The sequence below is a fragment of the Thalassotalea litorea genome (assembly GCF_005843925.1).
Classification (GTDB): Bacteria; Pseudomonadota; Gammaproteobacteria; order Enterobacterales; family Alteromonadaceae; genus Thalassotalea_A; species Thalassotalea_A litorea_A.
On record NZ_VCBC01000008.1, the window covers coordinates 173014 to 224832 of the forward strand.

Annotated in this window: 42 protein-coding genes and 1 pseudogene (1 of these 43 only partly in view); 28 read left to right on the forward strand and 15 right to left on the reverse strand. The window is 45.1% G+C overall.

Annotated elements, in window-relative coordinates:
• The 6 genes and pseudogenes from FE810_RS09660 to FE810_RS09685 form a co-directional block, all read left to right on the forward strand.
• Positions 1-2039, forward strand: partial view of an Ig-like domain-containing protein gene (locus FE810_RS09660; protein ID WP_138319846.1) — the 3' portion only. Its footprint begins 22 nt before the window's first position; only the last 2039 of its 2061 coding nucleotides appear in the window; the start codon falls outside the window, past its left edge; its stop codon occupies positions 2037-2039.
• A gap of 139 nt (positions 2040-2178) precedes the next feature.
• Positions 2179-3723, forward strand: coding sequence for a tryptophan halogenase family protein (locus tag FE810_RS09665; protein WP_138319847.1), 1545 nt, complete (start codon positions 2179-2181; stop codon positions 3721-3723).
• A gap of 45 nt (positions 3724-3768) precedes the next feature.
• Positions 3769-4473 (forward strand): putative glycoside hydrolase, encoded by a 705-nt coding sequence (locus FE810_RS09670; RefSeq protein WP_138319848.1) that lies wholly within the window; start codon positions 3769-3771, stop codon positions 4471-4473.
• A gap of 131 nt (positions 4474-4604) precedes the next feature.
• Positions 4605-6170 (forward strand): MFS transporter, encoded by a 1566-nt coding sequence (locus FE810_RS09675; protein WP_138319849.1) that lies wholly within the window; start codon positions 4605-4607, stop codon positions 6168-6170.
• A 33-nt stretch (positions 6171-6203) separates the two neighbouring features.
• Positions 6204-7277, forward strand: a complete 1074-nt coding sequence (locus tag FE810_RS09680; RefSeq protein WP_138319850.1) for a glycoside hydrolase family 117 protein — start codon at positions 6204-6206, stop codon at positions 7275-7277.
• 358 nt (positions 7278-7635) lie between these two features.
• Positions 7636-7752 (forward strand): annotated as a pseudogene (locus FE810_RS09685) (transposase); the annotation flags it as partial.
• Positions 7753-8563: 811 nt separating this feature from the next.
• On the opposite strand, the gene FE810_RS09690 reads toward FE810_RS09685, so the two are convergent.
• On the reverse strand, positions 8564-9343 hold the full coding sequence (locus FE810_RS09690; RefSeq protein WP_138319851.1) for an IclR family transcriptional regulator: 780 nt from the start codon (positions 9341-9343) through the stop codon (positions 8564-8566).
• Between the two features lie 227 nt (positions 9344-9570).
• On the opposite strand from FE810_RS09690, the gene FE810_RS09695 reads away from it, so the two are divergent.
• From FE810_RS09695 to FE810_RS09710, 4 genes are all read left to right on the forward strand, one after another.
• On the forward strand, positions 9571-10347 hold the full coding sequence (locus FE810_RS09695) for a phytanoyl-CoA dioxygenase family protein (RefSeq protein ID WP_138319852.1): 777 nt from the start codon (positions 9571-9573) through the stop codon (positions 10345-10347).
• A gap of 255 nt (positions 10348-10602) precedes the next feature.
• Positions 10603-11757, forward strand: a complete 1155-nt coding sequence (locus FE810_RS09700) for a cytochrome P450 (RefSeq protein ID WP_138319853.1) — start codon at positions 10603-10605, stop codon at positions 11755-11757.
• A 19-nt stretch (positions 11758-11776) separates the two neighbouring features.
• Positions 11777-12085: a 2Fe-2S iron-sulfur cluster-binding protein gene (locus FE810_RS09705; protein ID WP_138319854.1), complete on the forward strand. Its 309-nt coding sequence runs from the start codon at positions 11777-11779 to the stop codon at positions 12083-12085.
• 17 nt (positions 12086-12102) lie between these two features.
• Complete coding sequence (locus tag FE810_RS09710; protein WP_138319855.1) at positions 12103-13374, forward strand: NAD(P)/FAD-dependent oxidoreductase; 1272 nt, start codon at positions 12103-12105, stop codon at positions 13372-13374.
• 40 nt (positions 13375-13414) lie between these two features.
• Here FE810_RS09710 and FE810_RS09715 read toward each other — a convergent pair whose 3' ends face one another.
• The 3 genes from FE810_RS09715 to FE810_RS09725 all read right to left on the reverse strand — a co-directional run bounded on the left by FE810_RS09715 (position 13415) and on the right by FE810_RS09725 (position 16295).
• A complete protein-coding gene (locus FE810_RS09715; protein ID WP_138319856.1) occupies positions 13415-13609 on the reverse strand; it encodes a DUF2986 domain-containing protein in 195 nt (64 codons plus the stop codon).
• Positions 13610-13751: 142 nt separating this feature from the next.
• Positions 13752-15209: a decarboxylating NADP(+)-dependent phosphogluconate dehydrogenase gene (gnd, locus tag FE810_RS09720; protein ID WP_138319857.1), complete on the reverse strand. Its 1458-nt coding sequence runs from the start codon at positions 15207-15209 to the stop codon at positions 13752-13754.
• A 6-nt stretch (positions 15210-15215) separates the two neighbouring features.
• The gene (locus tag FE810_RS09725; protein WP_138319858.1) at positions 15216-16295 is read right to left on the reverse strand and encodes an NHL repeat-containing protein; all 1080 of its coding nucleotides are present in this window, start codon (positions 16293-16295) and stop codon (positions 15216-15218) included.
• A 448-nt stretch (positions 16296-16743) separates the two neighbouring features.
• On the opposite strand from FE810_RS09725, the gene ppc reads away from it, so the two are divergent.
• The 11 genes from ppc (at position 16744) to FE810_RS09780 (ending at position 31533) form a co-directional block, all read left to right on the forward strand.
• Entirely contained in the window at positions 16744-19299 is a 2556-nt protein-coding gene (ppc, locus tag FE810_RS09730) for a phosphoenolpyruvate carboxylase (protein WP_138319859.1), read from the forward strand.
• A gap of 393 nt (positions 19300-19692) precedes the next feature.
• Entirely contained in the window at positions 19693-21933 is a 2241-nt protein-coding gene (locus FE810_RS09735) for an ABC transporter permease subunit (RefSeq protein WP_246037014.1), read from the forward strand.
• A 23-nt stretch (positions 21934-21956) separates the two neighbouring features.
• Positions 21957-23591, forward strand: coding sequence for a phosphate ABC transporter permease PstA (gene pstA, locus FE810_RS09740; protein ID WP_138319860.1), 1635 nt, complete (start codon positions 21957-21959; stop codon positions 23589-23591).
• A 40-nt stretch (positions 23592-23631) separates the two neighbouring features.
• Positions 23632-24456 (forward strand): phosphate ABC transporter ATP-binding protein PstB, encoded by an 825-nt coding sequence (gene pstB / locus FE810_RS09745; RefSeq protein WP_138319861.1) that lies wholly within the window; start codon positions 23632-23634, stop codon positions 24454-24456.
• Positions 24457-24474: 18 nt separating this feature from the next.
• The gene (gene phoU, locus FE810_RS09750) at positions 24475-25182 is read left to right on the forward strand and encodes a phosphate signaling complex protein PhoU (RefSeq protein WP_138319862.1); all 708 of its coding nucleotides are present in this window, start codon (positions 24475-24477) and stop codon (positions 25180-25182) included.
• Between the two features lie 316 nt (positions 25183-25498).
• Complete coding sequence (locus FE810_RS09755; RefSeq protein ID WP_138319863.1) at positions 25499-26176, forward strand: TIGR00153 family protein; 678 nt, start codon at positions 25499-25501, stop codon at positions 26174-26176.
• 18 nt (positions 26177-26194) lie between these two features.
• Positions 26195-27460, forward strand: coding sequence for an inorganic phosphate transporter (locus FE810_RS09760; protein ID WP_138319864.1), 1266 nt, complete (start codon positions 26195-26197; stop codon positions 27458-27460).
• 239 nt (positions 27461-27699) lie between these two features.
• Positions 27700-29091, forward strand: a complete 1392-nt coding sequence (locus tag FE810_RS09765; protein WP_246037015.1) for a DUF3943 domain-containing protein — start codon at positions 27700-27702, stop codon at positions 29089-29091.
• Between the two features lie 289 nt (positions 29092-29380).
• Positions 29381-29929, forward strand: a complete 549-nt coding sequence (locus FE810_RS09770) for an RNA polymerase sigma factor (RefSeq protein ID WP_138319865.1) — start codon at positions 29381-29383, stop codon at positions 29927-29929.
• The gene (locus tag FE810_RS09775) at positions 29922-30608 is read left to right on the forward strand and encodes an anti-sigma factor family protein (RefSeq protein ID WP_138319866.1); all 687 of its coding nucleotides are present in this window, start codon (positions 29922-29924) and stop codon (positions 30606-30608) included. The genes FE810_RS09770 and FE810_RS09775 overlap by 8 nt, the downstream gene beginning before the upstream one ends.
• Before the next feature lies 1 nt (position 30609).
• Positions 30610-31533, forward strand: coding sequence for a hypothetical protein (locus tag FE810_RS09780; protein WP_138319867.1), 924 nt, complete (start codon positions 30610-30612; stop codon positions 31531-31533).
• Between the two features lie 430 nt (positions 31534-31963).
• On the opposite strand, the gene FE810_RS09785 is transcribed toward FE810_RS09780, so the two are convergent.
• From FE810_RS09785 to katG, 5 genes are all read right to left on the reverse strand, one after another.
• Entirely contained in the window at positions 31964-32278 is a 315-nt protein-coding gene (locus FE810_RS09785; protein WP_138319868.1) for a hypothetical protein, read from the reverse strand.
• A 1-nt stretch (position 32279) separates the two neighbouring features.
• Positions 32280-32651, reverse strand: coding sequence for a hypothetical protein (locus FE810_RS09790; RefSeq protein WP_138319869.1), 372 nt, complete (start codon positions 32649-32651; stop codon positions 32280-32282).
• A gap of 115 nt (positions 32652-32766) precedes the next feature.
• Positions 32767-33117, reverse strand: a complete 351-nt coding sequence (locus FE810_RS09795) for an outer membrane protein assembly factor BamE (protein ID WP_138319870.1) — start codon at positions 33115-33117, stop codon at positions 32767-32769.
• A 215-nt stretch (positions 33118-33332) separates the two neighbouring features.
• Positions 33333-34997, reverse strand: a complete 1665-nt coding sequence (gene recN / locus FE810_RS09800) for a DNA repair protein RecN (RefSeq protein ID WP_138319871.1) — start codon at positions 34995-34997, stop codon at positions 33333-33335.
• A gap of 256 nt (positions 34998-35253) precedes the next feature.
• Positions 35254-37458, reverse strand: a complete 2205-nt coding sequence (gene katG, locus FE810_RS09805) for a catalase/peroxidase HPI (RefSeq protein ID WP_138319872.1) — start codon at positions 37456-37458, stop codon at positions 35254-35256.
• A gap of 162 nt (positions 37459-37620) precedes the next feature.
• Between katG and FE810_RS09810 the strand changes: the two genes are divergently transcribed.
• Positions 37621-38025, forward strand: coding sequence for a VanZ family protein (locus tag FE810_RS09810; RefSeq protein WP_138319873.1), 405 nt, complete (start codon positions 37621-37623; stop codon positions 38023-38025).
• Positions 38026-38189: 164 nt separating this feature from the next.
• Here the strand turns inward: FE810_RS09810 and FE810_RS09815 are convergent, their stop codons facing one another.
• The 6 genes from FE810_RS09815 to FE810_RS09840 all read right to left on the reverse strand — a co-directional run bounded on the left by FE810_RS09815 (position 38190) and on the right by FE810_RS09840 (position 45386).
• Complete coding sequence (locus tag FE810_RS09815; protein WP_138319874.1) at positions 38190-39104, reverse strand: hydroxymethylglutaryl-CoA lyase; 915 nt, start codon at positions 39102-39104, stop codon at positions 38190-38192.
• An 11-nt stretch (positions 39105-39115) separates the two neighbouring features.
• Positions 39116-41131 carry an acetyl/propionyl/methylcrotonyl-CoA carboxylase subunit alpha gene (locus FE810_RS09820; protein ID WP_138319875.1) on the reverse strand — a complete coding sequence of 672 codons (2016 nt, stop codon included), beginning with the start codon at positions 41129-41131 and terminating at the stop codon, positions 39116-39118.
• Between the two features lie 9 nt (positions 41132-41140).
• Positions 41141-41950, reverse strand: a complete 810-nt coding sequence (locus FE810_RS09825; protein WP_138319876.1) for an enoyl-CoA hydratase/isomerase family protein — start codon at positions 41948-41950, stop codon at positions 41141-41143.
• Positions 41951-42130: 180 nt separating this feature from the next.
• Positions 42131-43738 carry a carboxyl transferase domain-containing protein gene (locus FE810_RS09830; RefSeq protein WP_138319877.1) on the reverse strand — a complete coding sequence of 536 codons (1608 nt, stop codon included), beginning with the start codon at positions 43736-43738 and terminating at the stop codon, positions 42131-42133.
• Positions 43739-43773: 35 nt separating this feature from the next.
• Positions 43774-44943 carry an isovaleryl-CoA dehydrogenase gene (locus tag FE810_RS09835; protein ID WP_138319878.1) on the reverse strand — a complete coding sequence of 390 codons (1170 nt, stop codon included), beginning with the start codon at positions 44941-44943 and terminating at the stop codon, positions 43774-43776.
• On the reverse strand, positions 44940-45386 hold the full coding sequence (locus tag FE810_RS09840) for a MerR family transcriptional regulator (RefSeq protein WP_138319879.1): 447 nt from the start codon (positions 45384-45386) through the stop codon (positions 44940-44942). Before FE810_RS09840 ends, FE810_RS09835 begins: the two co-directional genes overlap by 4 nt.
• 300 nt (positions 45387-45686) lie before the next feature.
• Here FE810_RS09840 and FE810_RS09845 point away from each other — a divergent pair, with 300 nt between their 5' ends.
• From FE810_RS09845 to FE810_RS09870, 6 genes are all read left to right on the forward strand, one after another.
• Positions 45687-46871 carry a thiolase family protein gene (locus FE810_RS09845; RefSeq protein ID WP_138319880.1) on the forward strand — a complete coding sequence of 395 codons (1185 nt, stop codon included), beginning with the start codon at positions 45687-45689 and terminating at the stop codon, positions 46869-46871.
• 104 nt (positions 46872-46975) lie between these two features.
• Positions 46976-48133, forward strand: a complete 1158-nt coding sequence (locus FE810_RS09850; RefSeq protein WP_138319881.1) for an acyl-CoA dehydrogenase family protein — start codon at positions 46976-46978, stop codon at positions 48131-48133.
• Positions 48130-49269, forward strand: a complete 1140-nt coding sequence (locus tag FE810_RS09855; RefSeq protein WP_138319882.1) for an enoyl-CoA hydratase/isomerase family protein — start codon at positions 48130-48132, stop codon at positions 49267-49269. The genes FE810_RS09850 and FE810_RS09855 overlap by 4 nt, the downstream gene beginning before the upstream one ends.
• Positions 49259-50254 (forward strand): 3-hydroxyisobutyrate dehydrogenase, encoded by a 996-nt coding sequence (mmsB, locus tag FE810_RS09860; RefSeq protein ID WP_281278329.1) that lies wholly within the window; start codon positions 49259-49261, stop codon positions 50252-50254. Before FE810_RS09855 ends, mmsB begins: the two co-directional genes overlap by 11 nt.
• Positions 50251-51012, forward strand: coding sequence for an SDR family oxidoreductase (locus tag FE810_RS09865; RefSeq protein WP_138319884.1), 762 nt, complete (start codon positions 50251-50253; stop codon positions 51010-51012). Before mmsB ends, FE810_RS09865 begins: the two co-directional genes overlap by 4 nt.
• Before the next feature lie 162 nt (positions 51013-51174).
• Entirely contained in the window at positions 51175-51714 is a 540-nt protein-coding gene (locus FE810_RS09870) for a D-glycero-alpha-D-manno-heptose-1,7-bisphosphate 7-phosphatase (protein WP_138319885.1), read from the forward strand.
• Positions 51715-51819: the final 105 nt, after the last annotated feature.

Consider the following 51819-nt stretch of genomic DNA (forward strand, 5'->3'; position numbering starts at 1 on the left):
AAATGATGTTGGCTCTGGCGTTCACGACCTTGCTTGGAGCCTGTGATGATGACTATGTTAAACCGGACGATGGCGTAAATGCTGCACCGGAACATGGTGGCGATATTGTTCGCACATATAATGAAGCCGATGCGTTTGAATTTCTGTACCTGCTTGGTACACCCGATGGCGCGAAAAATGGTGAAGGTATCGCCTTCGATCCGGATGGCGATATTCTTTACATTGACGGTTTTAGCTCTGATGCTGAAGATATGACCGGATTTGAATTTGAAGGCAATAAATTGGGCATTCGCCCATCGGCAATCGCGCCAAACCTAGATACCGGTGATACCTTAACGGTAAACTTTAGCTACAACATCAGTGATGGTGAAGCGGCCGTGCCTCGTACGATTACGGTCACGGTCATTGGTGAAGATTTCGCCCCGGTATTTGAAGATTTAACGGTAAGTTTTACCAAATTTGATGAACAGGGGATTGTCGATTTACTCGAAGGTGTCGTTGATGCTGATGGTGAAGCGCTGTCGATTTCTGGTTTTACGGCCGATGCAGCGAACAAGTTCGATATTCACAGCCTTGATGGCTCAGTATTGACCTTAGATATTGCTAGCATCAGTGAGCAAATTGCATTAGGTGAAACGGTTTCTTTGGTGTTCAATTATGATGTTGAAGATCATAACCACAGCTTACCTCGCAAGGCGACGATTAACATTCGTGGTGTCCGCCCTGAACCATTACCGCCAGAAGTGGTAATGACCTATGAAGGGAACCTGACAAACAATGACGACATGGTTTATGTCGATTTTGCCGACGAAAAATACACAGTTGAGTGGAACGGTGATCCGATCCTTGTCGATGTGGATAGCATCATGCCTGTTGATGGCGGTCCAGCACTTATGTTCAATAAGTCTTCTGGTTCCGTACTCGTCATTGACCCGGTTGATTTTTCCAAGTATGTCGCAGCAAACGGTGATATGGCGAGTTGGGAATACAGCTTTAACCTGACGGATGGTGAAGAAGGCGAAACTGCCGGGCATGTAGTTGAAAGCAGTTTTGTAATCAACTTTACCCGTCAAGAGCCAACAAGTCTGTTAACCAACGGTGGTTTTGAGTCCGGTGATTTAACTGGCTGGACAGTAGCGGATTCAAGTTTGGTTTCGGTTGTGGCAACCGGTGATGCATCCGAGGGAGCATATCAATTAGAAGCGTCCGGTGAAACAACCATCAAGCAAAGCTTTGATGTGCAACCAGGTGGCGCTTATTACGTACGTCAGACCGATCGCATCGGTAACTGGGGCCGTTATAGTGCTTGGATCAATGGTGGCGAAGTACCGGTTTATCAATCCTGGGGATTCCATCCTCCATTTGTTGGTGGCGCTGAAGTCCCTTGGAAAGAGCATAACACCAATGTTACGTCATTTGTGCTGGCAAGCGATGATGCCACCACGTCACGTGAACTGACTTTGGGTACGTCTTTGATTAGCCTGGACGATGTTTTTGCCGGTCGATTCTCATCGGATCCGGTCAACAATGCCGTGTATCAATCAGGTAGCAACAACGTTAACTTTGAAGACGGTACATTAGGCGCTTGGACCGGCGGCAATATTGCGATTGAATCGGTAACGCCAATTAATGGCTTACACAGTTTACGTGCAACCGGTTGGGCTGCTGCGAACCTTGCGTTGCCTAAAGGCACCATTGAAAATGGTAAAAAGTACCTGTTGCGCCTAATCGTGGTTGCCAAAAAACATGACGGGAATGGATTTAGTCCTATCACGCTGAACCTGTTTGACACCAATGAAGGTGAAGTGACGTCTGTCTTTGGTGATGATCTGCAATCACAAATCCAACCACGTACGCGCAATATGGTGAATCATCCATTAGATGAAGTGTTTGTAATTGAACAATTCATTAATGTCGACGCCTATAACAGCATCACCGACTGGAATGAACGCGGTGTAACCATTCAGTTCAAACCAAGTCTTTGGAGTGGTAACGGTGACTTTATTGTTGATGATGTTCAGCTAGTCGAAGTTGAATAACCGAGCGTTAAGCCTACTTGCACTCTCCCCCTTGTTTTGGCAAGGTTGTGCAAGCTGGCATTAAATTGAAAAGCCCTTTGCCGCACGCCTAGGGCTTTTTTTATCAATATAGATAACAAAAAAAACATTAGTGATGTAAATGAATAACACACCCATCCAATCCATTCTCATCGTTGGCGGTGGTAGCGCCGGTTGGTTGACCGCTGGTATTTTAGCCGCGACACATCAACAACGTATTCGTCAAAAGCAATTAACCATCACCTTGGTGGAATCTGCTGACATAGCGACGATTGGCGTCGGTGAAGGTACCTGGCCAACTATGCCAGATACGATGCAAAAGCTTGGCATTGACGAACGGGATCTTTTTCGCCATGTCCCTATGTCCTTTAAACAAGGTTCGCAATTTATTAACTGGCATAGCGAACATGCCGAGTCGTCGTACTTACATCCTTTTGATGTGCCGCCGGGCGCTGTCGAAGGCGATTTGTCGAGGCTTTGGTTACAGCAAAATACAGCTCAGCCATTTAGCCAATATATAAGCATTCAACATGCAACCTGTGCGCTCGGTTTAGCACCAAAAACAACCCAGCAGGGTAGCTACGATGCGTATTTAAATTATGGCTATCATCTCGATGCCAGAGCATTTGCCAAATACCTCAAACACCATTGTATGGACAAGCTTGGGGTGGAGCATCGGATCGCCAACATTAAAAAGGTCAATGTTGGCGCAGATAAAACCATTACGTCGTTAGATACCGACACTGATGAACGACTTCATGCGGATTTGTTTATTGATTGCTCTGGGATCAAAGCGTTGTTATTAGGACAGGCACTGTCAGTCAAGAATATTGATGTCAGTGATACCTTGTTTTGTGACCGGGCACTAACGGCACAAATCCCAGAGCAGCACTCGCCAATCGCCTCGGTTACCCGTGCCAGCGCGCAAACAAGTGGATGGATTTGGGACATACCGGTACCGCAACGGCGTGGAATCGGTCATGTTTATTCATCAAGGCACATGGACTCTGCAGACGCATCAGGTGTGCTGGAACAATATATACGCTCGTCTTTCAGCTCGACTGCCAGCTCGACATATGAAATACGCGAGATAGCCTTTAATCCCGGTTACAAAGAGCAGTTTTGGGTAGGCAACTGTCTGGCAATCGGATTGGCTGCCGGCTTTATTGAACCGTTGGAAGCATCGGCTTTGGTGATGATCGAACTCTCGGCAAATATGCTGGCCGAACAATTGCCCGTTGATCAGTCGGAAATGCCAATTATTGCCAAACGCTTCAATCAGACCTTTCATTATCGCTGGCAACGCGTAATTGAATTTTTAAAACTGCATTATGTGTTAAGTGAACGACAATCGCGTTTTTGGCTGGATCATCGCGACCCACAAACAATACCAGAACGTCTTAAAGAGCTATTACAGTTGTGGCGTCATCGGGTGCCATCGTTATTGGATTTTGACCGCAATGGTGAGATTTTTCAGGCAGCCAGCTATCAATATGTTTTGTACGGTAGTGGTTATCCAACACAGTTACAGCAATCTCTCCCTCAGGACAAAGTTCAGCAATTGCTTGCGCAAATCGAGACGACTAAACACAACCAATTACAATTACAATCGGGTTTGCCACGCAATCGTCAATGGCATGACGTTTTCATGGCTCACCTGGCGTAAGACCACCACCTATTGTTAAAACATCAATAATAGAAGAGCAAACGTATGATTATTAAAAAAATGACAATGCGCAACGTTGACCGCTTGGTTCGTATTCTTATTGCTACGACTATTTTTTTGCTAAGTACCTCGGTTACTAAGGCGCAGCAGCAGCAACAGCAACCGCAAAACCTGAACCAGACCACAGATTACTTTATTGCCGGACAATCTAACACGCCATGGCAGTTTAGCCTGCAATTTGGTCAGGTTATTTTGGAAAATCAGACCGGTAAAACGGCCAAAGGAAGTTTAAAAGCGCAAAAGGCAACTCGCAATGTTGAAGGGGATGCCCTGCGGTTAACCTGGAAACCCAAAGGGGTTAAAAATGAATGGGGCACTGAAGATAAAAACGTGATGACTGCCAACATCACTAATACGCAAAGATTTGCAAATTTACTGCCTTATCAAGACAAAGGGGTTCTTTTGATCGACATAAAAGTCAATAAAGCCCCGAATAAAAATGTCGAAATTACCATGGAATGTAACTGGGACTGGCAATGTCGTAGTACGTTTCCTTTGAAAAATGCCCTTAAACGCTTGCCTAAAGGGGAGTGGACTATGTTGCCAATTCCGTTAAGTTGCTTTAAACGCGCTGATTTTGATTTTAGTAAAGTGACGTCGCCATTTATGCTTTATACCGGTGGTAAAATGGATCTTGAAATCAACAACGTCAGGGTAGTGCAGACCGAAAATTCATTGAGTTGTGGCTAGCTACTCAAAAAACACGGCAATTGAATATATTTAATTGTTAACAATATGGCGTGGTTAAGGTAACATCAGAGCTAATTAGAAGAAGTACCGTAATTTAAAAACAATAAACACGGTTTTATTTGGGGAAGAATATGAAATCAGTAAGCCATAGTGTCTACTTTTGTGCCATGGTGGTGGCGTTTGGGGCATTTATTCTGGGGTTAGATGCCGCATTAATTTCTGGAACGATTAAATATGTTTCAAAGGAATTTTCACTATCGGATATGGAAGTTGGCGCCATGGTGAGTGCGCCTGGTCTGGCGGTATTGTTTGCGCTGATGATCACCGGTTATATTTGTGATCAAATTGGCCGTAAAAAAACCTTAATTGGCATTTCTTTTATTTATATTTTCTCGGCAATCACGTCTACATTTGCGCCAAACTATGAAACATTAGTTGTCGCGCGTTTTGTTGGAGGATTTGCCTTTACCTCATTATCGGTCGCTGCCATGTACATTGGCGAAATCGCCCCGTCGAAAATCCGCGGAAAATTGGTTTCCATCGTTCAAGTCAGCATCGTTGTTGGTTTCTCGGCAGCTTATTTTATTAATTACGGGATTTTAATGTTATCCCAGTCGGATTTAACCTGGGTGTCTAGCTTAGCCATCGATACACAAACCTGGCGCTGGATGTTAGGCGTCGAAATTATTCCGGCAATTATCTGGTTCGCATTATTATTCAAGATCCCAAAAAGCCCTCGCTGGTTAATCATGAAGGGTCAGGAAGCGGAAGCGAAAGAAATTATTGCCAATTTTGACCATGATCTATCACCGGAAGAGGAAGTGGCACAGGTTAAACACAGCCTGGAAATCGATCCTGCCAGTAAATCCTTTATTGCATCCTTTAAGGCACTATTTTCAACCAAGCTCAGAAAAGCCGTTATCGTTGCTCTGACCATTGCGATTGTCCAACAAGCCACAGGCATCAATGCCATTTTATTCTACGCGCCAACAGTATTCGAACAAATTGGTGTGGGTACCGATGCCGCATTTTTAAATGCCGTCGTGGTCGGTGTGGTAGGCGTTGCCTTTACCATCGTCGCGATACTTTTAATCGATAAAGTGGGCCGCAGGCCGTTGCTGATGTCAGGGTTAATCTTGGCCAGCATCAGTTTATTTGTCTGCCATATCGGCTTTAAACAGGCGACCTATCAGCTGACATCGGAACAAATCATAGAAGTAAAAAATGAGCATGGTATTGAAGGAATATCCCATATGGCGGATATCACCTTTGAGACAGATATAGAATTTAAAGCGGCGCTTCGCAAAAATATGTCAGAATCAGAGCTTCGAGCAGCAGAAAGCATTCTGTTGCAAAATGCAACCAACATTAATGTTGCCGTCGTGATGACGGGCATTATGTTATTTATTATTGCTTTCCACTACTCACTGGGGCCAATTTTATGGGTGTTGTTCTCAGAGATATTCCCGACCGGCGTGCGCGGTGTTGCGATACCGGTATTTGCCTTTATCAGTTCTATGGTCAGCTATTTCGTACAACAGTTTTTCCCATGGCTATTGAATAATGTTGGTGCCGCCGATGTATTTATGTTTTATGCCGTCAGTGGTGTTGTTGGCTTTATCTGCTTATACAAACTGTTGCCAGAGACAAAACACAAAACCATTGAAGAAATTGAAGCACAATTGGTGGCAAATTAATGGGAAAAGTCATTATTGCTAGAGAGATGATTTATGTCTGAAAACAAATTAAGCCTCGCCAGTCAACGTGCCATTGAGCGCGGTTACGATCAAAAAGGACCTGAGTGGCTTACCGAATTTGATATTAGTCCGTTAAAAGGCGATTTCGCCTTTGAAGAAGGGGTCATTCGTCGCGATCCTACCTCGGTGCTACTGGTCGATGGTCTGTACCATTGCTGGTATACCAAAGGCAGCGGTGAAACCGTAGGTTTTGGTAGTGCAAACCCTGAAGATAAAGTATTTCCCTGGGATTTAACCGAAGTCTGGCATGCAACATCAAAAGATGCCGAAACCTGGGAAGAGCAGGGCGTAGCCATTAGTCGCGGACCTGCAGGAAGTTATGACGACCGTGCAGTGTTTACGCCTGAAATTTTGGCGCATGGCGGTAAATATTATCTGGTTTATCAAACGGTTCAATATCCTTATACCAATCGTCAGTATGAAGAAATTGCGCTAGCTGAAGCCGACTCGCCGTTTGGTCCCTGGAAAAAATCACCGGGCCCTATTTTATCACCATCAAAAGACGGTTCCTGGAAAGGTGATGAAGATAATCGTTTTCACGTCTATGAGAAGGGGAGCTTTGATAGTCATAAGGTTCATGATCCGTGCATTTTGTTCTTTAACGATAAGTTTTATCTGTATTACAAAGGCGAAACCATGGGCGAAACCATGAATTTTGGCGGACGGGAAATTAAACACGGTGTCGCCATCGCTGATGATATTCATGGCCCTTATGTAAAATCAGAATACAACCCGATTTCCAATAGTGGCCATGAAGTCGTGGTTTGGAATTATCAAGGCGGTATCGCCACCATGTTAACCACCGACGGCCCTGAGAAAAACACCATTCAGTTTGCCAAAGACGGCATTAATTTTGAGATCAAAGCGCATATTAAAGGTGGCCCCGAGGCTGTAGGGTTATTTCGCCCAGCGCAAGAGTTGCCAGAGCCAGGCCTGGATTGGGGCTTATGCCATAAATACGACCCAAGCTGGAACTGGAATTACATCTGCAAATTCAAACCGCGTAAACAGATACTCGATGCTGGTACGTTTCAAAATACGGCATAGTGCACATCAAGGGGTCAGAGTTGTTGAAAATCAACAACTCTGACCCCTTGATTGTTATCGGTTTAATCTCAAGTCAAAACGGGACCAGCAAGGTCCCGTTTTTGTGTTCGATGTTTCTTATTTAATTAAATACAATGAATTAATTGCAGGTTGACTCACTCCTTTGAACCTTTAGTATGGAAGTTGGCAGGGTGAGGATAGCTTCTGCTTAATTCGGTATTGCTTTGGTCATAACAAATGATACGTGCTTGTTCAGTGATGCCTCATGTGATTAAGGATTAAATGGGTCTGTAATGTCGACTTACCCCATTTTCGTGGACACACTACAATTGTTGTAGGAATACAACAGGAGGTGTTTATGACAAAGGGTAAAAGTTACAAACGATATCCTGCCGAATTTAAGAAGATGGCCTTACTTAGAACATCCGAAGATGGAAAGACTGACAAGTCCGTGTGTGATGAACTAGGTATCAGCGTTTTCATTTTCAATTGCGCAGGTAAAGGTAATGGCTGACCGACTGTTTATAGCACAAATTTGACGCTAATAGATTGAAAAGGTTAATGTCTTCTTAGAGCTGTGAGTTCAGAAATTTTTCAAAAGAAAATTGAAGAGTCTTAAACAAAATAAACTGTTAAACACTACTATGGAAAGAGAAACAAAATTAGAGAAACGAGCAGTCCAAGTCTTATGCATATTATTTGGACCGTCTTTAATACTGACTCCTGAGCTAGGTATGTTTCTCTTGGCGACTTTTGTAACACCTACCTCTATATTTGAATGGAATCCTTGGTATTACCCATTAGGTTTTGTTTCTGCAGTGTCAGTTCTAATGCTAGCAGCTCGATCATACAAATACTCAACTTCAACAGCAGCATATATCTGGTTTTTTCAAGCAATTTACTGCTTTTCATGGGTAGTAGGCAAACTATATATTTATAATCAAGGTTTGATTTTATCGCTTTGGTTTATCGTTTGTGGTGCCATATCTCTGTTTGTTTCTTTTTGCCTATATCGTAACAAACAAACTATGGTAGGACATCATACTTAACACAGTGCTATAACCACGGTATTAAGCTGCCCAGATTCAGAAAATTACGTCAATCTCTCTACTAAGCGCAGCGTTCGGATCAAAAGTCACAGTATATTAGCAACTCCTAACGGGCAGCTATTGGCACATAAGAGACCATGCCCAAGATACCGTGTAGTGTCACGGTATGACGCGAAAGCCCGTTCTTTCTTCCACCTCCCACTTTCCACCAGCGAAGCTTACCTCTACAGCTTATATTCAGGCTTTACTCAACTGCGCCGCAATCTTACCAGCCGTTTGTTTTACCTGCGCTTCAACGCTGTCTTTATCCAGATTTTTGATTAACGTGGTACTCAGGCTCGGTATGGTTAATGCCGCAATGACTTTATCCGCAACCGCGCCAACAATGGCTGAGTATTCGTATACGCCATCGGCAAGCTCGCTACTGGCGCTGTATATGCCGGTTTCAGCGATAGTTTGCCAACGCTTGTTTAAAGAGTTTTTCTGTTTGTCAGTATAGGTTTCATAGCTTGCTTCTCGCGCCAATATCATCGCCTTTACGTCTTCATTACTGTGGGCAAGTAAGACATTTCCGGGCACGGAATTGAGAGTTGAGAATAACGAACCTTCGCGAACATTTAAGGATACTGGCGAGGGACTATTCGCATGAATAAGTACCATGGTCTGGCTTTGGTACAGGATTGACAAATAACAGGAAACTCCAAGTTTTACCGCTAAATCTTCCATATGTGGCAGGGCAACCTGACGAATTAGTGCGATTGGCTCGATACCATGGGAGAGATTGTATAACTTTAGCGAGATTCGATAGCCGGCGCTGGCTTCCTCTCTGATCAGATAACCACGACCTTCCAGATTCACCAAAATTCGATAGATTTCATTGGCACTGCGGCCCAAGCCTTGGGCGATTTCTGCCTGGGTCAATGGCCGCGTCTGGGACGCTAAAAATTCCAATACATCAAGGGCTTTATCCAAAGCGGGAACCGCATAACGGACGGGTTTTACTAATAATTCCTTCATGTTTTCTTAGGCCATTTACATCAGATAATTATTGAGCTTACCATTCATATATAAATATTTCATTTAAATTTGAATGTGTTTTTTTCCTCAATTAAAGTGAAGCCTTAATGAGGCATAAACAGGGCATAAACAAAAAGACAATACCAATGCCTAATGTAAAAAAAGCGCTAACAAAAGCGCTAACAAAAGCGCCAAAGCAAATACAATGAGACCGAACGGGAGTGAAGATGACAAACAATAATGGCAGCAGTCGCATCTTGAGTGACGAGCAAGTGCAAGACTTTCATCGCGACGGATACGTGATCGCAAAGGGATTTTACAGCCCGCAGGAAATAGCGCGCCTTCAGGAAAAGGCGTTTAATGATGCGAATTTATATACCAACGCCTGGGATAAAAAGGATGCTTCTGGCACCGTCAGTAAAGTCAGCCTTTGGCAGGATTTAGGCGATGACCTATACAGTATGTTCTCTCGCGGCCGCCGTCTTGCAGATTCCTGCGAGAAAATTCTCGGCGAGCCGGTATTTCATACAACCACGAAAATCATGATGAAAGAGCCGTTCGTAGGCGGCGCCTGGGAATGGCATCAGGATTATGGCTATTGGGCCAATGATAATTATCATCTGTACCCGAAGCTTGTTAGCTGCATGATCGCGATTAACAAAGCCACGGTTGAAAATGGCTGTCTGGAAGTGCTTAAAGGTTCGCACCATATTGGCCGCATTAATCATAACGCAACCGGCGATCAAAAAGGCGCCGATATGGTTTTTGTTGAAGAGGCATTGAAGCACCATGAGTTGGTCAAAGTTGAACTTGAACCCGGTGATACCTTGTTCTTTCACTGTAACCTATTGCACAAATCCAATCAGAATAAATCCAGCGAACCACGCTGGGCGATGATCCCGGCCTATTGCGCTGACAGTGCTAAACCTTTTAAAGAAAACTCGTTGATCTATCGACCACTTGATAAAGTGGAAGACGATGCCATTCTTGCCTGGCAGGAATAGCGATAACGCAATAAGGAGCGCATGGCTCGCACTGACAGCTAGCTTAAATAAGTAATCAAAGCTAACTGCTGGTGCGGCCAGGCCAATCATCCCTTGATGACAAATTAATATTACTTTTGCCAGTTAATTACGTATTTTTGCTTAAAGTGAAGCAATATTATGTTGTTTATCCGTGAGCGATAACCCGTTAACACATAACTCGTTCATATAAAGCGAGCTATCGAAAAACAAAGATTTAATATTGAGGGAATGGCAATGAGCAAGAGCGTGTTACCCGATGCGTTTCAAGAGGCCCGAAATGGTAAAGGTTTCGGCACCGTTGATGATCAAAACGATCCCGTGACTATGGTTCTGGGATTAAAAGATGTGCGCAAATGTGCCCATAACTGGAAAACCTTCCAAAGTGGTGGCGAGGAAGTCGGGCGTATCGTTGTTCCTTCAGAAGTTGCTATTCGTGATACCCGACAAATTCCGTTTGAAGTCGATCCCCCTGAACACGCAAATTACCGAGCTATTGTAGAGCCTTGGTTTAAACGGCCACTAGAGGCCGACTATCAGGCAAGCTTAAAAGCCATCATCGATGAGCTAATTGACGAAGTGCTGGCAAAAGACAGTGTTGAAGTGGTTGCCGATTTTTCCCTGAAACTTCAATCCCGAGCGTTGACCTTACTGTTGAATATTCCTTATGAGGAAGCTCAGGTTTGGATTAACTGGGGAACCCATGTATTTCGCAGTGACGATACTGCGCTAGACGCAGACAAAGCCAATATCCTCTACGACTATATCGACCAACAGATTGATAAAGCGATAGCAAATCCCGGTGAAGACTTATATTCGGTACTACTAGACAGTGAAGTGAATGGTCGTAAGCTCAGCAAAGAAGAAGTTAAAGGGGTAATGATCCTGACCTTTGCTGGCGGCCGCGATACAGTTATCAATGCGGTTACCAATTCCATCGCTTATTTTGCCGAAAGCCCAGAGTCTCTTAACCGTTTACAAAATGAGCCTGAGATCACCGGTAAAGCGGTGGAAGAGTTAATTCGTTATTTTTCACCGCTTACTCACATGGGGCGAGTCGTAACCGAAGATACTCAGGTATGTGAGCACGCCGTTAAAGCGAATTCGAGAATTTCCTTGTGTTGGGCATCGGCAAACCGAGACGAGCGGGTATTTGAAAATGCCAATGAGGTGGTTCTTGACCGTAAGATTAATCCGCATGTAGGGTTTGGTTTTGCCACCCATAATTGTCTTGGCGCTACCCATGCACGACAAATCATGAATATTCTTCTCACGTCTTTATCGGCTAAAGTTAAAAATATCGATATTCTCTATCATCAGGACAATATCGAAGATTGGCAGGAATTTCAGCGCAAGGTTGGCTTTGAACAGCTAACCGTTTCGTTCCGTTAATATAAGAGAGACAAATAAAATGGCAAAAATAACCTTTATTACCTCTGACAATGAAAAGATTGAAGTTGAAGGTGAATCTGGCTCGGTAATGGAGCTGGCGGTAGAAAATGGCGTAGAAGGTATCGACGGTGATTGTGGTGGCGTCTGTTCTTGCGCAACCTGTCATGTGCATGTTGCCAGCGAAGATATGGCTAAAGTCGGTCCTGCTGGAGAAATTGAGCAGGATATGCTGGAGCTGGATGATAACTTTAATGAGCGCAGTCGTTTGTGCTGTCAGATTGAAATCAGTGATGATATCGATGGCATCACACTGAATGTTGCGCATTAATTCTGGCTAGTCATATCATGAATCAATCTCATTGTTGTGTCATTATTGGCGCCAGTCACGCTGGGGTGAATCTGGCTTTTGCGTTGCGCAAAGAAGGCTGGCAAGGGTCTATCAAATTAATTGATGCAGATCCGCATCTGCCTTATCACCGTCCACCGTTATCAAAAGGCTTTTTAACTGAAACGCCGGTTGATGGTCGTGAACCGATTGAAAAAATCCAGTTAAAACCTATTGCCAGTTATGAGAAAAATGACATCGAATTAATGTTGGGGCTACGGGTCGAAAGCATCGATGCTGACGCGCAGCAACTAACTCTGACTAACGGTGAAACCCTTAGCTTCACAAAGCTGGTATTGGCAACCGGGGCACGGCCTTTTATGCCACCGATTGATGGATTGCAGGACGCCAAAAATCTGTTTCCACTAAGAACGGCCACTGACGTCATCGACATCAAGACAGCCCTGACAAATGGTAATAAAAACGTGGTGATCATAGGTGGCGGCTACATCGGGCTGGAAACCGCCGCATCATTGCGAAAACTGGGGCATCAGGTAACCGTGTTGGAGCGGGAAAGTCGTATCCTAGCGCGGGTAACATCGCCACAATTATCGGCATTTTTCACCGAGCTTCATCAGCAACATGGTGTCGAGGTGCTAACCGATAAAGACGTAGTAAAAATAACTACCGACGACAAAGGTTGTAATCAAATCCCAAATCAGATCATTTGTGCAGATGGCAGCCAATTTTCAGCCGATATTATTATTGTCGGTGTTGGTATTCGAGTAAATAGCGAGCTTGCCGCTGCTGTAGGTCTTAAAATTGAGCATGGTGGTATCAAGGTAGATAGGAGCGCTAAAACCAGCTTTGATAATATCTATGCGATTGGTGATTGCAGTTATCACTTTAACCCTTACTACCAGCGATTTGTACGATTAGAATCGGTTCAAAATGCCGTGGATCAGGCAAAAATCGCGGCTCAATCTATCTGTGGCAAAGAGGCCGAATATAACGCCGTTCCGTGGTTTTGGTCCGATCAATACCATGTTAAATTGCAAATGGTGGGGGTGGGTACAGGGTATACCGATATCATCGAGCGCATTGAACGAGACGATAATTCAAAACGTTCACTGTGGTATTTTAAAGAGCAACAACTGCTTGGTGTTGACGCGGTAAATCATTCCAAAGCCTATGTGCTGGGAACGCGGTTTATCAAAGCTGGTATCATCGTCAATAAACAAAAGCTTGCTGATACCTGTATTGATTTAAATGCAGAGAATGTTACCCGCTAACATTCAGGAATTCATAGCAACGAAAATGCTGTGCTTTAGTTTACTCAGAAGCTGTTGGCTTTTCGTTGCTGCTATCAACAATCGTATCGGTTGATGCATTGGCGCTGTCATCGGTCAGTTTCTCTCGCTCAGCTTTGGCAACATAGCCTTTATTCTGGCTCTTATTCTGCAGTTTTTTATTGGCCTTTTTCTTTTTGGCCATCAAAATACTTTTGATTTTCTTTTTACGGTTCATGGTAGCACCACTGAGTCGTTGCAATCGGTTATCTAAAGCGTGCGATTGTACGTTAATTGCGACGTTGCACCAAGAAAAAAGGCAACCGCGGATATTCAGCGATTGCCTTCTATGATTGAACTAGGTGTAGTTTAGAGGCTGATCACACATCGTATGTGGTTGATGATGTATCGCCACCACGTCCGGTCCAGTTGGTATGGAAAAACTCACCGCGAGGCTTATCTTTGCGCTCATAGGTATGGGCGCCAAAATAGTCACGTTGTGCCTGCAACAAGTTTGCGGGTAAGTCTTTACAACGGTAGCCATCGAAATAGCTTAATGCAGACGCCAGACAGGGAATGGAAATTCCTGCTAATGTGGCTTCACTAACTACTTTACGCCAGCCTGGTTGCGCAGCTTTTATCGCCTGATTAAAGTAATCATCCAACAACAGGTTATCAATCTCTGGGTTTTTATCGTAAGCGTTCTTGATGTCATCTAAAAATACGCTGCGGATAATACAGCCGCCGCGCCACATTAGCGCGATCGCGCCATAATCCAGTTCCCAGCCAAAATCTTCAGAAGCTTGCTTCATCAGGGCATAACCTTGTGCATAGGACACCATTTTCGAAGCCAAAAGGGCGTCTTTTAAGGCATCGATAAAGGCTTCTTTATCACCCGAGAATGGCTCGGTAACACTTTCGATAATGCCAGAAGCAATTACCCGTTGTTCTTTTTGCGCGGATAGACAGCGTGCAAAAACGGCTTCGCCGATTAAGGTTAACGGCGTACCTAAGTGCAATGCGGTGACACCGGTCCACTTGCCGGTACCTTTTTGCCCGGCGGTATCAAGGATGACATCAATCAGCGGCTTTCCATCTTCTTTGTAAGCCATAATATCGGCAGTGATATCAATCAGGTAACTACTCAGTTCGGTTTGTTTCCAGTCGGCCAATACGTTTGCCATTTCATCAACGGATAATCCCAGAACGTCACGCATCAGAATATACGCTTCGCAGATCAGCTGCATATCACCATATTCGATGCCGTTGTGGACCATTTTTACAAAATGACCAGCACCGCCATTACCTACCCAGTCACAACAAGGAACATCCCCGTTCACTTTCGCGGCAATCGATTGAAAGATAGGTTTTACCTGTGGCCAGGCCGCTTTCGAACCGCCAGGCATAATTGATGGGCCTAATAGTGCCCCTTCTTCACCACCGGATACACCGGTGCCGATATACAGAAAACCTTTTTCTTCAAGATATTTAGTACGACGGTCAGAATCTTCAAACTGGCTGTTGCCACCGTCGATAAGAATGTCGCCTTCGCTAAGGTATGGGATCAATTGTTCAATGGTGGCATCCACGGCACTGCCGGCTTTTACCATCAACATAATTTTTCTTGGCGCAGCAAGGGAATTTACAAATTCTTCAATGCTATAAGCACCGCGAATGGTTTTGTCTTTGGCGCGATCATTGACGAACCGGTCGACTTTTTGCGTTGTACGGTTATACGCGGTTACCGTAAAACCTTTGGAAGCCATGTTTAAAATCAGGTTTTCGCCCATTACGGCCAGGCCAATCACACCAATATCTGATTGCTGTTTTAAGGTCATAAGAATCTATCCAATTTTTTCGAGTTTAATCGGGTAGGATTGACCTGCACGCCATTGTCCTACATACATATTGCCATCGTCATCGATGCAAATACCATGCGGGTGGTTAAAGATATCCCAGGTCGTTGCCATCGGTTGTAATTGATTATTCCTATATTCAGGCTTACCAGCGCCTAAATTTACAACAAGGTTGTTGTTGTTATCAAAAATGCTGATAAACCCAGAGTTATCGACATTTTTTCCATCGATATCCGACCAACATACGGATGTTACGAAATAATCTTTTGCAAACACCGGACCATGAACCCATGCTCCAGGGGTGTCTATCTTACCCTGATATTTACCTTCTAAGGAAAATAATTTTAGACATTGTTCTGCCCGAGAGCTAATGATTAGTTGTGGCGAATCTGGATTTCTTCGATCAATGGCTATTCCGTGGGCATTGGCAAGATTGTGGTCACTATCGACATTGTCGTGACCACCAAAGTGAGATAGATAACGCCCTTGTTTATCATAGCGGATCACATAGTCCGAGCCATATCCGTCGCAGACATAAATATCTCCATTGTTGTGTATCGCAATATCGGTGGGACGATACGGCATATCCGGTGTGTATATTCCGATGGTTTGAGGGTGAGACAACGTAAAAATAAGTACCCCATCGAGGGTTAATTTGGCAATAAAACCGGATTGGGCGATGACCTTATTGGTCGGAGAATCCCACGCGTCGGTCGATATACCGTCCCATTTCCGATTACTGATCCAGCCGCTGTCTACCAAATAGATAAATTCATCATCACCTTCTTGGACAATTTCAATGGCATGGGCGCCGGGAAACATTTTACCAAAGGCATCTATCAACTGGCCTTCGCAATCATAAACAATGATCTGGTTATCGGGGTGATCCGTGACCATGTAAATGCGTTTGTTGCTATCGATTGCAAAATCATGACAGTTTTCTACCGGGTATTGATCACGATCTAAAATACCCCAGCGATTATTTACGCGATAGGTAAATGCACCTTCACCGATAATTTTATGATGGGGATCTATGCCATTTTCAGGCAGGGCAATATGGCTGCTCATATAACGTCCTTTGATGAAATTATTAGGGTATGACCCCGATTAGGCTTAGCATTTTCTGCGCACAACATGGCAAATACCTTTTCGAGGTTTAAGGTGCTTTTTTGCAAAATAGTGATAACGCAATGCCAGTCCAAGGGAACTGGCGAGGGCATAACTTAAAAAGTTTCTGCCGCACCCATATGTGCGAGTGACAAAGGATAGAATATCGGCATACAAAAGTGCATGACGAAACAATGTAACCTTTCAATGCAAATAATTGTTTAATGTTAACAATGTGTGGAGATTACAGCAAATAGCGCCGAATGCCAAATAACCTGACAGCAGATTGGTCAACTGGTCCAACTTAATGAAATCTTGTGGTTTTTTTTACCATAAACCGCTAATCTCAGGGGCTTCTGCTAATTTTTAGTGGATTATTCATGGAAAGTCACGAACATGAGGTTGTTTAATGCTAGATTCAATTCGCAATAATATTCGTCTGCTTGGGAAAATTTTGGGAGAAACCATTGCTGTAGAGCAAGGGCCTGAGTGGGTTGAACGTATCGAAGCCATCCGTGCACTGGCGAAAGAAGTCACGACTAATGAAGACGCGTTGGATAAGCTACAGAGCTTATTCGCGGATATGTCCGAAGCGGACATGTTAGTCTTATCCCGAGCATTTAGTCAGTTTTTAAACCTGGCAAACATTGCTGAACAGCAATATACCATTTCTGAACAAGGGTTAGCGGAATTAGAGCTCGCTCACCCATTAACCGAACTCACGCATAAAATTCAAGGCGTTGCGCCTGAAAAAATTCGTGATGCTCTGAATAAATTGCATATCGAGCTGGTGTTAACCGCGCACCCTACGGAAATCAATCGCCGTACGTTTATTCATAAATATCACCAAATTGCTGACCAGCTAGATAATGGCAGCGAAGATACTTCTCGAATTGCTGAACTGGTCGAGCAGGCATGGTTTACCAATGAAATACGTGCTGAGCGTCCGACACCGCTCGATGAATCCCGTTGGGGGCTGGATGTCATATCCGACAGTCTGTGGTCGGCATTGCCGCAATTTATTCGTGAGTTAGATGACGTTTCGCAACAATTACTCGGCGAACCACTTGCTGATGACTTTATGCCGGTGAATATCGCCAGCTGGATGGCAGGGGATAGAGATGGTAATCCATTTGTTACTGCCAAACTGAGCTGCGAAGCGATTCGCAATGCTCGAATTCGAGCGTCAAGACTGTATTGGCGAGATGTACGTGAGCTGTATCTAGAATTGTCGATGCACAAAGCGGATGCGGATCTTATCGAAGAAGATGTTAATGGTGCTGGCCCGTATCGACATCAACTTAAACTAATAATCACCCGTCTTGAAAATAACATTGCCAACCTGGTTAATGGCGATAAACCACCGACGATCAACGATGCGGATGTATTGCTTGCACCACTGAAACGTTGCCGACAAAGTTTGATAAATCACGGCATGCACCGCGTAGCGGATTCGCAATTGCTGGACTTGATCCGCAAAGTACAATGTTTCGGCATTTCTATGGTCAATCTTGATGTGCGCCAACATAGCGAGCGCCATGATAGTGCAATGGCCGAAATTCTCGATTTCCTGAATATGGGAGATTACCTGAGCTGGGACGAGCAAAAACGACAACAGTTTTTGCTAGCGGAGTTGGCGTCAAGTCGTCCGTTGTTACCGGATTATGACTGGAGCAGTGACACCCAGGAAGTCCTCGATACGTTTACGATGATTGCTAAGCAACCGCAGCAGGTAATGGGGATCTACATTATTTCCATGGCAAGTACAGCCAGCGATGTGCTGCTGGTGCGATTGTTGATGAAAATCTGTGGTGTAAAATGGCAGATGCCGATTGCCCCATTATTCGAAACCCTGGATGATTTAAATCACGCGCCAAGTGTGATGGATGAATTGTTAGCGATGGACGTCTATACCCAAAGTTGTGACGGACAGCAAACCGTAATGATAGGCTACAGCGATTCCGCCAAAGATGCCGGCGTAATGGCAGCGACCTGGGCCCAGTATCAGGCGCAGGAAGCCTTAGCTAAGGTATTTGCAGATAAAGGCGTATTGCTAAAATTATTCCACGGTCGTGGTGGTACGATTGGTCGTGGCGGCGGACCAGCGCATGCCGCGGTTGCATCGCAACCTCCAGGTACCTTAGATGGTGGTTTGCGCGTCACCGAACAAGGTGAAACCATTCGTTATAAATATGGTTTGCCGAATCTGGCGGTACGAAGCTTCCATTTATACGCCTCGGCGATTCTTGAGTCTTTGATAACACCACCTAAATCTCCTGAGCCGGCTTGGCGTGAGCTGATGGACAAAATGGCCGCGGATAGCTGCAAAACCTATCGCAGTTATGTACAGGAACAGGCCGACTTTGTTCGTTATTTCAGACAAGCGACACCAGAGCAGGAATTGTCATCTTTACCATTAGGTTCCAGACCGGCAAAACGCCGCGCCGATGGTGGCATTGAATCTTTGCGTGCGATCCCTTGGATTTTCGCCTGGAGTCAAAACCGTATGGTGTTGCCAAGTTGGCTCGGTTTTGGTCAGGCCATTGCCAATCATCGCGGTGAATATCAAGCCTTGATTGACGAAATGCTGGCCGAATGGCCTTACTTTCGCTCGCGTGTCTCTTTGATTGAAATGGTGTATTTAAAATCCAATCCGATGATCGCCACTCGCTACGATCAGGCGCTTGTCGATGAAGAGTTAAAATCCATGGGGACAGATTTGCGGGCGCAACTGGCTGCCGACCAACAAACGGTCTTATCGGTATTAGGGCATCAGCAGTTAATGGAAAATGATCCCTGGAATCTCAGCTCATTTGAGTTGCGTCGTCCGTATCTGTTGCCATTGCACTTAATGCAAATTGAAGCGTTAACGCGTTTGCGTTCGTCACCGGATGACTCTGGCTACGAACATTTGCTTATGCATACGATGGCGGGCATCGCAACGGGCATGCGCAATACCGGTTAGCCCAACAGAATGTTATGCACCAACCCAAGAGCACGCTTAGCGATAAGTCGTGCTCTTTTTTCATTGATTGACGGTATTATTGACCGCAAACCGCAAAACCTTTGCAAGCACTTCATCACTTAACCTCAGATACATCGCTTTAATCGCAAACAAACGACGCGGGATTCTCAAGGCTTTCTTTAACCGACTGCGACAATTTATTCTCGCACCGTTTAGTGTCCTTTAACCTATTCTAATTGGCCCAGCCAATGATATTTCAGGCACATTTTTAAAGGCGGGGAAGGCATAGTTAAAATCTTTACGGCAATAAAATCTGGGCTGTAACAAAACTGTCATATTTGTGTCTTATAATCCCAATCAATAATAATTTTTCGTCATTATGCAGGTTTAAACGTGACAGTTGTTGCTAAAACTTTTGACCCAAGACAATTAAAGAATACGTTGGCCAGGTGGCTGATCAGCGCCGGTGGCATCAGTGTGTTGTTTACCTTAGTGCTTATCTTTATGTACTTGGTTTATGTCATTAAGCCAATTTTTGAATCCGCAAGCATCGCGCCTGAAACCCAAATTCAATTCTTGGAAAATGCCCAAGATAGCGAAACGGTTGCGGTCGGTGTTGATGAACTTAAAGAAATCGGCTTTAACATTAATGCTCAGGGTGAAATCTCTTTTTACCAGATGCAGGACAACGAAGATCATGCGCGCGGTGAGCACCTGTTAACAGAATCGATACTATCGAATGACGAAAACTTACAAAAAATCCTGTCAACGACGTCCAATCAATATGTATTACTGACCACAGATGGCACCATCAAGGTGGTTGAGCCAACGTTTATCGTTTCTTTCGAGGGTGATAAGCGGTCGATGAACCCTACGGTTCGCTATCCACTTGGCGAAGATGCCATTTATATCGATGAAGACGAAGCGGCGATCAAAGATTTTTCTTTTGTTATGAACGAAGAAAAAGCGATGATTATGGCGCTTAGTGAAGATAACCGGTTAATTAAAACCGCTTTGATTGCCGACGATGATTTTTACTACGATCCCGAGTTTACCGCAGAATATCAATTAATTGCGGACAATATTGACGCGATTGATTTCATTCAAGTCACCCCGGATACGACTATGGGCGTGGTAGCTAGAAATAATGAAGTATCCGTCTATGAACTTGATGATGACTGGGATGTGCCCGTGAAAGGTCAGTTTAATCCCGTCATCGAATCGCAAGCAAACATCACCGCCATGACGTTGCTATCCGGTAGTAGTTCTATTTTATTCGGAACCGATAACGGCGACGTATTGCAATGGTTTGAAGTGGCAAGCGATGATGGGCGGAAGTTTCAACAGATTCGTCGTTTCAAGGCCAGCATCAATGAAGCCATTACCCAGATTTATCCCGAGCGATATCGCAAAAGCTTTTTTGCCGTAACACCATCCGGCCAGGTTGGACTTTATTACACCACCAGTGAAACCCAATTATGGCAAGGGAAGATGCTGCAATCGGATCAACAGCCATTTGCTATTGCTCCGCGCGCCAATGGCGTGGTTTTATCGGGTAAAACACAGCTCGAGTTGTTAACGGTTGATAATGAGCACCCGGAAGTTACCTGGTCAGCGCTTTGGCAGGAAGTTTGGTATGAAGGCTACCCTGAACCGGCTTATATCTGGCAGTCGACCTCAGGTTCCGATGATTTTGAAGCGAAATTTTCTTTAGTACCTATTTCCTTTGGCACCATGAAAGCAGCGCTTTATGCGATGCTTTTTGCAGTACCTGTGGCGCTTGCAGCAGCCGTGTATACCGCATACTTTATGCCACCTGTGATGCGCAAAACGGTTAAGCCGACCATAGAGTTAATGGAAGCGCTACCAACGGTGATCCTGGGTTTCCTTGCTGGTCTTTGGTTAGCACCGTTAATTGAAGCGTATCTACCGGCAGTCTTCCTGTTACTGATTTTATTGCCATTAGCGACATTTATTACCGCATTTGCCTGGTACAAGTTGCCGAAAAATATCAAAGTCTTTGTGCCTGAATCGTTTGCACCGATGATTATATTGCCGGTGTTAATCTTAGCGGCAATGTTGGCTTTTACGCTTTCACCGATGATTGAAGCAAGCTGGTTCGGCGGCGATATGCGTAAGTTCATCACCAACGATTTAGGCATCGATTTCGACCAGCGTAATGCGCTGGTTGTCGGTATTGCCATGGGCTTTGCGGTGATCCCAACCATTTTCTCTATGGCGGAAGATGCCATCTTCAGTGTTCCTAAACATCTAACCTCGGGCTCTTTGGCTTTGGGTGCGACGCAATGGCAGACCTTAGTCAAGGTAGTATTGCTTACCGCGAGCCCTGGAATTTTCTCTGCCATCATGATGGGCCTTGGCCGCGCAGTCGGGGAAACCATGATTGTATTGATGGCAACAGGAAATACGCCGGTAATCGATTGGAGTATCTTCCAGGGAATGCGTACTTTATCCGCCAATATTGCCGTTGAAATGCCGGAATCTGAAGTCGGTAGTTCTCATTATCGAATTTTATTCTTAGCAGCGTTTGTGCTGTTTGTTTTCACCTTTGTCTTTAACACTCTAGCTGAGTTTGTGCGTCAGCGTTTGCGTGATAAGTACAGCTCTTTGTAGTGGTTAAGAAGGATTATTTGACGATGAAAACATGGTTTAAATCAGGATCGCCTTGGGTGTGGTTATCGGCTGCAGGGGTCAGCATTAGTTTGATCTCAGTGGTTGGTTTGTTGTTGTTGATAGCATCGAGAGGTCTGTCTTACTTTTGGCCATCACAAATCCATCAATTTGAATTGCAAAATGTTCACGGTGAATCGTCGGTAGTGATTGGCGAAATTTATGAGCATGAGCGGATCCCTGCCAAGCAATTGAATAACAAAAATGTCGACATCGGCGATGCACAGACCGTAGACCGTTACTTGGTAAAAACCGGTAATCGGGAGTTGGTCAGTCTCGACTTTCGCTGGGTTCTTGAACCTATGGTGCAAAAGCAAACCCAGCCTGAAAATGTTGTGGTGATAGAGCGTCGCACCAATGGTAACTTCTATGGCTTTATCGAAGAAGTTTACATGGGTGGTGAAAAGGTTGAAGCGGCAACGCTAGACGACTTTATTGAGAGAGTAAGCGAGCTGCAAGAAGATATTGAACAACTTCAGGGCAAGGATATTGGTGCGATTAACTTTGAGCTTGAGCGCATTCGTTTAAAAGAGCGCAAGGCAGAGCTTGACGGTAAATTAACATCCCAGCTTAAAGCTGACTTTGAACAGCGCCGCGCCGAACTCGCTCAACAGTACAATAAACTCGAAGCAAACCTCAATCAGCTGCGTCAGGAAGTTCAGCGCGACAAGATTGTGGTGCGGGCAATGGATGGTCAAACCGTTGACATTAATCTTGAGCAGGTTTTACAAATTACGTTTAATAACCAGATGGGGTTTTTCGCCAAACTTGGTCAATTCTTCCATCAAATTGGCAGCTTTATCGGCGACGATCCGCGGGAAGCCAACACGGAAGGTGGCGTGTTCCCGGCGATATTCGGAACCGTGCTTATGGTATTGCTGATGACGGTTATTGTATCCCCGTTGGGCGTGGTTGCGGCGATTTATCTGCACGAGTATGCCGGCAACAATGCCTTTACTAAATTATTGCGCATCGCGGTGATTAACCTAGCAGGGGTACCCTCGATTGTCTATGGGGTGTTCGGCCTTGGGTTCTTCGTTTATATGGTTGGTGGCTCACTGGACCAGCTCTTTTACCCAGAATCATTGCCCAGTCCGACGTTTGGCTCGCCTGGTGTGCTGTGGTCGGCAATTACTCTTGCGATATTAACCCTACCCGTGGTCATTGTTTCTACGGAAGAAGGGTTAGCTCGTATTCCATCATCAATGCGCCATGGCTCATTAGCACTTGGGGCAACGAAGGCGGAAACTTTATGGCGAATTATTTTACCGATTGCCAGCCCGGCAATCATGACCGGCATCATTCTGGCGATTGCCCGCGCCGCCGGTGAAGTGGCACCTTTGATGCTGGTTGGTGTAGTGAAAATGGCGCCGACTTTACCACTAGATGGTAATTTTCCGTTCCTGCACTTAGAGCGAAAATTTATGCACTTAGGTTTTCATATATATGATGTCGGCTTCCAAAGCCCGAACGTCGAAGCAGCCCGGCCTTTAGTCTATGCAACGGCGCTGCTACTGGTAACCATTATTGTTGCATTGAACATGACGGCGGTCTCTATTCGTAACCGTCTTCGCGAAAAATACCGCTCTTTAGAAAACTAGTGCAGATCTAAAGGCTAAACGTTAGCAGAGAATCAAAGATATGATTAATGTAAACCCACAAGTATTAATAACTGATAGCGAGAGACTTGATATCAACAACCTGACAGCAGAGCAAGTCGCGTTGGAAATCAAAAATCTTAACCTGCACTATGGTGACAAGCAGGCGTTGCAAAATATATCGATGAAGATCCCCAAAGGCCAGGTCACCGCATTTATCGGACCCAGTGGTTGTGGTAAATCGACTTTACTGCGTTGTATCAATCGGATGAACGATTTGGTGGATATTTGCAAAATCGATGGCGCGATAGAGTTAAATGGCGAGAACATTTACGCTAAACATGTCGATGTAGCGCAACTTCGTCGCAAAGTTGGAATGGTATTCCAGCGGCCGAATCCATTTCCTAAGTCAATTTATGAAAATGTTGTTTATGGTTTGCGTTTAATAGGTCAAAACAATCGCCGGGTGCTTGATGAAGTCTGTGAACGTTCGTTAAGAGCCGCGGCGCTTTGGGATGAGGTGAAAGATCGTATTCATGAAAGTGCCCTTGGTCTTTCTGGTGGTCAGCAGCAACGTTTGGTGATTGCCCGCGCGATTGCGATTGAACCGGAAGTGTTGTTGCTGGACGAGCCCACCTCAGCATTGGATCCGATATCTACATTAACCATTGAAGAATTAATCAACGATCTTAAGCAACAATATACGGTAGTGATCGTCACTCATAATATGCAACAAGCTGCTCGCGTCAGTGACCAGACGGCATTTATGTACATGGGCGATTTGATTGAGTACGCAGACACGAATACACTGTTTACTACTCCCGCCAAGAAAAAAACCGAAGATTACATTACTGGCCGTTACGGTTAAGCGACAGGAGACAGCCCAATGGAAAATTTCAATACCGGCAGACACATATCCGGTCAGTTCAATCAGGAATTGGAAGCGGTTCGCAATCATGTCATGACAATGGGCGGACTGGTAGAACAGCAACTGCGCGATGCATTACTCTCGGTGAGTGATAGCAATGAAGAATTAGCGCAAAAGGTGTTAACAAGTGATTATAAAATCAATCGCTTCGAAGTTGCGATCGATGAAGAATGTACACGTATCATTGCCAAGCGTCAGCCCGCAGCGAGTGACTTGCGGTTAATTATGGCGATCATTAAAACCATTGCCGATTTAGAGCGCATTGGTGATGAAGCGGAAAAGATATCCAAAGTGGCACTGGAACATTTTCCGGGCAAAAAACAAGATTTTCTCTTAAATCTTGAAAACCTCGGGCGACTGGTGCTATCAACACTCCATGACACCTTAGACGCATTTGCCAGAATGGATTTTGATGCGGCGCTAAAAGTGCATCAAAATGACGATAGAATTGATCGTGAATACGAAGCATTAATGCGTCAATTAATGACCTATATGATGGAAGACCCTCGTTCAATTCCATCAATTATGAGTGTTATCTGGTCTGCCCGCGCATTGGAGCGGATCGGAGACCGTTGCCAAAATATATGTGAGTACGTAATTTACTTTGTCAAAGGTAAAGTGGTACGCCATATATCTGAGCAGGATATGGACGAGTTTATCTCATAATACCAATCACATTAGATTATTGCTCACTCGTTGGGAGTTAACCAGAGGCCCATTTACGGCCCTATATTTCATTAATATAGAATGACTATATCAATACAATCTATGTTGTAAATGAAGCTCTGGCCTAACTCTGAGTTGTGCACAAACTTATTGTGATTGGTATAACATTTTGAAAATTTTGAAATAACTGATAGTTTAGTAACCATAATTGGGTTTTTCACATTGATAAACCATAATTAACGGTTGAAATGGGGGGTAAATAGCGTATATTTGCCCCGATTTTTATTAAGCAGCAAACGAAGTTGCAGGAAACATTATGTCTGCCAATAATATTCTGGGTGTATTTGCAAAATCACCTTTAAAACCACTAGAACAGCACGTAAATACAGTTTACAAGTGCGCTAAGTTACTTCCTTCACTTTTCACCGCTTGTGCCGATGATGACTGGTCTAAAGCCGAAGACATTCGCAAAGAAATTTCCTCCTTGGAAAGAGACGCGGACCAGCTAAAACGTAAAATCCGTATTGAAATTCCTGGCGGGATATTTATGCCAGTGCAACGTACTGACTTGCTTGAGCTTGTTAGTCAACAGGATAAAATGGCCAATAAATCGAAAGATATTGCCGGTCGGATCCTGGGACGCAAGATTACCATCCCCAAAGAGCTTGCCAGTGATTTTGATGCGTACTTGTCCCGATGCCTGGATGCGATTAAACAAGCGGCCAAAGCAATAAATGAAATGGATGAATTACTTGAAGCCGGTTTTGGTGGTCGTGAGTTGGATTTTGTTGAGACGATGATCCTCGAATTAGATTCAATTGAAGATGATACCGATGTAATGCAAATTAAATTACGTCAGGGGTTATTGGCGATTGAGAAAAATATGAATGCGGTCGATGTCATATTTTTATACCAAATTATTGAATGGGTTGGCGACTTAGCCGACATCGCTGAGCGTGTAGGCGCTCGCTTAGAAATCATGTTAGCAAGATAATTAGAAGGTTTCGTAGTAATGGATATTATAGCTAATTATGGAACCATGTTGGTTCTGGTTGCCGCCGCCGTCGGCTTTTTTATGGCATGGGGTATTGGTGCCAACGACGTTGCGAACGCAATGGGTACCTCCGTTGGCTCGAAAGCGCTAACCATTAAACAAGCAATTATCATTGCGATGATTTTTGAGTTTGCCGGTGCTTATCTGGCCGGTGGTGAGGTGACCTCAACCATACGTAAAGGCATCATTGATGCCAGTTACTTTACCGACATTCCTGAACAACTGGTTTACGGAATGATTTCGGCCTTGTTTGCCGCAGCGACCTGGCTCTTAGTCGCTTCTTACCTCGGTTGGCCAGTATCTACTACACACTCCATCGTCGGTGCCATTATTGGATTCTCCGCAATTGGTGTCGGCGTAGAAACCGTTGCCTGGGACAAAGTATTAGGCATTATTGGTAGTTGGATTGTAACGCCATTAATTGCTGGTGTGTTTGCTTTCATTATCTTTAATAGTGCACAGAAACTGATTTTTGATACGGACAAGCCGGTAGAGCAGGCCAAACGTTGGGTTCCTTTTTATATGTTCCTGGCGGGTTTTGTGCTTTCTTTGGTAACCATCAAGAAAGGTTTGAAACACATAGGTATGGAAATTGGCAGTGTTGAAGGTTACCTGTACGCAATTGTGGTTGCGTTAGCGGTTGCGCTAGTGGGTAAATTCTTTATCTCTCGTCTTGATTTGAACGTCAAAGCTGACCGTCGAGCCCAATACATCAATGTTGAAAAAGTCTTTGCGGTACTGATGGTCATTACCGCCTGTTGTATGGCATTTGCTCATGGTTCAAACGACGTAGCAAACGCGATCGGCCCATTAGCCGCAGTTGTTAGTATTGTGAATAACAATGGTGAAATTGCTTCTAAAGCGGCGCTTGCTTGGTGGATTTTACCATTGGGTGGATTAGGGATCGTTGCCGGCCTTGCTATTTTTGGTCATCGCGTTATCGCCACCATAGGTAAGGGCATTACCCATTTAACCCCTAGTCGTGGTTTTGCAGCCGAACTAGCGGCAGCTTGTACCGTTGTTGTTGCTTCAGGTACCGGCTTACCAATCTCAACGACACAAACACTTGTTGGTGCTGTTTTGGGTGTAGGTATGGCCCGAGGTATTGCTGCGATTAATATGGGCGTTGTCCGCAATATCGTTGTTTCCTGGGTGATCACTCTGCCAGTCGGTGCAACATTATCGATAATGTTCTTCTGGATGATTAAAGGCGCACTAAGCTAATTCTTTAATTTTTCCAATATCAAGCCGGAGCCATTGTCTCCGGTTTTTTTTGTCCTGGCAAAAGTAAAAAACGATTTTCAACAAGAAGTTTTTGTCATTTGCGTGCTACTTTAAGACATAAACCCATGCTTGCAGGTTGCGACCCCTGATTTTTCTGCATACATTTATATAACTGAGAAACAATAAGTTGATTGTCCATGTTGTTACGCAAACCGCGTAGGGTTTGTCAGACAATGGCCATGATGTTATTGACATGCAGCAGCGTCAATTTATGGGCAGCGCCCGACTCACTCGACGAAAATACTATCCAAACACAAAACCTTTTAAGTACCGATGATGCAGGCTCAAATTCGGTTGACAGCGATATCTATGTAGAGCGCATCACCAATTCGGCCTGGGAAGAGAAGGTTCCGCTAGAAGGCTTTTATGATGACCCATTTCAAGTCTCTATTTTTTCACCGCAACATGGTGAAGATAAAGAACGCCTGTGGTCGCAAACCAAATCGATATTTATTTATGGATTTGGTGTCGTCGGGTTTATTGCTCTGTTACCCGACGATATCTCTAACTGGGATAAAGAAGGCGAGTTATTGCAAAAATGGCGGGACAATGTACGCGAAGGGCCCGTATGGGACCGCGATGTTTTTTGGATAAATTATATTGGTCACCCATACTCGGGTGGTATCTATTATCAAGTTGCCCGTAAGTCGGGATATCGACAATGGGATGCTTTCGTGTATTCCGCACTAATGTCGACATTTTACTGGGAGTACGGCGTAGAAGCCTTTGCGGAAACGCCTTCGATTCAAGATTTGGTGGTTACACCCGTGCTGGGTTGGGCGATGGGTGAATGGATGCATCAAACGGAGCGAAATATCCGATTGGGAGATGGTAAAGTCTGGGGATCCGAGGGGCTTGGTACGCTATCCTTATGGATGTTGGATCCCGTGGATTCACTGGGGCGAGGGGTTAATCAGATGTTTAACCGCGAGATATTTAAAGCCGGTACCGGTTTTGTGAACTACCGACCGCAACTGGTTCAGGCAGAAGGTGAAGCAGGGTTGCTGCAGGAAAATCAGTGGCAAGTACAAATGCATTTTCAGTTTGGCGACGGTAAGCCACTGCGATCAACACCCACGCCTCAATATTACCAGTTCAGTCGTGATCCTATCGATTACAGCATGATCGGTATCGGACTTGGCTCTGGATATGCCTGGCTTGACGACATTTGGCAAGTGGAAGACGATCCATTTGCAGAATTTAGTATTGGCCTGTATTTTACGAATCGTTATTCCGCTCGCCTTAACTATGCACGCGCGCATTTTCAGGAACTTTCAAGCGGTGAAGATTTGACCTATGAAAACTATAGTGTGAGTGGACAATACTATTTTCGTCCTGATACGGGGTTTCGGCCTTATGTTACCGCGGGTATCGGTGAAATGCTTCGTGATCAGGACCGAGATTTAAAGTCGTTCTACAGTCATGCTGGGGTAGGGGTGCACATGAAGCTTAATAATAATCTTGCCATTCAAACGGATATCGCTCGATACTTTTCCACTCGATTAGATACCCAGGAAGACATCTTCCGGTTTAGCCTGATATACCGTTTAGGGAAGGGCAACTGGCGCTAGTGGTACGGTGAGTTGCCTGTTATTCGTTGTCTTACCAGCGCGAGATTGTTCGGCTCTTCCTTACGACCTCGATCCGATTGTCTTACTTATGGCAATATCAAGTTCGGTTTTCTTTTAGTAACCAATTGAAATTCAGCTAAAATTTTCGATGGATTAATGATCCATTGTTATTTCCAATCATTATTCAAATCTGCTTCAATAAAAATTGAAATAAATTCAAACTATTTTCGCCTCCGTTACGACTATAAAGGGAAAATATCCGGTAAAACCAGTAAACAGGGAACTTTTTGTGTTTGAGAGAAGCGATGAAACACTGATTAAACAAGCACTAAAAGGCAAGAAAAACGCCTGGGTGCAATTGGTCAGACGCTATGAAAAGAGTATCTACAACTATGCGTTACGCATGGTCGGGCACCCGGATGACGCGATGGATCTAATGCAAGAGATTTTTATTGCGGTGTTTCGCAACCTAGGCAGTTTTCGTGGCGATGCCAAATTTAAAAATTGGCTGTATCGTATCGCCCACTATCGGTGTATTGAGTTCTATCGTCGCAAACGCCCCAACCAATCATTGGATGATGCTCCTGGAGAATATGAAGCTGAAATTGAACAGCAACCAGAGCAGCAATTGCATCAAAGTCAGCAGGCATTAGCACTGGCTAACGCAATGCGGATATTGCCAGTAAATCAGAGAACCGTCGTCGAGCTCAAATTTTTTCAGCACTTTACCTTCGACGAAATTGCCCATCAGCTGGGGATTTCTAGCAACACCGTAAAATCTCGTTTGTATAGCGCATTAGATAAATTAAAGAATGAATTGGAGATTGATTATGTCTGAGAAGGAACAATTATTTCAGGCCTGGCTCGATGGCACATTGAGCGAGCAACAAAGTCAGCGACTCGAAGAGTTGGCGATGGAGGATGAGTCTCTCAAAGGTCACTTAGCAACCGCCAGACATATAGAGCAGCAGGTTCATGGCTATGAAGAGCAAACGCCGCCAAACTGGGACCCGAGTGCCATGATGGCAGAGACGAAAACTCCTTGGTGGCAGTGGTCAGGACTTTCAATAACGTCTATGGCTTGCTCTTGTTTTGCCATTGCATTGGTGTTGTTTAATGTGCAAATCACCTCACAACAGGATGGTTTTGCCATTACCTTTGGCGCCGCTAACCCCAACAATTCAGATCAAAAAATTGAGGCTTTATTCGATCAACGTCTGCAACAATTTGCCGCGGAGCAGGAAATTGTCTTGGCCAACTATGTCTCAGATTTTAAAGATCAACAGCAGGCCAATAATCTTCAACTTGCGGGGTATCTATTAACCGCGACTCGGCAAGAGCGTCAGGAAGACATGTCGCATTTTGTTCAGTATGTAAATGAGCAGCGCAGTGAGGATGTATTGGATAATAAACTCAAATATCAACGGTTGGAATATGCGTTACAGGCCCAGGCATTAAAACAAGATGTCGGTCAGCAGCAATTTCAGCAAACAAATTTCAACGAAGAGGATGAATAAAATGAATAAGTTAAAAAAAGCGGTACTGCCTCTGGCGTTGTCTGTGATCAGTGCGATAGCCTGCAACACCGTAAACGCAAACGAAAACGAATACCAAAGCCTGAGTAAGCAAATCGACATTATGGAAGACATCTTCACCAGCGCGATTAAAAACAGTGGTGACAGTAAATCCATTGGGCTTATGGGCATTGAGTCGATGTATTTGGCAAATCAAGGGGTCGTATTCACCGTAAAATCACAACGCAATTATAAGTTTTCAGGGTTTACGGTGCCGATGCCAGTCGTACCGGTTGCGCCATTAGCGCCCGCAGGATTTGAAGACAGCGAGTTGTTTGGAGAAGATTTACAAGACGTGATTGATGAAGCGATGGAAGAAGCCGCTGTGGCGATGGAAATGGCTCAGGATCATATGCGAGCGGATGTTGAGCGCCAACGTCAGCTCAGAGAATTAGAGCGAGAGTTAGCCTACGAGTTGCGTGACATTGAGCGTGAAAATCGCGATTTGGCCTATAAAAAACGGACTATTGATAAAGATGAATTAAAAGAGATTGAACAGGAGACGGCAAAGCTTGAGCAACGTAAAAAGCGGGTACTGGAGCAGAAACAGGATTTATCGAAGCGTGCCAATGCGTTAAAGGCTGAGCAAGAAAAAGAAGTTGCCAAACAACGTCAACAACAACAGGCGTATTTTAATAGTCTAGAAGCAAACCTAAGCGAAGTTTTATGTACTTATGGTGGCGGACTAAAATCGTTACCCGGTGATGAACATGTGTCGTTAATCATTAAGGATGCGGCGGTAACCAAAGCGAGTCGTGGTAATCGCGATCGGGTACTGGTATTTTCTAAGTCTGACATCAAGAAATGCTTAACCGAGTCAATTGATGCCAAAACACTTTTGGAAACGGCGACTCGCTATCAAATATAACGTCTGTTTAAGTGAATTTGGACCATTAATATGTGCGGGTATTGAATTACCCGCAAGTTGAAGCGATAAACGAAAAACGCCACTCCGAGCACACAATCAAAGGTTGTTCCTGGCACGCGAGTCCAACGTCGCTTCGAGTACGCTGATGTCATCAGCTCCGAGGACACACTGTTTCGAGGGAAAAGAACAACCACTATGAGTCATTCCCTGACACTACAGGGAATCTATCACCACCGGTATAGAAAACCATCATCCTGGCCTCAGAGCCGGGTCTATCCAAAGACATGGCGGGATGACACTCATGAATCAAGGCAGTGACATATTCAGACACCGCATTAAAACAAAGGCCAGTCTAGAGACTGGCCTTTTGTCATTCCGTTGCATCGAAATTTTACGCGTATTTAGTACTTTATTATTCGGTACTCAGGTATCAATTGAGAATTTCTACGATTTCTCGCGAAGCTTCGATTAAACGAATTAACTTGCCGTCAATTCTTACCGTAACGATACCTCGGGTATCCATAGGAACGATGATATCGCGGTGGCGATACACGTCGCGACTAAGGATTTCACCGGGTATCAGCTTTTTCTGCCAACCTGGTGGCAAACCTTTACCTTGCTTGACTTTCTTTTCAAGGCCCTTAGGTAAGGTATTATCAGATTTGTCATTTTTCGCGTGTGCACTGCTGACTATCGTACAAACAACCGTAGCCAAAACCAGATTTAAAGGATTTATTTTTATCATGTTAACTTTCCTGTGACTGTTGGTTGGATGCCATTATTTTATTTAATGTAATGCCGAGTAAACCTTTACCTTGTTGCAAGGTGTTTTCATTGACGATTTTCCACACTTGCTCTTCTTTGCCGATTCGAAATACTAAGTATTTATCGCCACCACGTTCGCGCACACTGACTTCGTCGTAATAGGTGCGTTTTCCTTCTTTTTCGATGAAGTCTTCACCAATAATGATATTAGGTACCTGAATGGCATCGGCAAAGGCATTAACAAATTCATTGTTGGATGCACTTTTGATTTGGTATTCACCTTCATAACCATGCCCACAACCCCATAACATAGCGCAGGTTACAATGCAGGTTAGCAATTGCTTTAGTTTCATTTCTTAGATCCTGACGGTTAAGTTTATTGTTCATCTACAGCACAGGTAACTGTGCAGATGCAGTTTTATTTGGGGGGCAAATTGACCGGTATCCAGACAGGATACCGGTTAAAAATTATTGAATCGGTGTGTAAAAGCTCTCTGGTAATTCAAAATCACCTTCTGCGTTCGTCAGAGTATCGTTCTCAAACGTCAACACCAGTTTCTTTTGCGAGTTAAAGGCTTCATTTCGACCAGATTTAAAGTCGTATACGTAATACCAGTTATTGTCGTTAAACGCATCAACGACAACTGGATTTCCGAGCACAAATTTTACTTGCTCTTTGGTCATGCCGACCTGCAGCTTGTCAATTTGCTTTTGCTCAATATAGTTCCCCTGGGGAACATCAATTCGATATACACAACCTGAGGCAAACGTGGTGGCCAATCCTAGCAAAATGCTAAGCGATAAAGCACGAGATCTCATTAATTATTATTCCTTAACGACTGCAGCCTTACTTCTATACCATTCAGTGTCTCGCAAAGTGTTTATCATCTGCGACGATATGGTATTACTGCCATGGATAATAACTAAGGGACAGTGCAGATTAAAGGCTTTTTACGAATTTTTTAGCGATTTATCCCGATAAAACAAATTCGGACACGAGTCAGACTTACTTATCGGGATTTTTATATGACCTTTTAACTGGCTAAAAGTTCTTTAGCGTTGGCAATCGCATTGTCGGTAATTTCATCCCCAGCCAGCAACCGTGCGATTTCTCGCTCACGCGCGTCTTGTTGGAGCAGGTTGACAGAGGTTTGGGTGTGTTTGCCATCGGTCAACTTGGCGACAAACAATTGTTGGCGTCCTTTACTTGCTACTTGTGGTAGGTGAGTTACACAAATGACCTGGGTATTGTTACCGAGCTGTTGTAACTTCTGACCAACTTTCGCTGCGGTAGGGCCACTAATTCCCACATCTACCTCATCGAATATTAAAGTTGGCGTGATGATTTTTTCCGCCAGGATCACTTGGATCGCCAAACTTATTCGTGACAATTCACCACCGGACGCGACTTTGTGCAATGCTTCTAATGGCTGGCCTGGGTTCATACTGACTAAAAATTCAATGTCATCGAATCCATGGGCTGACAATTGCTCTGGGTGTGCATCACTGAGGTGCACACTAAACTGCGCATCAGGCATGCTTAGCTCGCGCATTGATTCAGTAATTAATTTTGCTAATTTCTTCGCCGATTTTGCTCGACTATTCCGAAGTTTTGTTGCCACTTGCTGGTATTGAGCCTTAATTTCGTCAAGTTCATCATGCAAGTGCTGATGCCTTTCTTCATCACCACTTAACTGACTGAGTTGGCTATGCAGTTTTTGATGGAAAGCAAACAAATTTTCAGGGTTTACCTGATGTTTTCGCGCTAATGTGATTGCCGTCGAGTAACGCTCTTCAATGATGTTAAATGCTTCGGGATCAATATCGATGCGTTGTTGGTAATAATTCAAATCTGAACACGCTTCCTGGATTTGAATACTGGCGTCAACAAGCATGCTGGTAATCGCTTCAGCCCCTTTGTCTAAGGAGGATAGTTGTTGCATGTCATCAATGATCTTTTGCAACTGGGCGCTGATCGAATATTCATTCTCGTCACCAAGCTGATTCAAACACTGACCTGATAGCAGTAATAATTGTTGGGCATTGGCGTGACGTTTAAAATCGGTTTCTAGTTGTGAAAATTCGCCTTCCTGCAGTGAAAATTCATCAAGTTCTTTAACCTGATACTGCAATAATTGTTGTTGAGCCTGGCGTTGTTGTTGGCTTTTCAGTAGTGCCGTCAATTCATTGTTTTTATTACGCCATTGTTTTTGAAAGAACTTTAACTCATCCAGTAAACCTTGGTGCTGTGCATAATCATCCAGTAACTGGCGTTGCTCTGTGGTTTTCAACAATAACTGATGGTCGTGCTGTCCGTGGATGTTAATCAACCACTGTCCGAGAATTTTTAATTGTGCAAGGGGAACAGGGGTGCCATTAATATAGGCTTTGGAACGTCCTTCGCTGTTGATTAAACGGCGAATTATGCATTCGTTATCTTCATTGAGTTCCTGTTGCGTTAACCATTGCTGAGCCTTTTTGTTATGACTCACATCAAAGCTGGCAATTAACTCGGCTTTGTCACTACCGGGTCGAACGACAGATGTCGTCGCTCGCTCACCCAGGCATAAACCTAAGGCATCAATAGCGATTGATTTACCGGCACCGGTTTCTCCAGTAATTGTGGTCATTCCCTGACGCCAGTCTATTTCTACATGACTGACAATCGCGAAATTACGGATACTAAGATTGGTTAACATAACAAACGTCCTGTATGAGATACTGTTTATTTGTACAGTAAATTAACAGTGTTTAAAAAATGATGCAAGAAAAATAAATTTGCGCGGCGAATACTAAGGGCTGTGACTAATTGTGATGGTCTTTGCAGTGAATTTTGGGGGTGTTAGGACGCCTGCCGTCGCTTAATGACAGTGCACTGGCGCCAAGGCGGGCAAATTCTTTAGTGAATTTACCCGCTATTGCTATGTCGTTTTATGCAGTATTTTGACTTTACACTTACATTAAATCAAACCGATCGAGGTTCATTACTTTGACCCAGGCGTCAATAAAGTCGTTCAAGAATTTGTCGGTTGCGTCATTCGATGCATAGACTTCACAAAGTGCTCTGAGTTCGGAATTAGAACCAAAAATCAAATCGACTCTCGAGGCTTGCCATTTGTGGTTACCGTTACTACGTGCAACCCCTTCAAACAGAATCCCGCCATTTTTTGGGGTCCATTGAATGTCCATATCTAAAAGGTTGACAAAAAAGTCATTGGTCAATGTTCCTGGGGTGTTTGTGAGAACGCCAATGTCGGAGTTATCACAGGTAATGCCAAGACTGCGCAAGCCACCGATAAGCACGGTCATTTGTGGCGCACTAAGCGTTAACAGTTGGGCTTTATCAAGCAACAACTCCTCGGCAATACCCGCATGCTCGGCTTGACAAAAATTGCGAAACCCATCCGCTTTGCCTTCCAATGCGTGAAAGGAATCCGCATCGGTTTGTGAAGCGGTAGCATCAGTACGACCGGCACTAAATGGTACTTCAATGGGCTTGCCGGCAGCGCGCGCCGCTTGTTCAATACCCAGGTTACCGGCCAGCACAATGAGATCGGCAATGGATACCTGTTTTGCGGCATTGTCATCATTAAAACTTTGTTGGATTTGCTCTAAAACGCTCAGTACTTTCGCAAGTTGCTTGGGTTGATTCATGAGCCAATCTTTTTGTGGTGCAAGACGGACCCTGGCACCGTTGGCGCCGCCGCGTTTGTCTGAGTCTCGATAGGTCGATGCAGATGACCAGGCGGTATAAACCATTTCCGCTACAGATAAACCACTGTCAGCGATTTGCTGTTTTAGCTCGGAAAACTCTTGTGCGTCGGGCTGTTGAAATTCCGACGTAGGGACGGGATCTTGCCAAATCAGATCTTCTTGAGGCACATCAGGACCCAAGTATCTCACCTTAGGTCCCATATCGCGGTGGGTAAGCTTAAACCAGGCTCGAGCAAAGGCGTCGGCAAATTGTTCAGGATTTTCGTGAAAGCGTTTTGATATAGGTCCATAAATCGGATCCATGCGCATAGCCATATCCGCCGTGGTCATTATGGTGGTGACTTTTTTTGTACCGTCCTGTGCCATGGGCGCCAGATGTTCGTCAGCGGGATTAATCGGTACCCATTGCCAGGCGCCTGCGGGACTTTTTACCAGATCCCATTCGTAGCCAAATAGTATGTCGAAATAGCCATTATCCCAAGTCGTGGGGGTCGCCGTCCAAGCACCTTCGATGCCACTGGTAATGGTATCATCGCCATGACCGTCTCCAAATTCATTGATCCAGCCAAGCCCCATGTTTTCGATGTTCGCAGCTTCTGGTTCAGGACCTACGTTCGCCGCATCACCAGCGCCATGGCATTTGCCAAATGTATGACCTCCGGCAACTAAGGCAACAGTTTCTTCATCGTCCATTGCCATGCGAGCAAAGGTTTCACGAATATCTTTGCCGGAAGCGAGTATGGTTGGCTCGCCATTTGGACCTTCTGGATTTACATAGATTAGTCCCATTTCAACCGCTGCTAAGGGGTTGTCCAGGTCGCGCTCTCCGGCATATCGTTTGCTGGTCAGCCATTCGGTTTCTGCGCCCCAGTAAATGTCTTCTTCAGGGTGCCAGATATCCTCTCTACCACCACCAAAACCAAAGGTTTTAAAGCCCATTGATTCGAGGGCACAATTTCCTGCGAGTACCAATAAATCGGCCCAGGACAATTTATGGCCATATTTTTTTTTGACTGGCCACAATAAGCGTCTCGCTTTATCGAGGTTGCCATTATCGGGCCAGCTATTTAACGGTGCAAAACGCTGTGCGCCGGTTCCTGCACCGCCGCGTCCGTCTCCGATCCGATAGGTTCCGGCAGCGTGCCATGCCATACGAATGAAAAATGGACCATAATGGCCATAGTCAGCGGGCCACCAATCTTTCGAATCCGTCATTAACGCTTCGAGATCATGTTTAACCTGATTCAGATCGAGCTGGGAAAATTGTTCTGCATAGGAGTAGTCGTCAGACATAGGGTTTGACGTTGCGTCGTGTTGACGAAGAATTTTAAGATTTAGCTGATTTGGCCACCAATCCATGTTGCCTGTACCCATGCCACTTTGGCGCGTGTTGCTGCCATGGATAAATGGACATTTTCCTGAAGAGTTACTGTTTGATGTCGTCATCAGATTCTCCGATAATTAGGTTATTTGAGACTTGATAAAACTATAGTTGTTTTTATTTTAGTTGGGGGGCTGAAAATTGCGCCAAAGAGAAACGTAATTAACATTGAAAATTTGCTTGAGGCCAGTCACAATATTAGCCAGTATAATGATTTCGGAACGACGATGACCCAGTTGTTAATACTGATCAGATCCTACTGGGTTGTATTGACCCTACTACTTTTGGCGATTATCTGCTTTTTATCCTTATATCCGCTTGCTGCTTTGCCGCCATTTCCCGGCACGGATAAAACCCATCATTTTATCGCGTACTTTGCCTTAGTGATGCCTATGGGACTAAGAAAACCAAGCTACTGGCCGGTGGTTATTTTGTTGTTCATCTTGGTTGGTGGTGGTATCGAGTTAATTCAGCCGTTCGTTAATCGTTATGGTGAGTGGCTCGATCTGACTGCGAACGTGTCCGGTGTGGTGTGTGGGTTTATTTTCGCGCAAATGATCAATCGAATATTTCCTGATAGTGCGTTGCAAAAATTAGAGTGCGTTAAACCGCGATCGGCGGAACGTGAATAGTTTAGTCTAAGGCGTCAATATTGTACGGTAAGTTGTGGTGATGTCGTTTGGGGATTGCCTGCCGAGCAATAGAAGAAAGAAGACAGGCGTTACCCTTATGATTGCAGCGCTTGTTTTTGTCTGTGTATTTGTTTGTGTGTTTGTCTTTGCGCTGTTCTAAAAGCTTATTTGGCTCGCATGGCATTGGATACTTTCGATATGGCCGGCCGTTCAAGTTTATCGCTGATAAACCATCCCGCTTTCAGCAATAGATCGAAATTAATGCCGTGGTCAATACCCAGCCCATCAAGTAAATACACCACATCTTCCGTTGCGACATTGCCTGACGCTCCTTTTGCATAAGGGCATCCTCCAAGGCCAGCCACTGAACTGTCGATAACTGAAATTCCCATATTGAGTGCGGTGTAGATATTGGCCAATGCCTGACCATAAGTGTCATGAAAATGCACCGCGAGCTTATCCATCGGAATATACTTATTCACGGCGACGAGCATCTCCTGAACTTTGTGGGGCGTACCGACTCCGATAGTGTCACCTAACGATATCTCATAACATCCCATCGCAAATAATGCTCTGGCAACTTCTGCGACCTTTTCTGGGGCAATATCACCTTCATATGGGCAACCCAATACGCAGGAGACATAACCGCGTATTTTGAGATCATGTTGCTTGGCAAGTTCGACGACATCATGAAATCGTTCGAGAGATTCGTCGATTGAACAATTGATGTTTTTTTGACTAAAGCTCTGTGATGCGGCGCCAAAAATCGCCACCTCATCGGCACCTGCAGCGATGGCAGCCTGTAGTCCTTGCAAGTTAGGCGTCAACGCGGCATAGGTGACTTTGGGATTACGGCGGATCTGTGCAAAAACATCACTGGACGTTGCCATCTGTGGCACCCACTTAGGCGATACAAAGCTGCCGGTTTCGATATAGGACAAACCGGCATCTGTCAGTCGATCAACAAGTTCAACTTTGGTGCTTGCATCAATGGCCACGGATTCATTTTGCAGACCATCTCTTGGACCGACTTCCACCAGCTTTACCTGTGTGGGTAACCTAGGGTTTGCTTTAATCATAATTGCCTTACTTATTTGTTGTCAAATGCCAGTAGCGGTGAGCCACCATCGACCATATCACCATTGTGGTAATAAAACTCAATGACTTTGCCGTCGGATGGGGCAACAATCGTATGTTCCATTTTCATCGCTTCCATGATCATCAATGCCTGGCCCTTGGTCACAGTTTCATCAATGTCGACTAACGTGGCGATTAAGGTACCATTCATCGGAGCCTGTAATCCGTTGTCGCTGGAATCGTCATTGGCATCATTATAATCGTTCATGACCTGGGTACAGGTCAGCGCACCTTGCTCACCTAACTGGTCAAAAAATAGCGTAAACGATAAACCTTGATCGGCAACAACGAGTTGTCGGCGATGACCATTAACCGTGATCAGCAGGCGATCATCAAGTAATTGCCCTTGCACGTCATAGGTCTGCGCCTGACATTTAACCAGATAATATTGTTGGTCGCCTTCGCGCCGCTCTTCAACTTCCACTTCAAAACTTTGCGATTGGATGTTGAGCAAGATTCGGTGTAGGTTCTTTTCATTGGCTCGCCATGCGTTGTTGTTGTGCCAAGGGGAGTAGGGATCATTGGTACTGCTGAGCAATTGATTGCAACGTTTTTGTTTTAGCAATACGTAAGTCGCAGCAAATGGTAATAACGCGTCTATTTCACCAACGTGTTCGTTAAACAAATGGCTTTGGTGTGTATCGATAAAACTGGTATCCACATCCGCCTGGGCAAATGCCGGATTACTGGCTACATTGTAAAGAAAGTCAATATTGGTGGTAACGCCCTGAATTTGGTAATGCTTTAATGCCTGACGTAATCTCGCCAGCGCTTTGTCGCGATCTTCGTCCCAGACAATGAGCTTGGCAATCATCGGGTCGTAATAAACGCTGACTTCATCACCTTGACGGACGCCGGTGTCGACTCGAACATGATCATTTTCGGCGGGCGCTTTCAAAAAATTTAACGTTCCTGTCGCCGGTAAAAAGTCCTGTTTTGGATCTTCGGCGTAAATCCGAGCTTCAAATGCGTGGCCGTTAATGCGTAATGCATTTTGTTTTACCGGTAATGCTTCTCCGGCGGCAACTCGTAACTGCCATTCAACCAGATCTTGGCCGGTGATCATTTCCGTTACCGGGTGTTCAACCTGTAATCGGGTATTCATTTCCATAAAGTAAAATGAACCATCACGCTCATAGAGAAACTCAACGGTACCCGCACCGCGATAACCAATAGCTTTGGCCGCTGCGATTGCCGCTTGGCCCATTTTCTCACGGACCGCTTCACTCAATCCAGGAGCTGGCGCTTCTTCGATAACTTTTTGATGGCGGCGTTGTACTGAGCAATCCCGCTCAAACAGATACACGGCATTATCAAAATCATCACAGAACACCTGGATCTCAATATGGCGAGGTTGGGTCAGATATTTTTCGACCAACATAATGTCGTCATTAAATGCGGCCAGAGATTCGCGCTTTGCCGCCGCCAGAGCGTTGGAAAACTCTTCTTCGTGCCACACCTGACGCATGCCTTTACCGCCACCACCTGCGGCAGCTTTTAGAAGCACAGGGTAGCCCATGGCATCGGCATGTTGTTTGATTAAGTCTTCACTCTGATCGTCACCATGATAGCCTGGCACTAATGGCACATTGGCCTTTTCCATGATGGCTTTGGCCGCCGACTTAGAGCCCATGGCTTCTATTGCCGCAACCGGAGGTCCGATAAAGGCGATATTATGGCTCTGACACAAACGGCAGAACTCGGCGTTTTCCGATAAGAAACCATAACCAGGGTGGATCGCCTGTGCATTGGTTTTAATGGCCGCATCAATCACTTTTTGTGGTTGTAGGTAACTGTCTTTGGCGGGAGCCGCGCCAATGTAAATCGCTTCATCAGCAAGGGTTACGTGCATTGCCTGGCGATCAGCATCGGAATACACCGCGACCGTTTTTATGCCCATTTTACGGGCTGTCGCGATCACTCGACATGCGATTTCGCCACGATTGGCGATGAGTATTTTGTTAAACATAATGATTCATTATTCCTTATCGCGTAACCAACTGGCCGGTCGTTTATTGAAAAAGGCCTGTAAGCCTTCCTGACCTTCATCGCTTACCCGAACCTGAGCAATTCGCTCGCTGGTTTGTGCGAGCACAGAGTCATTGATTTCCTGGTGCTGAAAATCGAGCACCAGAGATTTAGCCTGACGCACGGCATCCGGACCATTACTAAGTATCTGATTGGCGCGGTTCAAGACGCTTGCAGTCAAGGTGTCCAGTTCAACAATTTCATCAATTAAGCCAAGCCTTGTCGCTTCGTTTGCATTAAAACGTTCTGCGGTTTGGAAATATCTACGACAGGCGCGAGGTCCTATGGCTTGTATCACGTATGGACTAATGGTGGCGGGAATAAGCCCAAGCTTGACTTCCGATAAACAAAAGCTGGCATTGTCGCTGGCAATCGCCATGTCACAACAGCTGATCAGACCAACGGCGCCGCCAAAGGCCGCTCCCTGTACTTTGGCAATCGTTGCCTGGGGGAGGGTGTTTAATTGATACAGCATGGTCGCCAGTGCCATAGCGTCCTGCTGATTTTGTTCGAAACTATAATCAGCCATACGCTGCATCCAGGACAAATCTGCCCCGGCTGAAAAGTGTTTACCCTGTGCTGATAAAATCAAGACACGCAGGTCTTGATCATTGGCTATCTGGGCAAACACTTCGCTCATCGCGAGGATGACGGAATCGTCGAACGCGTTAAACTTTTCCGGGTTATTTAAACTGACTTCGATAATCGCTTCGTTAGGGTAGGTAACGGTTAGCAACGGGCTCGTACTCAAAATTGTCATAATGTTGTTCTCCCAATACCAATTACGAACGGTAAGTGGTCGATTCCTGAACGGGCGATGTTAAGTTGGCGACGGCTGACTTGTTCGTCTTTCCAATTTATTGTTAAACATGGAATGTGTAAGTTTTCAATTTTCATTTTCATTTATCGCCTAATGATCACGCATAAATTGTCATGGCGATCACATTCTGAATATGCCGAAGCGGCTGTCATTGATTTTTGCATTGAGGGAACTTGAAATGGCTAAGCCCAACACCTGACGAGTGTCCGCCGGATCGATAACCCCGTCATCCCACAAGCGTGCCGAGGCAAAATATGGATGCCCCTGTTTTTCATACTCATCGATAATGGGCTGTTTAAACGCTTGTTCTTCCTGCTCGCTCCATTGCTCATCACGTTTTTGTTTTTGATCGCGTTTTACCTGTGCCAAAACGCCAGCGGCTTGTTCGCCCCCCATTACCGAGATACGGGCATTGGGCCACATAAACATAAAGCGCGGATCGTAGGCACGGCCACACATACCATAATTTCCGGCGCCAAAACTACCTCCAATCAGCACCGTAAACTTCGGAACCTGAGCACAGGCGACTGCGGTGACCATTTTCGCCCCGTGTTTGGCGATACCACCAGATTCGTATTGTTTACCAACCATAAAACCGGTGATGTTTTGTAAAAACACCAGAGGAATTTTCCGTTGCGCACATAGCTCGATAAAGTGCGCGCCTTTCTGTGCGGATTCCGCAAACAAAATACCGTTGTTAGCCACAATACCGACGGGATACCCATGAATATGCGCAAAACCACACACCAACGTGGTGCCATACAAGGCTTTAAATTCATCAAAATTACTGCCATCAACAACACGAGCAATGATTTCGCGGACATCATAGGGCTGTCTGGTATCCTTCGGGATCACCCCGTAAATTTCTTTACCGTCGTATAACGGTTCACTTGGTGCTTTAATACTCAATTGCCCGGCTTTGACTCGGTTTAGATTCCCTACAGCCTGTCGTACTAGCTGTAACGCATGTTGGTCATTCTGGGCAAAGTGATCGGCAACCCCAGAGGTTCGACAATGGACATCGGCACCTCCTAACTCTTCGGCAGAAACGACCTCTCCGGTTGCTGCTTTCACTAAGGGGGGGCCGGCGAGAAAAATTGTCCCTTGTTCTTTCACAATAATGGACTCATCCGCCATCGCTGGTACATAGGCACCACCGGCGGTACATGAGCCCATCACCGCCGCTATCTGAGGAATATTTTTGGCCGACATATTGGCTTGATTAAAGAAGATCCGACCGAAGTGCTCTTTATCGGGAAACACTTCATCTTGATTGGGCAAATTGGCGCCGCCAGAGTCCACCAGATAAATGCAGGGTAGGTTATTCTCTTCGGCAATCGTTTGTGCTCGCAGATGTTTCTTAACGGTCAGCGGGTAGTAAGTACCACCTTTCACTGTGGCGTCATTGGCAATTATCACGCACTCCTGACCGTTTACCCTTCCAATCCCGGTAATGATGCCGGCGGCAGGGACATAATCGTCATACACGTTAAAAGCCGCCAGTTGCGAAAACTCCAGAAATGGAGAACCCGGATCGAGCAATTGATAAACCCGATCTCTGGGTAACAATTTGCCACGAGCTAAATGTCGCTGCTGGTATTTTTCACCACCACCCTGTTTGATTTTCTCCAGAGTCAGAGTTAAATCATCCACCTGTTCCTGCATATGAGCCAGGTTTGCAGCGAACTCTTCGCTGCGAGTATTGATTTTGCTGTGTAGTTTCGCCACGATAATTCCTTACTAGATACCGGTTTAGTAACGGCTTATTTAGATTCGGTAAATAATTCTCGACCGATTAACATACGGCGAATTTCAGAGGTACCGGCACCAATTTCATAAAGCTTGGCATCACGCAATAAACGGCCGGTAGGGAATTCATTGATGTAACCATTGCCCCCCAGGATTTGAATCGCATCCAGTGACATTTTTGTGGCGAGCTCGGCGGCATACAATATGGCACCGGCGGCGTCTTTTCGCGTGGTCTCACCGCGATCACAGGCATGTGCAACCATATATACATAAGCTCTGGCAGCATTCATTTGTGTGTACATATCAGCCACTTTACCCTGGATCAGCTGAAACTCACCGATGGACTGGCCAAATTGCTTGCGGTCATGGATGTAAGGAACAACGTTATCCATACAGGCCGACATGATCCCTAAAGGACCTGCAGACAGCACGACACGCTCATAATCCAGGCCGCTCATTAATACCGCGACACCTTTATTTAATTCACCGAGAATATTCTCTTCGGGGACTTCACAATCTTCGAATACTAACTCACAGGTATTTGAGCCGCGCATGCCTAATTTATCGAGTTTTTGATGTCGGCTGAAACCTGGGTAATCTCGCTCCACGATAAACGCCGTGATGCCTTTTGAGCCAGCATGGATATCGGTTTTGGCATAAATAATAAATGTGTGGGCATCCGGGCCATTGGTGATCCACATTTTATTGCCATTTAATACGTATTTATCGCCCTTTTTCTCAGCACGAATTTTCATACTGACCACATCGGAACCGGCATTGGGTTCACTCATAGCCAAAGCGCCGACATGCTCGCCAGAGCAAAGTTTTGGCAAATATTTCATTTTTTGTTCGTGGCTGCCATTGCGATTAATCTGGTTTACGCAAAGATTTGAATGAGCACCGTAACTTAATCCAACCGATGCGGACGCTCGACTGATTTCTTCCATTGCGACTACGTGTTCAATATATCCAAGACCACTGCCACCATATTGTTCATCAACAGTCATGCCTAAAAGGCCCATATCGCCAAACTTGCGCCACAAGTCATTAGGAAATTCATTGTCGATATCGATTTGCTCTGCACGTGGCGCAATTTCATCACGGGCAAATGCATTGACCTGATCGCGGATCATTTCCACGGTTTCGCCAAGATTAAAGTTTAGAGAAGAGAAACGGGAGATCATAATGCTGCCTTATTGGTTGTATTTGCTGTTGAGGTTGCGGTGGCTTGTTCGGAAAGCTCAAGGCGAGCCTGTTTACAGCGTTGTTCTAATGTCGATAATTCCATTAACACAACTTTGATATCATCAAGTTGTTGATGTAGCGCAGATTTCTTATCTGTTATTAACGTCATAATGGTGTCGAGTTGATTTGTGCTGGTTTTATCAGCATCGTAAAGATTAAACAGGCGCCCGGTTTCCGCCAGGGAAAAGCCCAGACGTTTGCCACGCAATATCAGTTTGAGACGAACCCGATCACGGCGATTATAAATTCGAGTTTGTCCTCGCCGTTGCGGGCATAACAGTCCCTGATCTTCATAAAATCGAATGCTCCGGGTAGTCACATCAAATTCTCTGGCGAGATCACTGATACTGAATGTCGCTTGTTTGTTGTTTCCTTCACTCATACTGAATATTCAATAAACCTTTTTCAATAACTTAGGTGAAGTTTACGTAAAGGTAAAGCTGTTTTTGGCATTGCGCCAATTTTAACGCCGGCGATCCTGTAAATAAATTCGCACAGCCGCGATTTTATTGTGCTTTATAGACCTATAGGACTATAGAAATCGCATTGTGTGATGGCGTATCGTGGCGAATGGCAATAAATAATTACGCTTGAGTAATTTTACTTGAAAAGTTTACCTTGGCGTAAACTTTGAAATTGCGTTAATCTTGAAATCAGAAATAAAAATGGAAATGAAAGCACTATGTCTAGCAACGAATCTATTGTAATTGTCGCCGCTGCCCGTACGCCTATGGGTGGTTTTATGGGGAGCCTGAGTGCCGTGCCGGCTGTAAAACTCGGCGCCGCCGCTATTCGCGCTGCACTCACGAAAGCCGATATCGCCAATGATCAGGTCGATGAAGTCTTGATGGGTTGCGTGTTAACTGCTGGGATGAAGCAAGCACCCGCTCGTCAGGCTGCGTTATATGCAGACATTGATATGTCGACACCTTGTACAACCGTGTCGAAGGTGTGTGGCTCTGGTATGAAAGCGGTAATGCAGGGTGTCGATTCATTACGCCTTGGCGATAACCGTGTGGTCGTTGCTGGTGGCATGGAAAGTATGTCAAACGCGCCTTACTTGCTGCCAAAAGCTCGTCAAGGAATGCGAATGGGTCATGCGCAAACCTTAGATCATATGATGTTCGATGGTCTTGAAAACGCTTACGATGGTGTGGCAATGGGATGTTTTGCCCAAGATACGGCCGATGAAAAGAATTTCAGTCGCGAACAAATGGATGAGTTTGCGTTAGAGTCATTAAAGCGTGCCAATAATGCAATTGTATCTGGTGCATTTCACAATGAAGTAACGCCAGTCACGTTTACTGAGCGTCGAAAAGACGTCACGGTAGACGTTGACGAACAACCGGGTAACGCGCGTCCGGAAAAAATTCCTTCGTTACGTCCCGCATTTAAAAAAGACGGTACCGTGACAGCGGCTAATTCCAGTTCCATTTCTGATGGCGCTGCCGCGCTGGTTATGATGACTGAAAGCGAAGCGCGAGCGCGAGGTTTAACACCTTTGTGTAAAGTTGTGGGCCATAGTTCTCATGCGCAAACGCCTGAAACATTTACGGCCGCCCCCGTTGGCGCGATCACCAAATTGTTGGAAAACATCAACTGGTCAGTTGCCGATGTCGACTTATTTGAAATCAATGAAGCCTTTGCCATGGTTACTATGTTGGCCATGGACGAATTGCAGCTCGATCACGCAAAGGTGAACATTCATGGTGGTGCCTGTGCTTTGGGTCATCCAATTGGTGCCAGCGGTGCTCGTATTCTGGTGACGTTGATTCATGCATTAAAAAACAAAGGTCTGAAAAAAGGTCTGGCAAGCCTTTGTATTGGTGGCGGAGAAGCAACAGCCGTAGCCATCGAAATGCTTTAATATCAAGATTAGGTGAGCCGCAATTGTTGCGGCTTTTTTTTCGACAGTAAAAATAACAATCATTGCAATGGTGTCGAAAATAGATTTGGGGAAGATGAAAACCGATGAATTTTAATTTATCCGAAGAACAGCAAATGTTTGCTGATATGGCAAAGCAGTTTGCCATGGCGGAAATGGCTCCGCTTGCGGCCAAGTGGGATGCAGAGCATATATTTCCAAAAGATGTCATTCAAAAAGCTGGCGAGTTGGGGTTTTGCGGTCTCTATACACCAGAAGATAAAGGCGGCATGGGATTAAGTCGGCTTGATTCTTCGTTGATTTTTGAACAATTATCCATGGGGTGTACAGCAACAACCGCGATGTTAACGATTCACAATATGGCAACCTGGATGATTGCTTCTTGGGGCACGCAAAGCGTCTGTGAGCGCTGGTGCGAAGGGTTGGTCAGTGGTCAATTGCTGGCGTCATACTGTTTGACAGAACCCGGTGCGGGATCTGATGCTGCATCGTTAACGACTAGCGCCAGACGAGATGGCGATGATTACGTTATTAACGGTTCAAAAATGTTTATCTCAGGAGCGGGGGAAACCGACGTCCTTGTGGCGATGGTGAGAACCGGCGGCGAAGGTGCGAAAGGGATTTCGGCGGTTGTGATCCCCGCGGATAATGACGGTGTCATTTATGGAAAAGCAGAAGAAAAGCTTGGCTGGAATGCACAACCGACGCGATTAATCACCTTTGAAGATGTCCGTATCCCCGTTACCAACTTGCTTGGTGAAGAAGGGCAGGGCTTTGCCATTGCGATGAAAGGGCTCGATGGTGGCCGCATCAATATTGCCACCTGCTCAATTGGTACTGCGCAACAGGCCTTAAATACCGCGACCGAATATATGAAAGAACGCAAGCAATTTGGCAAAGCGATTGCTTCGTTTCAAGGGCTACAATTTAAACTAGCCGATATGGCAACACAGCTGGTCGCCGCAAGACAAATGGTGCGTTTAGCGGCGTTTAAGTTGGACAGTAATGACAGTGAAAAGACCGCGTATTGTGCCATGGCCAAGCAATTTGCGACTGACATCGGATTTGCCGTGTGTGATGCTGCTTTACAGATCCACGGCGGCTACGGCTATATTAAAGAGTACCCATTAGAACGCCACTTTCGAGATGTGCGAGTCCATCAAATTTTAGAAGGTACCAATGAAATTATGCGCCTGATTGTGTCGCGTCGTATCTTAGCCGAAGGTGCGGGAGAAATCCTATGACCGAAGTGGTGTTATTTGAAGAAATTAGAGCGATTCACGGGAAAAAGATTGGTGTCGCCACATTAAACTCACCAAAGTCTCTCAATGCCCTTAGCCATGATATGGTTCATCAGTTATTACCGAAACTTCTACAGTGGCAGAAAAATCCTGATATCGCGATGGTGTTATTGCAAGGCAGTGGTGAAAAAGCGTTCTGCGCCGGCGGGGATATTGTCCACCTCTATAAAGGCATGCAGCAAGGTGATAGTGGCGAAGGCTCTGCTAGTCAGTATTTCACCGATGAATATCAATTAGATTATTTGATACATGCCTATAACAAACCCTTTTTGGTTTGGGGGGCTGGTATTGTTATGGGTGGCGGCCTCGGCTTAATGGCCGGCGCAAGTCATCGAGTCGTAACCGAATCCTCGCGGATTGCGATGCCGGAAATCAGTATTGGTCTGTTCCCCGATGTTGGCGGCAGTTATTTCTTAAACCATATGCCTAAAGGCTGTGGGCTATTTTTAGGATTAACCGGTGCGAGTGTTAATGCCGCGGATGCTTTGCATGTCGGTTTGGCAGATCACTTCCTCACCAATCAGCAACAGAAGGTTCTTATCGAACAGCTCATGGATGTTCATTGGGGAGATACGATCTCTCTCAATCATGAGAAACTAACTAAGGTATTATCGGCGCTAAGTGGCGACGTTAAATCGTCGATGCCCCATTCGAATATCGTCAAGCATCAGTTGCTGATTGAATCGATCACCAGTCATTCCGCATTGCCAGACATCGCACAGGCAATCCTAGCCATAGAAAACGATGATAAGTGGCTACAACGAGCACAGAAAACGTTTAAAAGTGGTAGCCCGTTAAGCGCACAGATTATTTACAGACAACTAAAAACGAGCCAGCCATATTCTCTTTCTGATTGTTTTCGTTTTGAGCTGAGCCTGGCCTCTAAATGCGCAGAATTTGGTGAATTTAAAGAAGGGGTAAGAGCCTTACTTATCGAAAAAGACAATCAGCCGAAATGGAAGTATACCAATATTGAGAGCGTTGATGAGCAAGTGTTGGATTGGTTTTTTGAGTCCAAATGGCAGAGTACTGAACATCCCTTAGCAAATTTAGGCTTACGACCTATGGCTGCGAGCTAATCTTTGTGTTCCATTAAAAAATAAAAATAAAAATAAAAATAAAAATGACAAAGACTGTAGTGCAACAAAAAGACAACAAGAGGAAATTGAAATGACGGCGATTGCGTTTATCGGCTTAGGAAACATGGGGGGGCCAATGGCCGCCAATTTATTGAAAGCTGGCCATCAGGTTAATGTTTTCGATTTAAGTCAGGAAGCATTGAGTGTATTAGCACAACAAGGGGCGACTGCTTGTCAAAGTGCTCAACAATGTGTAACAAATGCCGACGTAGTGGTGACTATGTTACCTGCAGGAAAGCATGTTGAATTTTGCTACCTGTCCCAAAAAGGCATTATTCATACGATGAAACCCGGCGCGCTGGCGATTGATTCATCCACAATCGATAAAGCAACTGCGGTAAAAGTCGCCACAGCATTGAAAGAAAAAGGCATTGAATTTGTCGATGCACCAGTATCAGGCGGTGTTGCCGGCGCGGCTGCTGGCACCTTAAGTTTTATGGTGGGTGGCAGTGAACAAGAATTTGGTCGCGCCAGACCCGTATTAGAAGCGATGGGAAAAAATATCTTCCATGCCGGTGGCCATGGTGCCGGTCAGGTTGCAAAGGTCTGTAATAATATGTTGCTTTCGATATTGATGGCGGGCACGGCGGAAGCACTGCAGTTAGGGATCAACAATGATCTCGATCCGAAAGTATTATCAGAGATTATGCTGAAAAGCTCAGGCCGCAACTGGACTTTAGAATTATATAATCCCTGTCCTGGTGTACAGGAAAATGTTCCATCCAGTAATGACTATCAGGGCGGCTTTATGGTGGACTTGATGGCAAAAGATTTAGGACTAGCCATGGATTGTGCATTACAAAGCCAATCAACAACCCCGATGGGCGCATTATCCCGTAATCTATTTTCGCTCCATGCGAATCAGGGCAATGGCACACTGGATTTTTCCAGTATTTTTAAGATGTATGAAAAGGAAGGTAAATGAATTTATCCGGTAAAGTAATTGTTATCACTGGCGCGGCTGGTGGTTTAGGTAGCGCCATGGCCAAAGATTTTGCCGAGCATGGCGCTCGTCTGGCGCTGATAGACATGTCGAAAGATGCGCTATTGACGGTAATCGCCGAACTGGAATCCATAGGCGCAGAAGCAAAGGCTTATGGTGCGAATGTTACCGATGAAGCCGATGTGGAAAATACCTTCGCAAAAATCGCTGAAGATTTTAATGGTATTGATGGTCTCGTTAATAACGCGGGTATCCTTCGTGACGGAATGTTCGTGAAAGCGAAAAATGGTGAAGTAACGGGAAAAATGTCGTTAGAGCAATTTCAATCCGTTATCGATGTAAACCTTACGGGGGTTTTTCTCTGTGGTCGCGAAGCTTCGGTACAAATGATAAAGCATAAGCGCTCCGGGGTGATTATTAATATGTCTTCTATCGCGCGTCAGGGGAATATGGGACAAACTAACTACGCGGCATCAAAAGCTGGGGTTGTTGCGATGACGGTTACTTGGGCGAGAGAATTAGGTCGTCATGGTATTCGTGTCGGCGCTATTGCTCCAGGTGTGATTAAAACTGCGATGACCGATGCAATGAAACCTGAGATGCGTGAACGTCTTGAGAAAATGAAACCCGTCGGTCGCTTAGGGCATGCTCAAGAAATTGCGCATACGGCCCGTTATATATTCGAGAACGATTTCTTTACCGGTCGTGTTGTTGAAATCGATGGTGGCCTTGCTATGTAATTGGTTGCTGGGAAAGCATATGCCCGCCTGGCGACCCGTTGTAAGGGTTTTCTTACGATAGTTTTCCTGCGATATGGTATAGTGCGCGTTTGACGGGCTGGCTTTCCTTTCGATTCTTTCCTTTATAAAGCAAAGCCTATATAAGCAAGCAGAACGTATTCAATGACCAAAGCATTATTTCTTGATCGGGACGGTATTATCAATATCGATCACGGTTATGTTTCGAAAATCGAATTATTCGATTTCATCCCAGGTATTTTTGAACTGTGTCATTTAGCACAGCAAAAAGGCTATTTATTGATCGTTGTCACCAATCAATCAGGTATTGGTCGTGGTAAATATAGTGAGCAAGAATTTCATCAACTAACGCAATGGATGACAGACCGATTCGCAGAACATCAGGTGATCATTAATGATGTTAAGTATTGTCCCCATCACCCTACGAGTGCAAAACCACCTTATCTGAAAGATTGCCAATGTCGTAAGCCTGGCCCGGGTATGATCCTGGATGCAGCAGCCGATCATAAAATCGACTTATCTCAAAGTATATTTCTTGGTGATAAACCTTCGGATATGGAATCCGCGATGGCTGCTAATGTGCCGACTCGCTTATTTCTTTGTGGGAATTACCCTGATGATGACGCTGTCGATGCGTTTCGCATTAAAACACTGGCGGACGTTGCAGAGTATTTACACAGTTAAGTTAACAAAAAGTTAGCGCTGTGGGATTTTTGAGCAAACAAACATTGTTTTGCGATTTTTATTGAATTAGGTGTTGACGCAGCGCTGAAAATCCCTAAAATGCGC

Bases quoted from the DNA above. Each gene is read 5' to 3' on its own strand.
- FE810_RS09665 (WP_138319847.1), top strand. From the start codon at position 2,179: ATGAATAACACACCCATCCAATCCATTCTCATCGTTGGCGGTGGTAGC.
- FE810_RS09670 (WP_138319848.1), top strand. From the start codon at position 3,769: ATGATTATTAAAAAAATGACAATGCGCAACGTTGACCGCTTGGTTCGT.
- FE810_RS09675 (WP_138319849.1), top strand. From the start codon at position 4,605: ATGAAATCAGTAAGCCATAGTGTCTACTTTTGTGCCATGGTGGTGGCG.
- FE810_RS09680 (WP_138319850.1), top strand. From the start codon at position 6,204: ATGTCTGAAAACAAATTAAGCCTCGCCAGTCAACGTGCCATTGAGCGC.
- FE810_RS09690 (WP_138319851.1), bottom strand. From the start codon at position 9,343: ATGAAGGAATTATTAGTAAAACCCGTCCGTTATGCGGTTCCCGCTTTG.
- FE810_RS09695 (WP_138319852.1), top strand. From the start codon at position 9,571: ATGACAAACAATAATGGCAGCAGTCGCATCTTGAGTGACGAGCAAGTG.
- FE810_RS09700 (WP_138319853.1), top strand. From the start codon at position 10,603: ATGAGCAAGAGCGTGTTACCCGATGCGTTTCAAGAGGCCCGAAATGGT.
- FE810_RS09705 (WP_138319854.1), top strand. From the start codon at position 11,777: ATGGCAAAAATAACCTTTATTACCTCTGACAATGAAAAGATTGAAGTT.
- FE810_RS09710 (WP_138319855.1), top strand. From the start codon at position 12,103: ATGAATCAATCTCATTGTTGTGTCATTATTGGCGCCAGTCACGCTGGG.
- FE810_RS09715 (WP_138319856.1), bottom strand. From the start codon at position 13,609: ATGAACCGTAAAAAGAAAATCAAAAGTATTTTGATGGCCAAAAAGAAA.
- gnd (WP_138319857.1), bottom strand. From the start codon at position 15,209: ATGACCTTAAAACAGCAATCAGATATTGGTGTGATTGGCCTGGCCGTA.
- FE810_RS09725 (WP_138319858.1), bottom strand. From the start codon at position 16,295: ATGAGCAGCCATATTGCCCTGCCTGAAAATGGCATAGATCCCCATCAT.
- ppc (WP_138319859.1), top strand. From the start codon at position 16,744: ATGCTAGATTCAATTCGCAATAATATTCGTCTGCTTGGGAAAATTTTG.
- pstA (WP_138319860.1), top strand. From the start codon at position 21,957: ATGAAAACATGGTTTAAATCAGGATCGCCTTGGGTGTGGTTATCGGCT.
- pstB (WP_138319861.1), top strand. From the start codon at position 23,632: ATGATTAATGTAAACCCACAAGTATTAATAACTGATAGCGAGAGACTT.
- phoU (WP_138319862.1), top strand. From the start codon at position 24,475: ATGGAAAATTTCAATACCGGCAGACACATATCCGGTCAGTTCAATCAG.
- FE810_RS09755 (WP_138319863.1), top strand. From the start codon at position 25,499: ATGTCTGCCAATAATATTCTGGGTGTATTTGCAAAATCACCTTTAAAA.
- FE810_RS09760 (WP_138319864.1), top strand. From the start codon at position 26,195: ATGGATATTATAGCTAATTATGGAACCATGTTGGTTCTGGTTGCCGCC.
- FE810_RS09765 (WP_246037015.1), top strand. From the start codon at position 27,700: ATGATGTTATTGACATGCAGCAGCGTCAATTTATGGGCAGCGCCCGAC.
- FE810_RS09775 (WP_138319866.1), top strand. From the start codon at position 29,922: ATGTCTGAGAAGGAACAATTATTTCAGGCCTGGCTCGATGGCACATTG.
- FE810_RS09780 (WP_138319867.1), top strand. From the start codon at position 30,610: ATGAATAAGTTAAAAAAAGCGGTACTGCCTCTGGCGTTGTCTGTGATC.
- FE810_RS09785 (WP_138319868.1), bottom strand. From the start codon at position 32,278: ATGATAAAAATAAATCCTTTAAATCTGGTTTTGGCTACGGTTGTTTGT.
- FE810_RS09790 (WP_138319869.1), bottom strand. From the start codon at position 32,651: ATGAAACTAAAGCAATTGCTAACCTGCATTGTAACCTGCGCTATGTTA.
- FE810_RS09795 (WP_138319870.1), bottom strand. From the start codon at position 33,117: ATGAGATCTCGTGCTTTATCGCTTAGCATTTTGCTAGGATTGGCCACC.
- recN (WP_138319871.1), bottom strand. From the start codon at position 34,997: ATGTTAACCAATCTTAGTATCCGTAATTTCGCGATTGTCAGTCATGTA.
- katG (WP_138319872.1), bottom strand. From the start codon at position 37,458: ATGACGACATCAAACAGTAACTCTTCAGGAAAATGTCCATTTATCCAT.
- FE810_RS09810 (WP_138319873.1), top strand. From the start codon at position 37,621: ATGACCCAGTTGTTAATACTGATCAGATCCTACTGGGTTGTATTGACC.
- FE810_RS09815 (WP_138319874.1), bottom strand. From the start codon at position 39,104: ATGATTAAAGCAAACCCTAGGTTACCCACACAGGTAAAGCTGGTGGAA.
- FE810_RS09820 (WP_138319875.1), bottom strand. From the start codon at position 41,131: ATGTTTAACAAAATACTCATCGCCAATCGTGGCGAAATCGCATGTCGA.
- FE810_RS09825 (WP_138319876.1), bottom strand. From the start codon at position 41,950: ATGACAATTTTGAGTACGAGCCCGTTGCTAACCGTTACCTACCCTAAC.
- FE810_RS09835 (WP_138319878.1), bottom strand. From the start codon at position 44,943: ATGATCTCCCGTTTCTCTTCTCTAAACTTTAATCTTGGCGAAACCGTG.
- FE810_RS09840 (WP_138319879.1), bottom strand. From the start codon at position 45,386: ATGAGTGAAGGAAACAACAAACAAGCGACATTCAGTATCAGTGATCTC.
- FE810_RS09845 (WP_138319880.1), top strand. From the start codon at position 45,687: ATGTCTAGCAACGAATCTATTGTAATTGTCGCCGCTGCCCGTACGCCT.
- FE810_RS09850 (WP_138319881.1), top strand. From the start codon at position 46,976: ATGAATTTTAATTTATCCGAAGAACAGCAAATGTTTGCTGATATGGCA.
- FE810_RS09855 (WP_138319882.1), top strand. From the start codon at position 48,130: ATGACCGAAGTGGTGTTATTTGAAGAAATTAGAGCGATTCACGGGAAA.
- FE810_RS09865 (WP_138319884.1), top strand. From the start codon at position 50,251: ATGAATTTATCCGGTAAAGTAATTGTTATCACTGGCGCGGCTGGTGGT.
- FE810_RS09870 (WP_138319885.1), top strand. From the start codon at position 51,175: ATGACCAAAGCATTATTTCTTGATCGGGACGGTATTATCAATATCGAT.